The organism is Burkholderia sp. Z1, from assembly GCF_014893795.1.
GTDB lineage: Bacteria > Pseudomonadota > Gammaproteobacteria > Burkholderiales > Burkholderiaceae > Burkholderia > Burkholderia theae.
In genome coordinates, this window is record NZ_JACFYL010000002.1 from 2978413 (window position 1) to 3036083 (window position 57671).

51 protein-coding genes, 1 pseudogene and 1 riboswitch (2 of these 53 only partly in view) are annotated in these 57671 nt (G+C 63.9%); of the genes and pseudogenes, 19 read left to right on the forward strand and 33 right to left on the reverse strand.

Going from position 1 to position 57671, the window contains the following annotated elements:
- Positions 1–665 carry the 5' portion of a bifunctional methylenetetrahydrofolate dehydrogenase/methenyltetrahydrofolate cyclohydrolase FolD gene (gene folD / locus H3H55_RS30225; RefSeq protein ID WP_193101404.1) on the reverse strand. The gene continues 199 nt to the left of window position 1, outside the view, so only the first 665 of its 864 coding nucleotides appear in the window; it begins with the start codon at positions 663–665; its stop codon lies beyond the left edge, outside the window.
- Between the two features lie 196 nt (positions 666–861).
- On the opposite strand from folD, the gene H3H55_RS30230 reads away from it, so the two are divergent.
- Both H3H55_RS30230 and H3H55_RS30235 read left to right on the forward strand, forming a co-directional pair.
- Positions 862–1215 (forward strand): hypothetical protein, encoded by a 354-nt coding sequence (locus H3H55_RS30230; protein ID WP_193101406.1) that lies wholly within the window; start codon positions 862–864, stop codon positions 1213–1215.
- Positions 1216–1280: 65 nt separating this feature from the next.
- Positions 1281–2471, forward strand: coding sequence for an aromatic amino acid transaminase (locus tag H3H55_RS30235; protein WP_193101408.1), 1191 nt, complete (start codon positions 1281–1283; stop codon positions 2469–2471).
- 124 nt (positions 2472–2595) lie between these two features.
- Here H3H55_RS30235 and H3H55_RS30240 read toward each other — a convergent pair whose 3' ends face one another.
- From H3H55_RS30240 to purU, 5 genes are read right to left on the reverse strand one after another with little or no spacing between them, the layout of a single operon-like run.
- Positions 2596–3180: a sarcosine oxidase subunit gamma gene (locus tag H3H55_RS30240; RefSeq protein WP_193101410.1), complete on the reverse strand. Its 585-nt coding sequence runs from the start codon at positions 3178–3180 to the stop codon at positions 2596–2598.
- Entirely contained in the window at positions 3173–6172 is a 3000-nt protein-coding gene (locus H3H55_RS30245) for a sarcosine oxidase subunit alpha family protein (RefSeq protein ID WP_193101412.1), read from the reverse strand. Before H3H55_RS30245 ends, H3H55_RS30240 begins: the two co-directional genes overlap by 8 nt.
- A complete protein-coding gene (locus H3H55_RS30250) occupies positions 6159–6479 on the reverse strand; it encodes a sarcosine oxidase subunit delta (RefSeq protein ID WP_193101414.1) in 321 nt (106 codons plus the stop codon). The genes H3H55_RS30245 and H3H55_RS30250 overlap by 14 nt, the downstream gene beginning before the upstream one ends.
- A 12-nt stretch (positions 6480–6491) precedes the next feature.
- Positions 6492–7742 carry a sarcosine oxidase subunit beta family protein gene (locus H3H55_RS30255; protein ID WP_193101416.1) on the reverse strand — a complete coding sequence of 417 codons (1251 nt, stop codon included), beginning with the start codon at positions 7740–7742 and terminating at the stop codon, positions 6492–6494.
- A gap of 17 nt (positions 7743–7759) precedes the next feature.
- Complete coding sequence (purU, locus tag H3H55_RS30260; protein ID WP_193101418.1) at positions 7760–8635, reverse strand: formyltetrahydrofolate deformylase; 876 nt, start codon at positions 8633–8635, stop codon at positions 7760–7762.
- Between the two features lie 408 nt (positions 8636–9043).
- Here purU and H3H55_RS30265 point away from each other — a divergent pair, with 408 nt between their 5' ends.
- The gene (locus H3H55_RS30265) at positions 9044–9685 is read left to right on the forward strand and encodes a TetR/AcrR family transcriptional regulator (protein ID WP_193101420.1); all 642 of its coding nucleotides are present in this window, start codon (positions 9044–9046) and stop codon (positions 9683–9685) included.
- Between the two features lie 191 nt (positions 9686–9876).
- On the opposite strand, the gene H3H55_RS30270 is transcribed toward H3H55_RS30265, so the two are convergent.
- The 11 genes and pseudogenes from H3H55_RS30270 to H3H55_RS30320 all read right to left on the reverse strand — a co-directional run bounded on the left by H3H55_RS30270 (position 9877) and on the right by H3H55_RS30320 (position 19606).
- Positions 9877–10689: a hypothetical protein gene (locus H3H55_RS30270; RefSeq protein WP_193102238.1), complete on the reverse strand. Its 813-nt coding sequence runs from the start codon at positions 10687–10689 to the stop codon at positions 9877–9879.
- 223 nt (positions 10690–10912) lie between these two features.
- On the reverse strand, positions 10913–12001 hold the full coding sequence (locus tag H3H55_RS30275; RefSeq protein ID WP_193101421.1) for a porin: 1089 nt from the start codon (positions 11999–12001) through the stop codon (positions 10913–10915).
- A 207-nt stretch (positions 12002–12208) separates the two neighbouring features.
- The gene (locus tag H3H55_RS30280) at positions 12209–12544 is read right to left on the reverse strand and encodes a Rieske (2Fe-2S) protein (protein ID WP_193101423.1); all 336 of its coding nucleotides are present in this window, start codon (positions 12542–12544) and stop codon (positions 12209–12211) included.
- 3 nt (positions 12545–12547) lie between these two features.
- Positions 12548–12859 carry a YciI family protein gene (locus H3H55_RS30285; protein ID WP_193101425.1) on the reverse strand — a complete coding sequence of 104 codons (312 nt, stop codon included), beginning with the start codon at positions 12857–12859 and terminating at the stop codon, positions 12548–12550.
- A gap of 20 nt (positions 12860–12879) precedes the next feature.
- A pseudogene (locus H3H55_RS30290) lies at positions 12880–13008 on the reverse strand (6-chlorohydroxyquinol-1,2-dioxygenase); the annotation flags it as partial.
- Between the two features lie 28 nt (positions 13009–13036).
- The gene (locus H3H55_RS30295) at positions 13037–14104 is read right to left on the reverse strand and encodes a maleylacetate reductase (RefSeq protein WP_193101427.1); all 1068 of its coding nucleotides are present in this window, start codon (positions 14102–14104) and stop codon (positions 13037–13039) included.
- A gap of 7 nt (positions 14105–14111) precedes the next feature.
- Positions 14112–15578, reverse strand: a complete 1467-nt coding sequence (locus tag H3H55_RS30300) for an aldehyde dehydrogenase family protein (protein WP_193101429.1) — start codon at positions 15576–15578, stop codon at positions 14112–14114.
- 44 nt (positions 15579–15622) lie between these two features.
- Positions 15623–16642, reverse strand: a complete 1020-nt coding sequence (locus H3H55_RS30305; protein ID WP_129516468.1) for a hydroxyquinol 1,2-dioxygenase — start codon at positions 16640–16642, stop codon at positions 15623–15625.
- A 42-nt stretch (positions 16643–16684) separates the two neighbouring features.
- Positions 16685–17179: a hydroxyquinol 1,2-dioxygenase gene (locus H3H55_RS30310; protein ID WP_193101431.1), complete on the reverse strand. Its 495-nt coding sequence runs from the start codon at positions 17177–17179 to the stop codon at positions 16685–16687.
- Between the two features lie 114 nt (positions 17180–17293).
- The gene (locus H3H55_RS30315; protein ID WP_129516466.1) at positions 17294–18223 is read right to left on the reverse strand and encodes a LysR family transcriptional regulator; all 930 of its coding nucleotides are present in this window, start codon (positions 18221–18223) and stop codon (positions 17294–17296) included.
- Positions 18224–18361: 138 nt separating this feature from the next.
- On the reverse strand, positions 18362–19606 hold the full coding sequence (locus tag H3H55_RS30320) for an MFS transporter (protein WP_129516465.1): 1245 nt from the start codon (positions 19604–19606) through the stop codon (positions 18362–18364).
- A 50-nt stretch (positions 19607–19656) separates the two neighbouring features.
- Here H3H55_RS30320 and H3H55_RS30325 point away from each other — a divergent pair, with 50 nt between their 5' ends.
- The 8 genes from H3H55_RS30325 (at position 19657) to H3H55_RS30360 (ending at position 29518) form a co-directional block, all read left to right on the forward strand.
- Positions 19657–20208 (forward strand): hypothetical protein, encoded by a 552-nt coding sequence (locus H3H55_RS30325; RefSeq protein ID WP_193101433.1) that lies wholly within the window; start codon positions 19657–19659, stop codon positions 20206–20208.
- 176 nt (positions 20209–20384) lie between these two features.
- Positions 20385–23153 (forward strand): type VI secretion system Vgr family protein, encoded by a 2769-nt coding sequence (locus H3H55_RS30330; protein ID WP_193101435.1) that lies wholly within the window; start codon positions 20385–20387, stop codon positions 23151–23153.
- Between the two features lie 4 nt (positions 23154–23157).
- Entirely contained in the window at positions 23158–25470 is a 2313-nt protein-coding gene (locus tag H3H55_RS30335; protein ID WP_193101436.1) for a DUF3274 domain-containing protein, read from the forward strand.
- Positions 25471–25604: 134 nt separating this feature from the next.
- On the forward strand, positions 25605–26948 hold the full coding sequence (locus H3H55_RS30340; RefSeq protein WP_193101438.1) for a virulence factor: 1344 nt from the start codon (positions 25605–25607) through the stop codon (positions 26946–26948).
- A 71-nt stretch (positions 26949–27019) separates the two neighbouring features.
- A complete protein-coding gene (locus H3H55_RS30345; protein WP_193101440.1) occupies positions 27020–27277 on the forward strand; it encodes a PAAR domain-containing protein in 258 nt (85 codons plus the stop codon).
- Between the two features lie 18 nt (positions 27278–27295).
- Positions 27296–27610, forward strand: a complete 315-nt coding sequence (locus H3H55_RS30350) for a TrfB-related DNA-binding protein (protein WP_193101442.1) — start codon at positions 27296–27298, stop codon at positions 27608–27610.
- Positions 27611–27844: 234 nt separating this feature from the next.
- Positions 27845–29323 carry an aminotransferase class V-fold PLP-dependent enzyme gene (locus H3H55_RS30355; RefSeq protein ID WP_193101444.1) on the forward strand — a complete coding sequence of 493 codons (1479 nt, stop codon included), beginning with the start codon at positions 27845–27847 and terminating at the stop codon, positions 29321–29323.
- Between the two features lie 54 nt (positions 29324–29377).
- On the forward strand, positions 29378–29518 hold the full coding sequence (locus tag H3H55_RS30360) for a hypothetical protein (protein ID WP_226800409.1): 141 nt from the start codon (positions 29378–29380) through the stop codon (positions 29516–29518).
- 70 nt (positions 29519–29588) lie between these two features.
- On the opposite strand, the gene H3H55_RS30365 is transcribed toward H3H55_RS30360, so the two are convergent.
- A complete protein-coding gene (locus H3H55_RS30365; RefSeq protein WP_193101446.1) occupies positions 29589–30704 on the reverse strand; it encodes a DJ-1/PfpI family protein in 1116 nt (371 codons plus the stop codon).
- An 88-nt stretch (positions 30705–30792) separates the two neighbouring features.
- Between H3H55_RS30365 and H3H55_RS30370 the strand changes: the two genes are divergently transcribed.
- Together H3H55_RS30370 and H3H55_RS30375 are read left to right on the forward strand one after the other, a co-directional pair.
- On the forward strand, positions 30793–31803 hold the full coding sequence (locus H3H55_RS30370) for a GlxA family transcriptional regulator (RefSeq protein ID WP_193101448.1): 1011 nt from the start codon (positions 30793–30795) through the stop codon (positions 31801–31803).
- Between the two features lie 366 nt (positions 31804–32169).
- The gene (locus H3H55_RS30375; RefSeq protein ID WP_193101450.1) at positions 32170–33702 is read left to right on the forward strand and encodes an amino acid permease; all 1533 of its coding nucleotides are present in this window, start codon (positions 32170–32172) and stop codon (positions 33700–33702) included.
- 162 nt (positions 33703–33864) lie between these two features.
- On the opposite strand, the gene H3H55_RS30380 is transcribed toward H3H55_RS30375, so the two are convergent.
- The gene (locus H3H55_RS30380) at positions 33865–34134 is read right to left on the reverse strand and encodes a DUF4148 domain-containing protein (RefSeq protein WP_193101452.1); all 270 of its coding nucleotides are present in this window, start codon (positions 34132–34134) and stop codon (positions 33865–33867) included.
- 566 nt (positions 34135–34700) lie between these two features.
- Here H3H55_RS30380 and H3H55_RS30385 point away from each other — a divergent pair.
- Positions 34701–35783: a helix-turn-helix transcriptional regulator gene (locus H3H55_RS30385; protein ID WP_193101454.1), complete on the forward strand. Its 1083-nt coding sequence runs from the start codon at positions 34701–34703 to the stop codon at positions 35781–35783.
- A gap of 42 nt (positions 35784–35825) precedes the next feature.
- On the opposite strand, the gene H3H55_RS30390 is transcribed toward H3H55_RS30385, so the two are convergent.
- Both H3H55_RS30390 and H3H55_RS30395 read right to left on the reverse strand, forming a co-directional pair.
- Positions 35826–36605, reverse strand: coding sequence for an SDR family NAD(P)-dependent oxidoreductase (locus H3H55_RS30390; RefSeq protein WP_193101456.1), 780 nt, complete (start codon positions 36603–36605; stop codon positions 35826–35828).
- Positions 36606–36638: 33 nt separating this feature from the next.
- Positions 36639–37886, reverse strand: a complete 1248-nt coding sequence (locus tag H3H55_RS30395) for a D-arabinono-1,4-lactone oxidase (protein ID WP_193101458.1) — start codon at positions 37884–37886, stop codon at positions 36639–36641.
- 242 nt (positions 37887–38128) lie between these two features.
- On the opposite strand from H3H55_RS30395, the gene H3H55_RS30400 reads away from it, so the two are divergent.
- Positions 38129–39091, forward strand: coding sequence for a helix-turn-helix domain-containing protein (locus H3H55_RS30400; RefSeq protein WP_226800410.1), 963 nt, complete (start codon positions 38129–38131; stop codon positions 39089–39091).
- A gap of 63 nt (positions 39092–39154) precedes the next feature.
- Here the strand turns inward: H3H55_RS30400 and H3H55_RS30405 are convergent, their stop codons facing one another.
- The 10 genes from H3H55_RS30405 to H3H55_RS30450 form a co-directional block, all read right to left on the reverse strand.
- Positions 39155–39547, reverse strand: coding sequence for a 2-oxoglutarate dehydrogenase (locus tag H3H55_RS30405; protein ID WP_226800411.1), 393 nt, complete (start codon positions 39545–39547; stop codon positions 39155–39157).
- Between the two features lie 82 nt (positions 39548–39629).
- Positions 39630–41477 carry a S10 family serine carboxypeptidase-like protein gene (locus H3H55_RS30410; protein ID WP_193101462.1) on the reverse strand — a complete coding sequence of 616 codons (1848 nt, stop codon included), beginning with the start codon at positions 41475–41477 and terminating at the stop codon, positions 39630–39632.
- A gap of 700 nt (positions 41478–42177) precedes the next feature.
- Positions 42178–43992 carry an ExeM/NucH family extracellular endonuclease gene (locus H3H55_RS30415; RefSeq protein WP_193101464.1) on the reverse strand — a complete coding sequence of 605 codons (1815 nt, stop codon included), beginning with the start codon at positions 43990–43992 and terminating at the stop codon, positions 42178–42180.
- Between the two features lie 212 nt (positions 43993–44204).
- On the reverse strand, positions 44205–45146 hold the full coding sequence (locus H3H55_RS30420; protein WP_193101466.1) for a copper resistance D family protein: 942 nt from the start codon (positions 45144–45146) through the stop codon (positions 44205–44207).
- The gene (gene copC / locus H3H55_RS30425; RefSeq protein ID WP_226800412.1) at positions 45143–45529 is read right to left on the reverse strand and encodes a copper homeostasis periplasmic binding protein CopC; all 387 of its coding nucleotides are present in this window, start codon (positions 45527–45529) and stop codon (positions 45143–45145) included. The genes H3H55_RS30420 and copC overlap by 4 nt, the downstream gene beginning before the upstream one ends.
- A gap of 14 nt (positions 45530–45543) precedes the next feature.
- Positions 45544–45891 (reverse strand): copper-binding protein, encoded by a 348-nt coding sequence (locus H3H55_RS30430; RefSeq protein ID WP_193101468.1) that lies wholly within the window; start codon positions 45889–45891, stop codon positions 45544–45546.
- 68 nt (positions 45892–45959) lie between these two features.
- Positions 45960–47255 carry a multicopper oxidase family protein gene (locus H3H55_RS30435; protein ID WP_193101470.1) on the reverse strand — a complete coding sequence of 432 codons (1296 nt, stop codon included), beginning with the start codon at positions 47253–47255 and terminating at the stop codon, positions 45960–45962.
- Position 47256: 1 nt separating this feature from the next.
- Positions 47257–48735, reverse strand: a complete 1479-nt coding sequence (locus H3H55_RS30440; RefSeq protein ID WP_193101472.1) for a TolC family protein — start codon at positions 48733–48735, stop codon at positions 47257–47259.
- Positions 48732–49004 carry a hypothetical protein gene (locus H3H55_RS30445; RefSeq protein WP_193101474.1) on the reverse strand — a complete coding sequence of 91 codons (273 nt, stop codon included), beginning with the start codon at positions 49002–49004 and terminating at the stop codon, positions 48732–48734. The genes H3H55_RS30440 and H3H55_RS30445 overlap by 4 nt, the downstream gene beginning before the upstream one ends.
- An 88-nt stretch (positions 49005–49092) precedes the next feature.
- Positions 49093–49440: a hypothetical protein gene (locus tag H3H55_RS30450; RefSeq protein WP_193101476.1), complete on the reverse strand. Its 348-nt coding sequence runs from the start codon at positions 49438–49440 to the stop codon at positions 49093–49095.
- Positions 49441–49708: 268 nt separating this feature from the next.
- On the opposite strand from H3H55_RS30450, the gene H3H55_RS30455 reads away from it, so the two are divergent.
- The 3 genes from H3H55_RS30455 (at position 49709) to H3H55_RS30465 (ending at position 53216) form a co-directional block, all read left to right on the forward strand.
- The gene (locus tag H3H55_RS30455; protein WP_193101477.1) at positions 49709–50380 is read left to right on the forward strand and encodes a heavy metal response regulator transcription factor; all 672 of its coding nucleotides are present in this window, start codon (positions 49709–49711) and stop codon (positions 50378–50380) included.
- On the forward strand, positions 50377–51795 hold the full coding sequence (locus H3H55_RS30460) for a heavy metal sensor histidine kinase (RefSeq protein ID WP_193101479.1): 1419 nt from the start codon (positions 50377–50379) through the stop codon (positions 51793–51795). Before H3H55_RS30455 ends, H3H55_RS30460 begins: the two co-directional genes overlap by 4 nt.
- A 160-nt stretch (positions 51796–51955) precedes the next feature.
- Positions 51956–52093: riboswitch (yybP-ykoY riboswitch) on the forward strand.
- 112 nt (positions 52094–52205) lie between these two features.
- On the forward strand, positions 52206–53216 hold the full coding sequence (locus tag H3H55_RS30465; protein WP_129516441.1) for a sodium:calcium antiporter: 1011 nt from the start codon (positions 52206–52208) through the stop codon (positions 53214–53216).
- A 110-nt stretch (positions 53217–53326) separates the two neighbouring features.
- On the opposite strand, the gene H3H55_RS30470 is transcribed toward H3H55_RS30465, so the two are convergent.
- The gene (locus tag H3H55_RS30470; protein ID WP_193101481.1) at positions 53327–53695 is read right to left on the reverse strand and encodes a copper-binding protein; all 369 of its coding nucleotides are present in this window, start codon (positions 53693–53695) and stop codon (positions 53327–53329) included.
- A gap of 132 nt (positions 53696–53827) precedes the next feature.
- Between H3H55_RS30470 and H3H55_RS30475 the strand changes: the two genes are divergently transcribed.
- Entirely contained in the window at positions 53828–54988 is a 1161-nt protein-coding gene (locus tag H3H55_RS30475; RefSeq protein ID WP_193101483.1) for an RNA-guided endonuclease InsQ/TnpB family protein, read from the forward strand.
- A gap of 33 nt (positions 54989–55021) precedes the next feature.
- On the opposite strand, the gene H3H55_RS30480 is transcribed toward H3H55_RS30475, so the two are convergent.
- Positions 55022–57671: the 3' portion of an efflux RND transporter permease subunit gene (locus H3H55_RS30480; RefSeq protein ID WP_193101486.1), read on the reverse strand. 557 nt of this gene lie beyond the right edge of the window; the window shows 2650 of its 3207 coding nt (coding positions 558–3207); its start codon lies beyond the right edge, outside the window; its stop codon occupies positions 55022–55024.

Sequence of the window (57671 nt, forward strand, 5' to 3'; positions counted from 1 at the left end):
TTGATCATCGAACCCGTCACGACATTCCGTTTTCCGACAGCGGCCACGACAATGTCGGCCGTCCTCGTATGTGCGGTGAGATCGGGCGTCTTGCTGTGACAGATGGTGACCGTTGCCCCGGCCTCGAGCAGCAGCAGCGCCATCGGCTTCCCGACAATATTCGAGCGGCCGATGACGACGGCCTGCTTCCCCGAGACCGGAACGTCATAGGCTTCGAGCAGCTTCATCACGCCATATGGCGTGCAGGGTTTGAAGCGGGCACTGCCCGTCATGAGGGCACCGGCATTCGCGACGTGAAACCCGTCCACATCCTTTTCAGCCGCGATCGCCTCGATTACCTTGTGGCTGTCGATATGCCGGGGCAATGGCAGCTGAACGAGAATGCCGTGCACGGTCGGGTCCAGGTTGAGTTCCCGAATCCGATCGAGCAGTTGCGCTTCCGTCGTCTCCGCCGGCAAGCGGTCGAGCGTGGAACGCAATCCGTGCTGCTCGCATGCCTTGACCTTGTTTCTCACATAGACGGCACTGGCCGGGTCGTCCCCCACCAGAATCACCGACAACCCGGGTACCACACCCTTCTTCCGAAGCGCCTCCGCTCGAATCGACACTTCCTGCCGCACGCGGTGCGACACCGCCACACCGTCGATGACTGTTGCCTGACTCATATCCCGCTCCGCATGGTCCGTGATGGGCAGCTCGTGAACCGCCTTGTATCGTTCAGATGTCCATACTTTACATAAGCAATCGAGCGATCGATGCATCATTTTTTCGCATCTACAGGGCCAGAAATCATGAACTTCGGAGTGTTGCCAAGACATTGGGCGAACGATAGATTCAATGCATCCCTGTACATGAGCCATCATGAAACCCGAGCATCGCTGCCTGCCAGTGGACTGGCGCCTTGACTGTCGACGTCTCTTTCTGCGGAGCTGGAAACCTTCGGCGCCCGGCGACGAACTCCATGGAACGCACGTGAACGTCGAGGTTTGGGTTCGCTACGAAAACGCCTCGGCGACGACAGACGAGCTGAACGACGTTCTGGACTACAGCGTGATGCGCAATGCGCTTCTGCAGGCAGGTACGCCAGACTCGTGGGCATTTGTCGACCGTGTGCTTGACGGGCTCATGAGCGCGCCGATCGAGGCCGCGTACGTCGAGCTCGTGTACGAAGGCCCCGGCAAGCCGTGGCGCGGCTCGCGCTATGCATGGCGCTAGGACCCGGCACCGCACGTCCACGCAGACCGTTTTCACGACCGTTCTCCCGTTCAAGGAACATCCCAATGTTTTCGCACGTACCGCCCTATGCCGGCGACCCGATTCTCGGCCTGATGGAACGATTCGCGCAGGACTCGCGACCGCAGAAGGTCAACCTCGGCGTAGGCATCTACTACGACGCGGACGGTCGAATTCCCGTGCTTCAATCCGTCAGGACTGCTGCCGCGCGCGTGTTCGAATCCAACGCGCCGACTTCCTATCTGCCGATCGAAGGTGACCGAACCTATCGGTCACGGGTGACTCGCCTGCTGTTTGGAAACGAGGTCGACGCAACGGCCGATTCGCTCGCCGTCATTCAGACCCTGGGCGGAAGCGGCGCACTGAAAGTAGGCGCGGACTTCCTCCGGCATCACTTTCCGCAGAGCGCCGTGTTCGTCAGCGACCCGACCTGGGATAACCACATCGGTATCTTCGAAGGCGCGGGGTTCAAGGTCGGTCGGTACCGCTACTACGATTCGGAAACGAAAGGCCTCGACCTCGATGGCATGCTCGAGGATCTGGCACGTCTGACGAAACACGACATCGTTCTCTTTCATCCGTGCTGTCACAACCCGACTGGTGTCGACCCGACGCGAGACCAGTGGCTCAAGATTCTCGATGTGGTCGAACAGCGTCGCCTTATCCCGTTCGTCGATATCGCCTACCAGGGTTTCGCCGAGAGCTTGGCTGACGACACGTTTGTCCTTCGCGAGCTGGCACGCAGAAAGCTCGACTTCCTGGCCAGCAACTCGTTCTCGAAGATTTTCTCGCTGTATGGGGAGCGTTGCGGCGCCTTGACGGTGCATTGTGCAAAAGCCAGGGAGGCTGCCAATGTTCTCGGCCAACTCAAGTTCACCGTCCGCCGGAACTACTCCAGCCCGCCGACTCAAGGGATGAGACTCATCGCCACCGTTCTTTCCGATGGCCTCCTTCAGCAGCAGTGGGCCGGCGAACTCGAAGGAATGCGCCTTCGCATTTCAGCGATGCGCAAGCGGCTGTATGACACGCTCAGCGAACTCGTGCCATCGAAGGACTTCGAATACCTTGTCGCGCAACGCGGAATGTTCGCCTATACAGGGCTGTCGGCAGGCCAGGTGGCATCCTTGCAATCCGACTTCGGTGTGTACGCGGTATCGAGTGGTCGCATTTGCGTCGCAGGTCTGAATCACTCGAACGTCGATTACGTCGGCGAGGCTTTTGCCCGAGTTCTTCGATGAAGCGCTCTCGCAGCTTGCTGGAGAAACCCTGACCGGCATCGAGGAAAACGCGGCACGAACTTCCCTCGTTCCCTCTCGACGTCGCGGACGATCCGATCTCCCGTTTCCTCCGCGACGAATACGCTCAGGCTTCGAATTCTTCCGCCGCGTCGGTCATCCAGTCGACGAGAAACCCGGCCATGGAAACATCGAAGTACAACACATATTCGAAGGTCGCCCGGCGTAGCAGCATCGCGGGCAGGCCGGCGAAGCGAGTCGTCACCGCCGCGTCGACCGGAAACACCGTGGCGTCGAGGTCGATCCCGCACCCCTTGGCGAGGAAGTCCACGGCTTCGCCGCCGGATACGAGGAACGACACGCGTGCGTCGGATACCAGGGTGACCGCGACGAATTGATTCGCAAGGCTGTTCGTCAGATTCCGGACGATGGCCGCCTCGTCCTCCAGCGCACAAAGTACCAGCCATTCGTTCGGCCCCACCCACACGAGCCGAGTCGTCCCAATCAAGGTTGAACGCTCCGGAAGCGGCAAGGCCACACCCAACCCGGCCTCGATGCTCGCCTTCAACTTCGACGATTTTCCGTCACCCTGAATCCGGACAAGGCCGTGCAGCGGAATCTCCGACAGTTGCAACGAAGGCGCAGCAATCCGGAATACGCGGCCCGTCACGAGGTGGGACGTGACGGTCGATCGGGCCTGTAAGTCATGCATTGAGACGCTCTCCTTTCGGATCGTAGTGCGCGGCAGGTACGACGCGCGCGGCAAGGATGCGACCGTTGGAATAGATTCGTACTTCCTGACCAAGCCGGCTCGCCCCATCTCGCAGGATGCCCAGGCCAATCGACTTGCTCAAGGTAGGACTGAGGCAAGACGATGTGACGTAGCCGTCGGAACGTGATGGTTGTCCGGACGTATGGTCTTCGACAAAGTGCCCACCGACAGGCAGTTGCGTCGAAGCGTCGAGACATTCAAGGCCGACGAACTCCAGGCGGCCCTTCTTCCTGTCTTCCGGGCGTTGCATCGAGCGGCGCCCGATGAAGTCGCCGCCCTTCTTCTCGACGATTTTTCCCCAACCGATGTCGAGTGCGTTGGAGCACCCATCCGTATCGGCGCCGACGTGGAGGTAACCTTTTTCCGTACGCATGACTTCGAGCGCTTCGACGCCATACGGCGTGATTCCGAACGGCTCACCGGCTTTGGCCATGAAGATCCAGAGCGCACGCCCATAGCGGGCCGGCACCGAAATTTCGTAAGTCACTTCGCCCGTGAAGCTTGCGCGCAAGATACGCGCGTCCACGCCAGCAAACTGCCCCGTCCTGAACTGCATGTGCGCAAATGCGGCGACCGAGAAGTCGATGTCGGATTCCACCCGCTGCATCACGGCGCGAGCGTTGGGGCCGGAAATCGTGACGTTCGCCCACTGCGTGGTGACGTTGTTCACGTAGACCTTCAAGTCCGGCCATTCGCATTGAAGAGCCTCTTCCATCAGGAGAAAGACCCTTCCGGACGCCGCGCTCGTCGTGTGGACAAGAAAATGGTCTTCGGCAAGACGCACGACCACACCGTCGTCGATGAGAATGCCGTTCTCGTTTGCCAACATCGCGTAGCGTGCCGAGCCGGGTTTGACTGTCGACAGGTTGTTGACGTACATCCGGTTCAGGAATTCCGCCGCGTCGGGCCCCTTTACTTCGAGTTTTCCGAGCGGCGAGCCGTCGAACATGCCGACGTTGCCGCGAACTGCCGCCACTTCCCTGCGCGTCGCCTGATGGATGTCCTCGGACCCGCGTGGATAGTAGTCCGGGCGCTGCCAACCGTAATCTCCGACCACCGCGTTCAGTGCACGATGTGCATCCGCCGCGTGCAAGCGTTGATACGGGGCGTAAAGCTTGCCGACCGTACCTCCGGCAAATGTGCCAAGCGTGACCGGCTGGTAAGGCGGCCGGAACCGCGTCGTTCCCACCTTGACGATCGGACGGCCGCTCAGCTCTGCCATCACGGCGAGGATGTTGAAGTTGCTCGATTTTCCCTGGTCGACGCTCATGCCGCCCGTCGTGTAGCGCTTCACATGTTCGACCGAGACGAAGTTCTCCCGCATCGCGAGCTCGACGTCCGAGACCTTCACGTCGTACTGAAAATCCAGCCACTGCTTGTTGGTGGCCGAGCTTTGCGTGTACCAATACGGTTGAATGTGAAGCGAGTCTTGCTCTTCAGCTTGCACACGAGGCGCGAGGAATTCCGGCACGTCCTGATGCCCGAACTCGCGCAGCGTTTCCGCCGTCGCAGTAGCGGCGGAAGTCACGCATGCCGCGAGCGAAAACGCACCATTGGCCGCACCGATTACGCGAACGTTCTGCGCGCAGGAATCGGGAACGAGACACATCTGCTCGGCATCGAGCTTCAGCGTACCGCCGGCCTGACTGTATAGATGGATGGTCGGGGTCCAGCCGCTCGACATCGCGACCAGGTCGCATGACACGGTTTCGGTCGGCCCGACGAGCGCGCCGTCACCGGCATGTTTCGCGAGCTTGATCGCCTTGACTCCGCGCTTCCCGACGACGTCCGAAATTCCATAGCCGGCGTAGTGCCTGATACCCGCCGCCTTCAGTTTTTCGGTCAGCGCCCCGTCGACCACCGACCGCGTATCGACGACCGTGAGAGCCCGCACGCCTACCGAGTGAAGGTCGAATGCCGTCAGGTATGCGTTGTCGTTGTTGGTTGCGATGACAACGCGGCTGCCGGGCGCGACGCCATGCTGATTCGCATACATCCGGACTGCGGATGCCAGCATGACGCCTGGCCGGTCGTTGTTTGCAAATACCAAAGGACGTTCGATGGCGCCTGTTGCGAGGATCACGGCGCGCGCACGGATTTTCCAAAGGCGCTCGCGAAGCCGTCCGGCCTGACCGGCTGGGCCAAGATGATTCGCGACACGCTGCTGTGCCGACACGACGTTGTGCTCGTAGTAACCGCTCACGTTCGTTCGCGATAGAAGCTGAACATTCGGCAACTGCTCCAGCTTCGCAACGATCGCACGGACCCACAGTGCGGCAGGCGCGCCGTCGACTTCAAAACGCTCGCCCAGGACGGAACCACCGAACGCTTCGGCATCGTCCGCGAGGATAACCCTGAGCCCGGACAAGCCGGCGACATAAGCGGCAATGAGCCCGGCGGGACCACCGCCGACGACCAGAACGTCGCAATGAACATTGCGCTTCTGATACTTCTGCGCGTCGGCAACGGTCGGCGATTTTCCGAGGCCGGCAATCGGGCGGACCATCCGCTCATAGAAATGCCAGTTGGGCCAGATCATCGACTTGTAATAGAACGACGCAGGCAACACGCTCGAAAACGTGTCGAGCATCCCCATGACGTCGTGTTTGGCGCTGGGCCAGGCGTTCTGGCTGGTTGCCTTCAGACCGGGATAGAGCGGCATGAGCGTCGCGCGAACGTTCGGCTCGTCGAAACCTCCCGACTCGAGTTGCACGAGGCCATTGGGCTCCTCGATACCGCGGCCCATGATGCCGCGAGGGCGATGCAGCTTGAAACTTCGGCCAACGATGCCGATGCCATTGGCAAGCAACGCCGATGCGAGCGTGTCCCCTTTGAGTCCGGCATGGCGTTTTCCGTCGAACCAGAATTCGATCGACTGACGTGGCGTGACTTGCGCCTCGCCGAAGACCGGGACGCGTTCAAACCGCTTCATGAACATCTCCTTCCTGCTGCAACGCATACGGACCACCGCGAGGAACCTCGTCGAAGGTGAAAATCCTGAGCAGTGCGTGGCTGACCGTGTCTCGCTCGATGCCGAACCATTGGCGACATCCGAACGTATGGCGCCAGCGTTCGAGGCTGGCGCCTCGAGCGTTCTCGCGAATGAAGAGGTAGTCGCCCCATTCCTCGTCGCTCAGTTGCGCCGGGTCGGCAGGCCGCACGCGCTGGTACGGTCCGCCGTATGAAAACTCGTCTTCATCCCGCGAGCTTCCGCAGTAGGGGCAAGCAATGCGTAACATGAGTCGTTCCGTTCAATGTTCGACGCCGGCGGCAGCCGCTTCGTTGACGAAGCGGCCCGTGGAAAACCGGTCAAGGCCAAATGGTTCGATGAGAGGATGCGGACGGTCATTGGCAACGGTATAGGCCATGGTTTCGCCACCAACCGGTATCGCCTTGAATCCGCCGGTACCCCAGCCCGTGCTCATGAACAGCGACTTGACCGGCGTCTTGCCGAGAATCGGGCTCGAGTCCGGCGAAATGTCGACGATGCCGGCCCATTGGCGCATGAGCTTCAATCGACTGAACGCCGGGAACAGGTTGAGCGTTGCGCTCAGCGTGTCTTCGAGCGCGGGCAGCGATCCTCGCTGACCGTATGACGGGTACGCGTCGGTTCTTCCACCGATCAGGATTTCACCGCGATCCGACTGACTCACGTACGCATGCACCGCCGGAGAGTTCACGACGCCATCGAGGATCGGCTTCACCGGCTCGCTGACCATCGCTTGCAAGGGCATCGAAATGATGGGCAGCTTGATGCCCGCCATGCGGGCAAGCACGGATGAATTTCCCGCGACCGAGACGACCACCTTGTCGGCGGCGATGAATCCCTTGCTGGTTTCGACGCCTTGAATGCGATTTGCCCCGATACGCAAACCCGTGACTTCGCAGTTCTGGACGATGTCGACCCCCATCGCGTCCGCGCCGCGAGCATAGCCCCATGCCACCGCATCGTGTCGCGCGACGCCACCGCGACGCTGAATGAAGCCGCCGAGCACCGGGAATCGTGCGTCCTTGCTCAGATCCAGCAGCGGCAGGTACTCGCGAATCTGCTCGACGCCGAGCATTTCGGCGTCGATGCCTTGCAGTTGAATCGAATTGGACCAGCGGTTCAGCCCGTCCAGCTGATGCGGACTGTGAGCTAGCGTGAGCACGCCGCGTTGGCTGAGCATCACGTTGTAGTTGAACTCCTTGCTCAGCCCCTCGTAGAGTTGCAACGAGCGCTCGAAGAATCGCGTGCTTTCCGGATAGAAGTAGTTCGAGCGGATGGCTGTCGTGTTGCGGCCGGTATTGCCGCCGCCCAGCCAGCCCTTCTCGATGACGGCCACATTCGTGATGCCGTGATTCCTGGCCAGATAATAAGCAGTCGACAGCCCTTGACCGCCACCGCCGATGATCACCACGTCGTAGCGACTTTTCGGCTCGCTTGTCCGCCACGCCGGAGCCCAGCGCCGATGACCGCTGAGCGCATGCTTCGCGAGAGACCAGAGAGAGTAGTTTTCCAAGCGAACCTCGTCACTGATTACAGGATGACCGTGCGATGGCCGTTGAGGAAAATCCGGCCTTCTCCGAAGAGGCGCACGGCGTTTGCCAACGCGACCGCTTCCGTGTCGTGCCCCACGAGAACCATGTCTTCGGCCGTATGGGCGTGGTCAATCGTCTTGACCTCTTGCGCGATAATCGGGCCCTCGTCGAGGTCGCTCGTCACGAAGTGGGCGGTGGCGCCAATCACCTTGACGCCGCGGTCGTAGGCCTGGTGATAGGGGCGCGCACCTTTGAAGCCGGGCAGGAACGAATGGTGAATGTTGATGGCACGCCCTTCGAGCTTGCGGCTCAGGTCGTCGGACAGAATCTGCATGTACCGGGCCAGGACGAGCAATTCCGCGCCCGTCGTGGCGAACAGGTCGAGAATCCGTGCTTCCTGCTGAGGCTTGGTATCAGGCGTAATCGGGAAGTGGTGAAACGCGATGCCGTACCACTCGACGAGACTGCGGCAGTCGTTGTGATTCGAGACCACGCCGACGATGTCGATGTCGAGTGCGCCTGCGCGCCACTTCGTCAGGAGCAGGTTCAGGCAGTGATCGAACTTTGAAACGGCGATCAGCACCTTCGGACGGTACGCCGCCGGACGAATCTCGAACTGCATGTCCAGTTCGCGTGCAAGCGACGCCATCTGCTGCGTCAACGCCCCGATACCGTCCTTCATCAGGTGGTCGTCAAAAACCATCCGCGCGAAAAACTGCTCGGTCCGCGGGTCGCCGTAATGCAACGACTCCGTGACATAAGCACCCTCGCGGAACAGCAGATTCGAGACTTTCGCGAGAATGCCCAACCGGTCGGGGCACTGGAAGGTGAACAGGTAGCTGATAGCTTCGGGGGTCTGCGTCGTTGCGGTCATGATGGCTTACAAGGGCAAAGGTTCGAAGTCGTACTTGGGCTGGCGCCGCAAGCAAAGACGGTTGCCAGCCCATCTGGTTGTTCCGCGCGGCTCGGTTGTCCCCGAGACGCGCAGCGTGCGATGAGCACTCCATCGGCCCCCGAAACCACCACTGCGGCCTTCGCAAAAAACAATAAATATTTAATGTTTCATAGCGAAGCGGGGCCACCCGGCACGGCAGCGGTGCCGACCTGCGGCGCCGAGCATTCTCATGCGGTGCGTGCGGCCAAGTATAGATTGCACCCGTGCACAAAAACAATTAAAAATTATTGTTACTTGTTTGTGGTTAACCCGACTTCGCGTCCCGAGACCCCACCCGCCGCCGCCGTGTAATAGACTTCTGCCCGCATGCCAACGACCGTTCGACCGATGAGCACCGTACCGAAATCCGACAAGCCTCGCCGCGCGCCTGCGCGCCGGACACAAGAAGAACGTAGCGACAACACGCGTCGTCGCATCGTGCAATCCGCCATGCGCCTGCTGCACAAGAAGGGGTTCAAGGCGACGAACCTGCAGGACATCGCACGCGGCGCGCGCGTCACGCTGGGCGCACTTCAGCATCATTTCGCGAATCGTCAGGTCCTGATGGAGCGACTGATCGACGAGGTGATGGCGCCCTTGTCCGACGACGGCGTGGTCTGGCCGCCAGCCGGCCTCGCGCTGGAGGAACGCGCACGCGAATTTGTGCGCCTCGCCTGGCAGACGATCTATGGCGTCCCGAGCTATATCGCCGCGTGGAGCTTGTTCTTCGGCTGCAAGGCGTCGCCGGAGTTGTTTGCGAAGATAGACGCGACCCGAGCTCGGTCGGACCCCGTATTCTTTGCGCGATTCATATCGTGCTTCCCGGAGATCGAAGCAAACCATCCGAATCCGGAGCAGTTTGCGGGCTTCGTCTTCGCTTCCCTGCGCGGCATGAGCCTGTTTGGTCTATTCGACGTGGCTCAATCGGAGACCGACGGTCAGCTGGAGGTCTTGACGCAGGTCATCGTTCAGGCCGGGAAAGTTAAGTAACGAACCGGGGCCCGCGAAACGCGGGCGAGCGAGATCGCCGCGACTCGCCCATGAGGCAACCGAGATCGGCCATCCCGAACGTGAGAAGCCAGACGCTCCAATTAATGAGGCGCGTTGAAGGGGTGCCGAGCAACCTGAGATTTGCGACGGCGCCTCAAATTTTTCGCAAGACGCCAACTTTCGCGCTGTCGCTACTTCGACAGACTCAGCTTCTTCGACAGCACGACACTGCTCGACGGACTCACCAGCCAGATGGCATGGAGATTCATGTGCAAGCTGGAGATCCTGGTCGTAATGTCCGTCGGCTCCTCGATGCTCGGATCGACATGCTCGATTTGTTCGCTCAGGTAAGGCCGAACCAGGCGCCCGGAAAAAACGAGCGCGAAGTCGCCATGCGCTTGGGCGTACACGGCGGGCGAAAGCCGCATGCGGCTACGAACCGAAGTCATTTTGCCTTTCCCGGACTCGAGTTCGATGATGTCGACCTGCTGGATATACCCTTTTGCCTTCGCTTCGGGTGCGATCACGAGCCCTCGCCCTCGAGGCCCCGTCGTGACCTTTCTGAGCAGGATGCCCGTGCGGTCGTCGCGCTCTGCGTCGAACAGGTCGACGTCCAGCGTCAACAGGCGCTGCTGTGACCGGTACCTCAGCCCGTACCGCACCGGCACCACGAACGTCACGTCACGATCCAGACCGACGGCCGCCAGGTCGGGATTCGGGCCATGCCGCTCGGCAGCGCTGGAGACCAGGCCGCGAACCCGGCCGCTCAAGGAAGGCGGGACGGTGCTGATGTGCAGCCTCTTCAAGGCATCCCGAATGGCAACCGGGTCGTCGCCGACAATCGGTCGTGCGGGTGACGTGTCGTGATTGACGGCGGTCGCGATGCGCGTCGTGCCGTCGACAGCCTCCGCCTCTGCATGCGCCGCGACTGGCGCCAGCATCATCGTCAGGGCGACGACGCACACGAAGTTCGAAAGACCCAGTCTGGATTTCCGGTGAAACACGACGCGCTCCTGATTGGCTTGCAGATCGGTCAACGACGAGCACTATAGGGTGGAATGATCGGCAACGCATCCCCTGTTTGAAATTCACTGATGGCCGGCGCACCTCATCGTAGGCTCATTGTCGGTCCGGCAGCAGGTCAACAGGCACACTACCGTGTTGCCCGGGCGACAACAACCGGCCGGAAGCGAGCGGCGGCGCGCATGTCCGCCCGCCGCCCCCCAATCAAAACACCGTATGCAACCCGACCCGCGCCACCACCTGGCTCGCCGAACTTGAAGCCCCGTTCGGATCCAGCACGCCATTCACCTGCGCATTCGCCCCGCTGTTCGCGCGCTGGTAGTCAGCCGACACATAGACCATCGTCCGCTTCGACAACAGGTATTGAAGCGCCACGCTGAGTTGATGAGCGTGGTTGTTGCTCACCGCTTCATTACCCTTCATGTACATGTATTTCGCCCCCAGGACGACGTCCGGCCTGACGTGCCACACCCCGCCGCCTTCGGCCATCCACACGCCGGCATCGTTGAACGAGTTGTGCACGGTCGTCACCAGCGCACTCGCAGTCACGACACCGAAGTCGTAGTGCATCCCGACGCCCCAGTTGCGCACGCTCGTCGACGGCACGCCAGGCGCCGGGCCGTACTTCTCGTTCGTGTATGCCGCGCCCATACCGAACGGCCCCAGCTCATAGTTCAGCCCGGCACTGACGGCGTTGTCCGCCCCGACCGAGCCGGCCACGCCGCCGAACGCATACATCACGCCGCCGGACAGGCCTGCGACCGTCGGTGAACTGTATTTGACGGAATTCGCGATCGGTTTGCTGCCTGCCGTGCGGTCCCAATCGAACGCACCGGTCGGATTGTCCGGCAGCGCGAGACGCTGGAACGGGCCATTCCGGAAGCCGTATAGCCCATTGATGTCCCTCGCAATCGCATTCCCCTTCGAAAAGAGGGAATCCACCATGAAGTCATACTGATTGCCGAGCGTGATGCTGCCGAACCGGTCGCTCTCGAGGCCCACGTATGCGTTGCGCCCGAAAATTCCGGTTCCGACAATGCTGCCGTTCGCCATCGAGAACTGGTTCACGAGCGCGAACGTCGCGCGATATCCACCGCCGAGATCCTCCGTGCCGCGGAAGCCGAAGAGATTGGGCGCGTATATGCCATCGTCGAATTTGACGTTCTTCCCGCCGCCCTCGTTGCTGACATACGAGATGCCGCTGTCGATAAGACCGAACATCGTCACGCTGCTCTGTGCCCATGCGCCCTGCGCCACGGCAAGAATCGCCACTGCTCCAAACCTGAGTTTCATTCTGTCTCCGTCGTTTTATGTCAATGCGAACCCGCCACCCGCTAGGTGGCGGGTATTCGCTCAATGCTCGGTTTAACAACGCCGCAACTATGATTAGTTTTACTGATTGAATAGAATGAACAGCGCCGCACGTATTGCTCGATCTCAACTTCTTCTATTTAGTCTCGCGTAGATCGACCCGACACCGCACCGATCGAAACGTTCGAATCAAGCGCCTCGCCAGACAACCCACTCCGTTGAATCCACCTCGACCGCCACGGCTTCCAACGCCGATCCCGAGCAAGGTCCGTCGATACACACCCCATCGTCGAACCGGAACAGCGCGCTGTGATGGGCACACATCAATACCTGCGACCGATAGCAGGAAACATTGCCCGGTACGAAATCGAGCGGCACCGAAAAGTGCGGGCAACGATTCACGTACGCCCATACCTGCTCGCCGCGTCGCACCACGATGACGGGGCGTCCGATGCAAGCTTCATCGACGACCCGCGCGCCGCCGTCCGGCACATCGGAAACACGGCAGAGTTGTCTGGCTTCCATGACTCACACTCTCTGCTCGGGGTTTCCGAGGCTCCAGTCCCACGGGCGCACTTCCACGCGCGAGAACAACCCCTCCTTCACATACGGGTCGTTGCCGACGAACTGCATCACCGCATGGATATCGTCAGCCTCGATGACGAGCAGCGTTCCGTTCATCGCGTCACCCTGCGGGTCCAGCGTCGGGCCGCCGAGCCGCACATACACGCCGTGCTGGGCGGCCGCGCGCAGGTAGCTCCGATGACTCGGCCGCACGCGGTCGCGCACTTCGCGCATACCGGGCTGGTCCGTCGCAAACACCGCAAAAAATCGAGCCATGTCGATCAGCTCCGGTCGAGAACGAACGCATGAAACTGCCGCGCGACGCTCTGCATCAGCACGCACAAGCGCGGGCCCGGCGTGCCGCCGAAGCTCGCGACGACCTGCTCAGTCAGCCTCGTGTCGCCGTCATGGTGGTCATTCATCACGTCTGTCTCCGTTTGAGCATCCAGCCGATCAATGCGGCGCACGCCCTTCCCACGCGTCCTGAAGCAATGCCCGAATCGCCGCGCGTTCGATCGGCCGCGGATTCGCATACGGGTTCCGGCACGCGATGTCGGCCGCTTCATCGAGGCCATCCTCCGGCATGCCGATATCGGCAAGCGCCGGCGCGATGCCGAGCTGCGCGTTCAGCTTGAACAGCAGCGGGCCGGCGTCGGCCGCGTCGTTCCCGCCCAACGCCCGCGCGACGCGGCGCAGCGCATCAGGCGCGGCGGTGTGGTTGTAATGCGCGGTATGCGGCAACATGGCCGCGTGCGTCTGCGCGTGCGGCAGGTTGAAGGTGCCGCCGAGCGTGTGGCAAAGCTTGTGATGCAACGCCATGCCGACCGCGCCGAGGCAGGTTCCCGCGAGCCAGGCGCCATACAACGCGCGGCTGCGCATCGCTTGGTCTTCCGGATCGCGCACCACGACGGGCAATGCTTCGCCGAGCGCGCGAATCGATTCTTCGGCCATCAGGCTGATCACCGGGTTCGCGTCTTCCGCGTAGAGCGCCTCGACCGCATGCGCCATCGCATTGACACCGGACGCCGCCGAAATGCCAGGCGGCAGCGACACCGTCAACGACGGGTCGTAGAGCACGGTACGCGGCAGCACGCGCGCGTCGCGCCCCGTGCGCTTCAGCCGGCCTTCGGTAAGCCCGTAAATCGGCGTCATCTCTGAACCGGCGTAAGTCGTCGGCACCGCCAGGATCGGCAGCGACGATTCAAGCGCAATGGCCTTGCCCAACCCGATCGTCGAGCCGCCGCCGATCGCGATGCAACAGTCCGCACCCAGTTCGGCGGCCATCTCGCGCGCAGCGCGCGCGACTTCGACCGGAACGTGCATGATCGCCTGTGCGCACACGCCGGCGGCACGCTCGCCGAGAACCTCCTTCACGCGATCGGCGAGAGGCCGCTGCTCCGGCGTCGACAGAATGAGCGCGCGGCGGGCGCCGAGCGTCGACAGCTCGTCCGGCAATCTGGCGAGCGCCCCCCATTCGAACACCACGCGCGAAGGGGTTCCCTGATAGACGAAGCGCTCCATGAAGGCCTCAGCGCTTGAAGTGCGGCGGCACGTTGCCGTCGACGTTGACCCACACCGACCGCGCTTCCGTGTAGTCGTGCATGGCCTCGAAGCCCATCTCGCGGCCGTAGCCCGATTTCCCGACGCCGCCGAACGGGCTGCCCGGATTGACGCGCTTGTAGCAGTTGATCCAGCACATGCCCGCGTTGATCTGCGACGCCATCTTGTGCGCGCGGGAGAGGTTCTGGGTCCACAGGCCGCTGCCAAGCCCGTATTCGGTTGCGTTGGCGATGGCCAGCGCTTCCTCGTCACTGCCGAAGCGCAGCACGGTCACGAACGGGCCGAACACTTCCTCCTGCGCGACGCGGTCGGCCGCGCTCCTGGCTTCGATGACGGTCGGGCGCACGTAGTAGCCGTTGGCGAGCGCAGGATCTTGCGGCGCGCTGCCGCCCGCGAGCACGCGGCCGCCCTGCTCGCGCGCCACGTCGACGAACGACAGCACGCGCTCGAGGTGTTGCTTCGACGTCAGCGGCCCCATCTCGGAATCGGCGTCGAGCGGGTTGCCGATCCGTATCGACGATGCGAGCGCAACGAATCGTTCGAGGAACGCGTCCGCGATGCGCTCGTGCAGCACGAGACGCGAACCCGCGATACACGCCTGCCCCTGGTTGTGAAAGATCGCCCATGCGGCGCCGTTGATGGCCGCATCGAGATCGGCATCGTCGAACACGATGTTGGCGCCCTTGCCGCCCAGCTCCAGTTGAACGCGCTTCAGGTTGCCCTGCGACGCCTCGACGATCCGGCGGCCGGTCGCCGTCGAACCGGTGAACGCGATCTTGCCGACGCCCGGGTGTTCGGCGAGCCGCTGGCCGGCCGTATGCCCGTAACCGGGGACGATGTTGACGACGCCCGCGGGAAACCCGACCTCGGCCATCAATTCGACGATGCGCAACGTCGACAGCGGCGTGATCTCCGACGGCTTGAGCACCACCGTGTTGCCGGCGGCCAGCGCCGGCCCCATCTTCCAGCTCGTGAACATCAGCGGAAAATTCCACGGCACGATCTGGCCGACGACGCCGATCGGCGCACGCTGCACGTAGTTCAGGAAGCCGGTTTCGACGGGAATCACCGAGCCCTGCAGCTTGTCGGCCATGCCGCCGAAATAGCGAAAGCAGGCGGCCGTGCGCGGCACGTCGAGCGCGCGCGAATCGCGAATCGGATGACCGGTGTCCAGCGATTCGAGCTGTGCCAGCTCCTCGGCGTTGGCCTCGAGCGCATCGGCCAGGCGCAGCAGCAGCCGGCCGCGTTCGGCGGCCGGCATCGCCGACCATTTGGGGAACGCGCGGGTCGCGGCTTCGACGGCCAGATCGACGTCCGCCGCTGTGGCCGCCGCGATCTTCGCGATGACGGAACCGTCGTGCGGATTGAGCACGTCGATCGTGCCGCGGTCGACGGCGTCAACGAAGCGGCCGTCGATGAAGAGTTGGGTTTGCATGAATCGTCCTCGGTATTGTGCTGAAGCGGAAGCGGGTGCGCTGCTCAGAACGCGATCGGATACGGCGCCAGTTCGCCGCTTTCGTAGCGTTGCGGCAGGTTCGGCGTCGCGTTTTCCCAGACCAGCAGCATCGAACGCTTCGTCGAGTAACCCTGATGCCGGATGTCGGCGGGCATCGCGCAAATGTCGCCGGCGCGCATCGTGACGCGTGCCCGCGGTGCGCCGGTGTTCTTGTCGCCGATGTCCCACACGATTTCGTCGGACAGTTGCAGGAACCACTCGACGCGATCGTTGCCGTGGAAGACCGGCAGGATGAATTCCTCGGTGGTCGGGCAGAACAGGCTGCGCCCGCACACCGACGTGACCGACGGATTCCACGTCACGTCCGAGCGCGACAGATACTTGAACAGGTTGAATGCGTGCAGCTCGCCTTCGAAGCCCGGTTCGACATGCACTTCCGGCTCGTCCTGCGCAACGTCGAGGAACGCGCGGTTGACGGGCAGTTCGTCGCGCAACGGCGAGTCGCCTTCGAGGCCCGGCATGCGGCGCGTCGCGATCCGCGTGCGTTCGATTGCCGCGCCGTTCTCGCCGTGCTTGCGCCCGAATGCCGTGCCGGTTTCCTCGGGCGCCGCGAACGGGTCGAATCCTTCGTTGGTCCAGTCGTGCAGCATCGCCTTGAAGGTCGCCATGATGGTGGGCGTTTCGAAGGTCTCGGTGTAGTCGACCCCGGCGTCCTTCAGGATGCCGTTGAAGGTGCCCGCGTACATGTCCACCTTGCCGTAGTGATTGCGCGTGCCGAACACGTGATCGAAATTCACCCAGCCGTAGAAGAAGCCCCATGCGACGTCGCGCATCATCGCGCGCAGGAACGCGTCCGCCGGCATTGCATGCGTGCGCGTCTGGCCTTTCGCGGGCCAGCTGATCTTCACGAAGTACTCGTCGCGCTGGAATTCGAACGCGCCGAGCTGGAAGCGGCGGTAGCCGGTGACGGCATCGGCTTGCGTGGATCGCACCAGATCGGCTGCGAAGCCTGCGGACGGGTCGAGGGTTTCGAGGGTGGCCATAACGTGTCTCCTGGGATAGTCGAATGTGGGCGGTCGGAAGGGTCAGTGCAGGCAGATCTCGGCCCACTTCTCCACGGACAGCTCGCCGAGCATGGTCTGGACGAGCGCGACCCCCGGCTTGCCGGCGGTGAAGCGGTACGCACAGCCGGCCGGAAGCAGCGCCTGATGGCCCTGGCGCAGGACGACGTACCCCATGTTGCGGCCAGCCGGTTGCGCGCCCGCGCTCACGGTGCCGCGGCCCGATTTCGGCGGTGCGTCGAGCTTGATGAATTCGATCCGGACTTCGCCGTCCATCAGGATCGCGAACTCGTCATGCGCACACGCGAACCAGGGCGACTGGCCCTCGGTCCTCAGTACTTCGATCACGTATTCGAGATTCTTGCCGGCGACGACCTTTTCATAAGGGGCCGACTTCGATGCCACCTCGAAGACATTCGAGAAGGCGTAGTGCTGCGCGCTGCCGCTGGTGATTTCGATCTCGCCCTTCTTGTAGCTGTCGAGCGAGCCAAAGACGGTGTGGAATGCCGTGTCGGTCATTGCTGTCTCCTGAGTTGAACCGCTTGTTGGATTCAACTCTAGGGGCAACCAACAACCGCAACAAGGCAACGGACGGCGATTACGGCATTTGCGTTTCGCGAATAATCGCGCGGTTCAGCGCACCCAGCCGCGCGCCAGCAACGGCACGTCCCACGCGGGTTCATCGCCGATGCATTCCGCGAGGAATTCGACCAGCGCTTTCACTTTCAACGCCTGTCGCTGCGTTGCGGGATAAACGGCGGCAAAGCTCAGCGGCGCGAGGTGGTAGTCGGTCAGGATCGGCACCAGCCGGCCCGCGACGAGCGCGTCGCTCGCCACGAGCGTGGGCAGGCAGACAACGCCGCCGCCTGTCAGCGCGCACTCCCGCAGCAAATGAACGGAGTTCGACCGAATCATGCCCGGCAGCTCCATTTCGACGACCTCGTCGTCGCGTGTCATCGTCCAGCGGTTGCGTGACGGATAACCCGAATACAGCGCGGTGGTGTGCTGCAGCAAATCACGGGGATGTTGTGGCGCACCATGCGCTTCGAGGTAAGCGGGCGACGCGCAAAAGAGACGCCTGACCTTGAACAGCCGCCGCTCGATCAGCGACTCGGAAATCGGTGGAAAGATCTGGAAGGCGATGTCGAACCCTTCTTCGACAGGGTCCACGACGCGGTCATTGACGATCACGTCGAGCTGGATGCCCGGGTAGCGTCGATTGAATTCGACCAGCGGCGGGCCCAGGTGATCGAGCGCGAAACCGGGCAGCACCTGGATGCGCAGCCGCCCGGTCGGCGTGGCGCGAAGCTCGCGCATCTGGTCGGTCAACTCGTTGACACGTCCGACCACCTCCGCGCACTCGCGATAAAAGGCCTCGCCCACTTCGGACAAGCGCACGTGGCGCGTGCTGCGATGAAACAGTGGCGCGTTGACGAACTTTTCGAGCTGCTGGATGCGATTCGTCACCACGGAACTGGTCACACCCAGCTGCCGCGCCGCCTCGGCGAAGCTGCTCGCCTCCGCGACCCTCACGAATGCCTCGATGCTCAGAAACCGGTCCATGCCGCGCCCTTTTTCGACAGCGAAGTCACCAGTCTACCTTTAGCGGGCAACGGGCTGTGTCATGCGGACGGCGTCACTGTGTCGCCTAATCGATGTCAATCGCGGAGGGTGCAAGCACCGGCGTGCACACGGCCTCGGTTACTTCCCTACCGTCAGCTCCGGTTGCACGGCCACACGACGCTGCAGCACCGCAGGCGCGGTTTCCTTCAGCAACAGGCTGACCAGGATACCCAGCACGACCGCGCACATCGGCAGCCACAGAATGTTCTGGATGCCGAAGTGTGCGGCAACGTAGCCGCCCATCGCCGGCGCGATGCCGCCACCGAAGATCTCGCCGACGCCGACCACCACGCCGATCGACGTCGACACGAGACCGACGGGCGCGGCCTCGGTCGCCACCGGGCCGGACAGCAGCGACACGAGCCCAAGCGTGAAGAACGACGCAACGAACAGCACCCCGAACAGCGCGAGCGGCTGCGGGCCGAGGCCGCGGAAAATATAGAGCATCACGGCCGTTCCGACGAAACCCACGATACTCGCGAAGCGTCGGCCAACCAGATCGGAGAGGCCGGGCAAGCCGAACTGCCCGAGAAAGCCGCCGAAGCCGATCGCCGACACGACGAGACCCATCTTCTGCGTGCCGAGCGACAGGTAATCCGTCAGATACAGTGGCAGCAGCGCGCCGAGCACGAATACGCCGGTCATCGCGCAGCACAGCGCAGCCATCGCGACGAGGATGTTGCGGCTCTTGAGCACGTGGCCGAGCGACGCTGGCGCATGCTCCGACGCGACTTCCTTCACGACCTTCGGCTCGCGAATGACGAAGAACATGAATGCGCCGAGGATCAGGCCGGGAACGGCCACGAGCGCAAAGACCCAGCGCCACGAGACGAAACCGAGCAGCTGGGTGGCGATGATGGGCGACAGCGCCAGCCCGAAGAGCGCGAAGCCGCTTTGCTGCAGGCCGAGGTTCAGGCCGCGCCGCCGCGGATGCGACGCGTCGGCCGTCGCGGCGAAGCTCGTCGGGCAGAACGAACCCTCGGCGACACCCATCAGCCCGCGGATCGCCATCAACCCGAGCAGGCCGCCCGCGAGCCCCGAGAAACCCGACAGCAGCGAGAACGCGATGATCGCCGGAATGAGCACCTTGCGCCGGCCGACCTTGTCCGAGATGCCGCCCATCAGCGCCGCGAAGATGCCCCACGACAGGCCGAGCACGCCGATGCAGTTGCCGACGTCCTGCGCGGTCAGGTTGAGGTCCTTCATGATCGAAGGGAACAGCGGCGCGATGAGCCAGCGGTCCAGGCCAACCAGCCCGAAGCCGAGCGCCAGCAGCGTCACCGCCTTCCACTCATAGGAGGTATCCCACTCGTTTGCTTTCATGTCCGTCTCCGTGGACGCTGCTTCGCCTGCGCGCGCCGCAGCGCCTGCGCATGAGTCAGGTCCGATGTCTTTTGTGTGGTGTGCGACGTGAATCGCGAGGAAGCGCCGGCCGCCTTTCCGGTTCCAGGCATCGAATCCAATCAGCCGACGCCACCACGATAGGTGCAACGCTGCCGATCGGGTATGGAACAACCGGCGAACGCGCCATTCGCGAAATGCAAATAATCGGTGGCGGTGGGCGGGAAGTGTCGGTGGGGAGGCGTGGAGGGAATGGGCGCGGTGCTGAAATGACGCTCACGCGTGCGTCACGGGGGAAATCCCTCATGGACTTCAACGAATCGGCGTACCGCTCCGTTCGCCCCCATGGGCAAACAAACATGCATGACAAGCTCACGGGCGCAATCCTGTTCGAGCCCTTTTCGTCACCGCAATGTGCCGCCGCACATTTTAAATGTAGGACAAATCCGATCTTTAGTTTTTCACACGCGTTTATTTCAATGAAAAGATCGAATAGCGCGCCTTGGCAGGAAAAAGAATTGGTTCACCAATATCGACACAATATCCGTCATATTACTTTTCTTAAAAAATCCCATCCCCAATAAAACGTCAACGACTGTTTCTTGAGGCGTGACTTTTCATCTCAAAATATCGATATGCATTGCAATCGATATATGTTTGATATTCTCCACATCGAAATTACGAGTGCCGTTTCTTTATTGAACCGAGAGTCCGCTTCGAACAAGTTCGAATTCGGAAAAATAATAATGAGATTGCAGTTATGTCGATAGCAGCAACACTCCGAAACTTTGCATCCGGTCTTGTCGACCGGAACAAACGTCCCGTCGCCCTTCATTTCGGGCAGGCGCAACGCACAGTCGGTCATCTGCTGGCGCTCCATCACGCCGATATCCGTGAAGGGTTGATATCGGGCATCGACGGGCATCTGACCTGCGTTTCCACACGCGATCATCTATCCCCGACGCTGTTTCTTGGCCTGCCTGTATCGGTCCGGCTGACGACCGACCGGGGCAACGTTCGGACGATCAATGCGATCGTGCGGGACGTGCATATCGGTCAATCCGATGGCGAACTGACGGTGTACCAGCTGCATGTCTGTGACGCGCTTTCGTTGATGGACCGTCGCACCAACTCCCGTGTATTCCGATCGCTGAGCGTCATCGAGATTCTTGCCACGCTGATGAACGAGTGGCGACAACGCAGTGCCGCGCTCGCGCGTGCATTCGATTTCGACCTGTCGGGATTGCGAACCGAGCGCTATCCGGTGCGTGAACTGACGCGGCAAGTCAACGAGTCGGACGCTCGTTTTGTGCGCCGACTGCTGCGACGCGAAGGCATCACGGTTTTTGCGAAGGCCGGCCCGGTCGGTGACGCGCGCGGCATGACCGACGAGCAGCCGATCCACACGCTCGTATTCTGCGACGACCCGCTTCGATTGGCGGAGTCGCCCGCCGGTACCGTGCGCCTTCACCCGCGCGATGCGGGAACCGAGCAACGCGATACGGTGACGCTGTTCGCGCATTATCAAAGCCTGTCTCCCGGCAAGGCCAGCCGCCCGTCGTGGGACTACAAGAAAGCCCGCGTAGACGAATCCGCCATCGCAACCGGCATCGATCAGGGCGACGCCGGCAATGACCTTGCCCGATTGCTGACCGACGTTGCGATCGACATTCCGCACGTGGGCGATTCGTGGAACGACCACGACCGCCTCACACACGACCGGATACTCGCTCACCAGTTCGAAGCGGAGCGCTACGACGGTATTGGTAGCGTCCGCGATATGCCGGTCGGTTGCTGGTTCACGCTGACGGGCGACCCTGAACTTGACATGAAGCCGGCCGACCAGCGGCAGTTCGTTGTCACGTCGGTTCGGCACGATATCCGGAACAACCTCCCGAACGACCTGACGGGCCGCGTGATCACGCTATTCGCGGCGAGCCGGAACCTCACGCAAGCCGTACCACCCGCATCGGCCGAGGCATCGGAACAGACGGACACGCGCTACGAGAACAGTTTCACGTGCGTGCGTCGCGGTGTGCCGCTCAAGCCGTCCTATGAACCGAAGATCGACCTGCCGCCGGTCCACCTGGTGACCGGCACGATCGTCGGCACGCAGGGGGACGAAGTGTTCTGCGACGAAGCCGGCCGCGTGCGCGTGCAGATTCACGGCTTCGATCCGGCGGATCACGCCCATGCGCAAGGCGCCGGAACGAACGGCTCGGCCGGCGACAGTGCGCCCATACGTGTCGCGGCGAGTCTCGCGGGCGGCAACTTCGGTGCGCTCTTCCTGCCCCGCGTCGGGATGGAAGTCTTGCTGGGCTGCCTGTCGGGCGATCCGGACCGTTTGGTCATCATCGGGGTCTTGAGCAACGGCGCAAATCCGCCCGCGACTTTCACGCATACCGGCGCGCTACCCGGCAACCGCTACGTGTCCGGGATCAAGACCAAGGAAGTCAAGGGGCATCGGTACAACCAGCTTCGCCTGGACGATACGCCGTCGCAAATCTCGGCGCAGTTGGCGAGCGAACACGCGCACACGCAATTGAATCTGGGGTATTTGACGCAGCCCCGCAAGGATGGACACGGGAATGATCGGGGCGAAGGCGCGGAGCTGCGCACCGATGCCGCTGCAGCGTTGCGGGCCGCCCAGGGCATGCTGTTATCGACCTACGCGCGCACACGCGCGACCGGTGGTCAGCTCGATCGCGACGAACTGATTCACCTGCTCGACCACTGCACGGAACTGTTCAAATCGCTTGGCGACTATGCCGGTCAGCACGGCGGACAGTCCGCCGACATCGACGGCCAGAACAAGATCGCCGACGCGTTCCGCAACTGGGCGCCCGGCACCGCGGAGTCCGGTGCGGCCGGCGACGCGTCCGCATTGATGGCGTTCGGCGCGCAGGCAGGGTCGCTACACGTCACTCCCAAGACGCAAGTCATGTATGCGGGCGAGAACATCGACCAGATCGCACAGCAGCATGTGCAGCTCACCAGCGGCGAGCGCATCAATCTGCATGGCGGGCATGGCATCGCGATGTTCGCGCATAGCGATGGCGTGTCGGCGATCGCGAATCAGGGAAAAATCACGATCCAGTCGCAGAACGACGACACGCAAGTGGATTCGGCGAAGAACATCCAGTTGACTGCGGCCGGCGGAACGCTGGCCGGCATGGCCAACGACCAGGTGGTACTCGTCACGTCCGGCGGTGCGTATCTGAAGCTTGACGGCGGCAACATCGAACTCGGTTGCCCCGGCATCTTCACAGTGAAATCGGCGGGCCATTCGTGGGATGGCCCGGCCAGCATGAACGCCGATATGCCGAAGTTCGACAAGGCCTCGCTCGGCCGTGTGCCGAAGCTCGTTCGCGCGACCGATGGGGATGCGGTGGCGGGATTCGACGGGCAACTTCGGAAGGCGTCCGGGGCGCCGTCGAACCTGACCACCGACACGGCCGGCGAACTGCCGGCGGTCCATGCCGACCAGTTCGAAAAGCTGGCGGTGAAGTTCATCAAGAAGAACGTATAAGACCATGACCGAATCGTTTCTCGATCCTCGGCCGGTGGCGGATGCGCGCGGCGAACGCCCTACCGCAAAGACCGATGCACCCGACGCGGCCGCATCGCGTTCCGAACCACCGCTTATCGTCGTCGGCAAAACAGAAGGGCCGATGTTGTTCGACAAGGACAAGCGGCTTATCTGCGTCAAGCAACTTCCGTTGCCCGGTGTCGTGATCTTCGTCCACGGCGTCAACTCCGAAGGCGAATGGTTCAAGGCATCCGAAGAAGGATTGTGCGAAGGTCTGAATCGCCGGCTTGGACGCCTGGATGATCAGATGAAGTATCGAGGCGTCGACGCAGGACAGTTGACGCCTGCGAAGTACACGGAAGGCGTGACGCAGGATGGGTTTCTGAATCCTAAGCTGCTGCCCGACAAATACGTCAAGCCTGATCCGTCGTTTTCACCGGTCATCCATTTTCGTTGGGGCTACAAGGCGACACTGGAAGAGCTGAAGGAGTATGGCGACAAGATCTTTCTCAACGAAGAAGACTATTGGGGTGGCGGTCCATTCACCAACGGTTGTTCAAGCCTCCCCGATCTTTGGCACGGCGGCCTCGATGACCGCGCGTTCGGATGGACGTCCGTGCAAGGTATCAATCCGACCAACCGGCCACTGTATCGCGCGCCGCCGCGTGCGTACGGTGTACTTGCGGCCTTGCGCCTCGCCAAACTGATCGAGTCGATCCGCAGAATGCAAGCCAGCGTTCCTATCACGGTTGTTTGCCACAGCCAAGGCAACATCGTCGGACTGACCGGGGCATTTTTCGGTGACGCGTTGGAGGAAGTTGAAGACCCGTGGGGGCATAAGGGGCGATGCGTTGCGGACGCGTACGTGCTGGCGAATGCGCCATACAGTTTCGCCACAGGTGAAGGCCAGCAAAAATCCAGCACGTTCATGGACACGTGGTCACAGCGCGGGACGAAGGACCACAAGGGCAATCGCGGGAGGCAGACTTACGCGGCACGCACGCAGACGTTCGGAAACTTCTTGTCGATCATCGGTGCACGCACCGCATATGAACCGTCACCGGACAAGGTCGATGAAGACATGGCGAATGGCCGCGTATCGCCGACGAGCAACAAGTCCTATGCCGCGCAGGATGACCGTGCGCGTCACGGTCTGAATGGTTCGACATATGGGCGCGTCACGTCGTATAGCTGTCCGCACGATCAGGTGATCTCGGCGGTGACCGTGCAGGGTATCGGGTGGCGCGGCATCGGCAAGCATGAACTCGACGACATTGGCGTATCCGGCGTCCTGACGCAGCGCGTGTTCGCGTCCGGTTTCCCTGTCGGTGTGCAAAAGCCCTATCGATATTGGGAAGACGACTGGAGGCACGGCAAGGAGGGGACGACGCCGGGCTTCTGGTATCCGCCGTCGTTGCCGGCCAAATTCGGTCTGATCGGTGCGCTGAAAGGAAACGAATCGATCTTCGGGATGATGGGAACGTTGATCACTGCGCCGATCTTGTATGCGGCAACCGCGGCAACTTCGGCAATGAATCTGTTTCGTGTGAACGAAGATCCGCCGAAGGGATGGACGGTCATTGCGGATGCCCCTGCCCTGGACGAAACGTTTCCACCGCAGGCGCTGCGGTTCGGCAAACCGGTCGAGACGAAGGACGGTGGCGCGGTGAGCGACTTCAACGAAGGCAACGATCCGCCGTCCGCATGGCGCGACGCGAGCAAGACCGACGCGGACAAACAGGCCGACGATCCTTACGACCAGTACAAGGCGAAGAATGAAGATGGCGACGCCCACGGCACGGCCGAGAGCGAAGCCGGACAGCGCTACGAGGACCGCGCGCTGATGCGGATGGAGGCACGCCGCACATTGAACAAGGAATGGATCGACAGCAAAGGCCGCGTGATCGGTGAGGATGGGAAAAGTCCTGTGCCTGACGGCTACAAGGAGTGGCGAGACAAGCAAATTGTCGACTGGCTTGATCGCGGTACGACCAACAGCCCGACGAACCACTCAACGACGATGACCAACCCGGAGCATGCGAAAAAGGCGCTTGCGTACGATGTGGCGATTGGTCCTTGTTATCTGACGCTCGATCAACTCAACGATCTGCGCATCGAGGCCGATTGGCGGATGGGTAAAGGTGTTTCGGAAGACAACCCGAATAGAAAGTACTACGACTATTTTTCGCATGGTGAGATTGACGAACTTCCGATGGAAAAATGGGTACATGCCAAGAACAGCGAAGGCAACATTCCCTCTTCGATCGCGGATGAGCGCGAAGGCGAGTTCTATCTGAAGGTCGGAGGGGTGATATGAAGACAATGATCGGGACATGGCCGCGACGCATTGCCGTCGCCGTTATGGCGTGGATAATCGCGATCCCACTGATGGCCACGCTAATGGCATACGTAGAACAACCGGACCCGGCACACTTGGAAATAGGAGATTGGATGAAACGATTCGTAGTCGTGCCCGGATTGTTGGCTCTCTCGATGTTTCTATTCACCACGGCCGTGGCGCGCCCGGCGCATGCGGTGCAGCCGCCCACTCCAGTCACTAGCGTCGCCACTCACACTAAAGAACTCGCCGAGCCCTTCGTTGCGCAGGTCGTTGGTCTGATTTGGCTGAATCCATTACAACGCAAGGACTACCCGACGGAATGGCAAACATTGTGGGCGCAAGGACTTACCACGCCGAACAAAAACGACGACATGGTACGCACGGACCCAGAGTCGTTCGCGACGCTCAAATCAATAGGAGCGTTAGTGTACGGAAATCGTGGGAAAGAGACGTTTAGGGGCTTCTATCGCAAGTACATGTACGATTTTCCGCTATTGCTTCGCTCGCGCTATGCGACAAATCCGAAGTATTTCTACACCGTGAGTCCTGACGATCGCAATGACTGGCGGGAATTGGCGGGTATTCGTGTCGAACTTGCCATTCCGGATCGACTTGATGCAGTCGACTCACAAAACTACCTGCGAGACTCGATCCGAAAGACCTTTTCGATCGGCAATCCAAATTTCCCAAAGGTATGGAGCCGCGACACGCCCCCCGATGTACAAGTCACGCAAGGCAACGCAAACGCCGGCTTCACGTCACTGAACAAGGCGCTGGACTACCTGCAGGCGAACCCCGACAAGAGCGTATGGGTGATGAACTGGGATGCACCGAGTTTCCCGCCCACGGATGCGCAGATCAACGAGAACCTCGTCGTGCTGTTCCTCGCCGGCCCGACCTTCAACACCGAGCGCGAGCCGCTCGCATGGATCGGCAAGGCCGCGACCGGCAACACCGACGCGTTTTCGCAGAAGGTCGGCACGACGCGATCGGTGCAAGCGTGGAAGACGACCATCGACCAAGCAGCGCGCAACGCTGGAATCGCAGTTCCGGATATCAAGTACATCGTTCACGATGCCGGTGCCGGTAGTGACGCCGCATCGGCGCGACTTGTCGGGTTGTCTCAGACACTGACCGAAGTCCTGCCGGAATACGACCATGCGAAGCAGGCGTTCAACACCGCGGCGCTGCTCGGTGACATGGGAACCGGTAGTGCATTGACCGACGTTGCGCTGGCCATCGGCCGAATCAATCACTACGGCGGCAATGCCCTGGTTGCAGGTACTACCGACCCAAAACACCCCGCAGCCGTGGTGGTGATGCCACCGTCGAAACTCACGCCAATCGATCCGAACAAGGACTGGTTCCGCGCACGCGGCGGGAACAACGCTTACCTGCCGTGGTGGGGTCGTCGTCACGATACGAACTACGGGATGCAGGGTTATTCATGGTGATGTGAACCGACGCGCGACGTGTTGCGTGCGAACGCGACCGCCCGCACCGAATCACTCAGGAGACTGGTTATATGCGAGGAATTGTTCGAGTAGGCGACATGCACACCCACGGCGGCCGAGTCGAATCCGGAGCGGAAAGGAGCAAGGTGATGGGCCGCGCGGTCGCCCGCAGCGGCGACGCGTGTTCATGTCCGATTCACGGACCCGGTGTGATTGCCGAAGGTGACATGGCGTTTGATGTTGAGGGCAGCGCCGCCGTATTCGACGGTCACAAGACCACCTGCGGCGCGGAGCTGATTTCCTCTCTGCAGACTTCCGGGCGTGTCTGAATGACGCAGATTCGACGCATGACCGCCGAACAGTTTCAGCTGTTGCGCCTGCAAGATACCCGGATCAAGCCCGTCAACCATTGGGCCTTGTTTGAAATCTTCGTCAAGGGTCGGTCGCAGCGGACGCTCGCCGCCGAGCTCGGCATCACGTGTTCCGCGATGTCGCAACTTGTACGGAAGGTGTGGCAAAGGTATCTGGCACTGCCGGGCAGCGGCACACACCTGACCACACTGACGATCACGATCCCGGCGAAGTACGAAAGCGCATTGCATGCGTGGGTTCGTGATGCCCATCGATTGGCAACGCCATCCGATCCGCGGCTGACGAATTGATCGAACCGGGGAACGGTAGCGACCGCCTCCCTGAATTGGGACGCCCCCGACATCCGTCTGATCAATCCGCCGTCACGCACCCTCGGCCCACCAAAAAATAAATTCCCCCATTCCACATCCATAGAAAACGATATTCCATATCGAGCTGAATTCACAACCAACTTTGGATCCATTTTCCCTCATGTCCCCCGTATCATTTCTCCCATTCCGAAAGAGAAAGAGCAAGAGAAGGACATGAGCGATACCACCACGCTGCACTACCTCGACTACGCGGCCACGACGCCCGCGGATCCCCGCGTGATCGAAGCGATGACGACCTGCCTCGGCTTCGACGGCATCTTCGGCAATCCCGCATCGAGTTCGCACGCTGCCGGCCGGCTGGCGCGGGAACAGGTCGAGCGCGCCCGCGCGCAAGTCGCCGCGCTCATCGGCGCGGATGCCGACGAGATCGTCTGGACCTCCGGCGCGACCGAATCGAACAACCTCGCGCTGAAGGGCTACGCGGAAGCCGCGACCGGCAAGCGCCACCTGATCACGAGCCGCATCGAGCACAAGGCCATTCTCGACACGATGGCGAACCTGTCGAAGCACGGCACGTCGGTCACCTTTCTGACGCCCACGCGCGACGGCGAAATCACCGCCGACGCGGTGGCTGCCGCGATCGGTCCCGATACCGGCCTCGTGTCGCTGATGCTCGTGAACAACGAGCTCGGCACGCTGACCGACATCGGCGCGATCGCGCGCATCGTGCACGCCGCGGGCGCGCTGCTCCACGTCGACGCCGCGCAAGCGCTCGGCAAGACGCCGATCGACGTACGTGCGCTCGGCATCGACCTGATGTCGATGTCCGCACACAAGGTTTATGGTCCGAAGGGCATCGGCGCGCTGTTCGTCCGCCGCGACATCGCCGACCGGATCGCCCCGCAGATTCATGGCGGCGGACACGAACGCGGACTGCGCTCGGGTACGCTCGCCACCCATCAGATCGTCGGCATGGGTGTCGCGTGCGAACTGGCCGCCGACAAACTCGACGGTGAAGCCGCGCGCATTGCAGCGCTCGGCGCGCGCCTGACGGACGCGCTGCTTGCGCTCGGCGATGTCACGCAGAACGCTGCCGCCGCGCGCCGTATCCCGCACACGCTGAGCCTGACGGTAAATGCACCGGGTTTCTTCCCGTACATGCTCGGCGACGCGCTCGCCGTGTCGTCGACGTCCGCGTGCAACTCGACCAGCGGCGCACCGTCCCACGTGCTGACCGCGATCGGCCTCGACGAGGCGACTGCCGGCCGCACCGTGCGCGTGAGCTTCGGCCGCTTCACGACGGAGCAGGACGTCGACTTCGCGATCGCCTGTTTCCGCAAGGCGATCGAGCAATGCCGTGCGACGGCCGCGAGCGGGTTCTCGGCGTCGCGACAGATCACGCCGGCCGAACTGAAAGCGATCCGGAATGCCGGCTTCCGCTCGGTGATCTGCAACCGGCCGGACGGCGAAGGCGACGATCAACCGGCGTTCGACGAGATCGCCGCGGCAGCCCGCGAACTGGGCCTCGAAGCGCGCTACCTGCCGGTCGAGCGCGACCGCATCGGCGACGCGGAAGTCGACGCGTTCGAAGCCTTGCTCGACACGCTGCCGAAACCCGTGCTCGCGTATTGCCGCAGCGGCAGCCGGTCAACGGCGCTCTGGAATCGCGTGGCGGCTCGGCATCCGGCCTGAGGCGATATCACTCCGCGCGGCACGTGGATGTATGCGAAGGAAGCCGTGACGTTGATGACGGGGTTCGTCCGCGGCGGGCTGCTCGACCTCGGGCAGTTCGACGTGACGGTCTTTGCGCTCGACGATGCGAACGACACGGTCGCGCACGCGGCGGCGAACGGCGGGCCGTTCAGGATGACGGTGATCGCGCCTTGAGGTCCGCGCGTGGTGCACGGGCGAACGATCATTGCGGCGGGCGATGCATGAACGCTGCCCGCTGCAGCAACTACCTCGGATACTCCAGTTGCAGCGCGACCCAGCCTGACGTCGCGTCGCCGTAGCGTGCCGCGATATCTGCGAGGACGCCGGGAAGCACCGCTTCGCCACGCCGATCATCCGGAATCGTCACGCTCTCGTGCCGGATATTGGCCGGCTGCGTCAGCAACCGCAGCCCGTACTTCGACTCGATCACGTGCGCGTCCGCCGTCGCGACAACATCGCTGCGCCATGTCCGCGCCCACGCGTCGGCGGTCAACGCAACCGAAAGTTCGTCAACCCCATTCCCAACGGGAAGATCGAACGTCTCACGCCGCCAGAACGCAACGCGATTCATCAGCGCGGTCGCCACCGCGCGCGCGGTCAACACGAACCGGCTACCGTCGTGCACATCGCTCCATGCTTGCGCGCCGAGTTTCCGCGCGGTCTCGTGGGCCGCTCCCGGCCCGCCCAACGCACTCACCAAGGCAAGCGAAGCGGGAATCGATGCCGACACGCCGGTCGTCGTCATCACGTTGCCGTCCATCACGTAACGACGATCGTCGACCCACGTCGTCTCGGTAAAACGGCGACGCAGACGGTCCCGCGAATACCAGTGAGACGTGGCGGTGCGATGCCGCAGCAGGCCGGCGTTCGCGAGGACCTCTGCGCCATCGCAGATCGCCACCATCGTCGCGCCGGCAGTGGCCTGCTTGCGCAACCACGCGAGCACCGCCGGCCGGTCGGCACGATGCAGCGCGGGCACGATCACGACGTCCGCACCCGACGGGACGGTGGCATCGAACCGGTCGAACGTGGTATCGGCCAGCATGCGCAGCGCGGGCATCAGTTCGACAGCGCCTTCGTCGGCCGATACGGCAACGACATCGGCCGCACCGGACGCTTTCAGAATCGCGTAAGGGACGATAAAGTCGGTCGTCTCCGTTCCCGCGTTGTCCGCCACGATCGCAACGAGCGGCCGCCTGCGCCCCTCCTTCGGCGCGCTCATCGTCAGCGTCTGTACGACCGGCAGCGTGTCCTCCGCCATCGCCTGCGCCGGCCGCCCCAACGCCCACGCGCCCAGCATCCCGCACACGAGCAGCACCGCTGTCGGGCGCATCGCCCCGCTTGTCTTCCGTTCCCGCATCGCCCACCCGAGTCAATCGATTGCATGTCCGGGAAATTACAAGGATCATGCTCGCGGTCACAAGGACAACTCCACCGCACTTTCTGCCATGTCCCAGTCAACCGGTTCGGCACGCGACATCGTGGTCGTCGGCTTCGAAGGCGTCCAGTCACTCGACATCACGGGCCCAATGGAAGTGTTCGCGGTCGCGAACCGTTACCTTCCCGGCCATGCCGTGCCGTACCGGCTCACGCTCGCATCGCAGGACGGGGACGACATCGTCACGCACGCGGGCCTGCGTCTCGCCGCGCCGACCGCACTGGCGGCACTGCCCGGGTGTATCGACACGATCATCGTCGCCGGCGGCAGCGAAGCGGCACTGCGACACGCAGCGTCGGATGCCGGCGTACTGCCGTGGCTGCGCACGCGGATCGCGAGCACGCGGCGAATCGCGAGCATCTGCACGGGCGCGTTCGTGCTCGCCGCCGGCGGATGGCTGGACGGCAAACGTGCGACCACGCACTGGAACCAGTGTGCAGCGCTACAGGCACTGTGTCCTGAAGCACAGGTCGAGCCGGACGCGATCTACGTGAGCGACCCGCCGTTCCATACCTCGGCCGGCGTGACAGCCGGCATCGACCTGTGTCTCGCACTCGTCGAGGCGGATTGCGGTGCGCCGACCGCGCTCGCGGTCGCACGCGAACTCGTGCTGTTCATGCACCGCCCCGGCGGACAAGCGCAGTTCAGCGTCGGACTCGACATCCAGGCAAGCGCGACGCCGCGCATGCGCGCGCTGCTCACCGAAATCGCCGACGATCCGACCGGCGATCTTGGCGTCGCCGCGCTGGCCGCCCGCATGCACATGAGCGAACGGACGTTTGCGCGCAATTTCTTCAACGAGACCGGACACTCGCCCGCGCAATACGTGCTGGCAGCGCGGGTCGAGCGCGCGAAGGTGTTGCTGGAGCGAGCCGACTGGCCACTCGAACGGATCGCGGAACGTTCGGGATTCGGCAGCGTGGATGCGTTGCAGCGCGCGTTCGCGAAACGGGTCGGCACATCGCCGCGCGACTATCGTGCGCGCTTCGGGCAGCGACGCGCCAAGCGACAGGCGGAATAAGCCGTCACCGGATTCGGCGTCCGGGGCGATCGAGCCACGATGACGCGACGCCGGGAGGCCACATTTTCTGCGGCTGGCGAATTCCGGCCAACACGGGGCATTCCTGCTTCATCCAGCATTCAGGACGAGAAAAGGAACGGTCAGGCACGCCCCCAAGCAGTGCACGCATCCGGATTTTCACTACATTGCCGAAATCCGATATTGCCCGGAGATTTGGTTTCATACCGTTCACGCATCGGACCGGAACGCGATTGCCGCTCAACCGCGCCATCGCGTGCCGCCGACGAAGTCCAGGAGCGGGCCGACACACAAGGCCCGGGCGGCGATGACAGTCCTGCCACGCAGGACATTCGTGACGGAGCGAACATGGATACAAAACTCGCGCCTGACTCAGGCACCGACAGTGACGTAAGCCTCCTGCACAAGATGGGTTATGCGCAGGAACTGTCGAGACGGATGAACGGTTTCTCGAACTTCGCCGTGTCGTTTTCGGTGATCTGCATCCTGTCTGGCGGCATTACCGCGTTTCAGCTCGCGTTTTCCGCCACCGGCGGCGCATCGGTCGGCCTGGGCTGGCCGCTGGGTTCGCTGTTCGCGCTGATCGTCGCCGTATCGATGTCGCAGATCGCGTCCGCGTTTCCGACGGCGGGCGGCCTCTATCACTGGGGCGCGATCCTCGGCGGGAAGAAATGGGGGTGGATGACGGCGTGGCTCAACCTGATCGGCCTCATCTTCGTGATCGCCGCGATCAATTTCGGCACCTACGATCCGTTCTTCAAGACGCTGATCGCGCCGATGTTCGGCGTCAGCCCGGACAGCCTGACCTGGTGGCATCAAACGGCGTTCATCGCGTTCATCACGATCTCGCAGGCGATCCTGAACGCACGCGGCATCAGGATCGCCAGCAGGATCACCGACCTGTCGGGCTATCTGATCTTCGTCGTGACGATCGCGCTGGTCGTTTCGCTGCTCTACTATTCGCCCGTCACGTTCGACCTGCATCGGCTGGTCACCTTCACCAATTTCACCGGCGTCGACGGCGGTGCGTGGCCGAAGCAGGCCACGCCGCTCGCGTTCCTGTCCGGCCTGCTGCTGGTGACCTACACCATCACGGGTTTCGACGCGTCCGCGCATACGTCGGAGGAGACGCACGATGCGGCCAGAAACGTGCCGCGCGGCATCATCGGGTCGGTGTTCTGGTCCGCGATCTTCGGTTACGTGATGGTGTGCGCGTTCGTGCTGGTGATGCCCGACCTGACCGCCGCGATGAAACAGGGCACCGGCTTTTTCGAAGCGATACTCGCGCCGATTCCGAAGACCTTGCGGGTGTGCCTCGAACTCGCGATGTTCTTCATCAACTACGTATGCGGGCTCGCCGCGATCATGTCGACGTCGCGGATGGTGTATGCGTTCGCGCGCGACGGCGGGCTGCCGGCATCGAAGCTGCTGCGCAGCGTGAGTCACACGCACCGGACGCCCGGGCCCGCGATCTGGACCTGTGCGGTGCTCGCGATCGTCGTCACGCTGTACGGCGACGCGTTCTCGGTGCTGAGCGCCGGCAGCGCCGTGTTCCTGTTCATCTCGTATGCGATGCCGATCGGCTCGGGGATGCTGGCCGAAGGCCGCACGTGGACCGAAAAAGGTCCGTTCCAGCTGGGCATCTGGTCGAAGCCGTGTGCGTTGCTCGCGCTGGTCGGCGCCTGCGTGCTCGCGTATGTCGGCATCCAGCCGCCGAATGAAAAGGTGCTCTACGTGCTCGTCGGTTTCGTCGCGGTGCTGATGGTGATCTGGTACGGCTTCGGCGTGCGCAACACCTTCGCGGGGCCGCCGGTGCTGAAGGACACGCGGAACCTCGAGCGCATCCGCGAACTCGAGGCGAACGTCGATCCGACCGTCTGAAGCACCTTTGAAACGGGCTGAAACCGCCGACTTGGAGCGGTGTCATGCCCGTGATCTTCGCGACGGTCGCATTGCCCGTTACAACCGTCCCCGCATGCAACCCGGGCACCGATCACGCGGCCGCCGATGGTCCGGGCGGCCGCGCCGGTTCGTCACGCCGCCCTAATTCCCGCCGCCGTAGAACTGATTCATCCGCTCGAACTCGCCCGACTTCTGCGAGCGAATCAGTTCCTGCTTCACCTGAGCGCGCGTGATCGCCGCGGGGCCGCCCGCCTGCGACCCGGCACTGGGCATGGAGCCCACTGCGGTGGCGCTGAGCGCGGCATCCGAGGGTGTGCCGGGGCTCTCGTCGGCTCCGCCATCCGCCCGGGCAAGCCCGGTCGCACCCAGCATGCACACGGCGGCCAGCGCCGCCTTGTAAACCGTCTTCATCGTGGCACCTCATATGAAAAGACATTGCGACTCGTACGCGGGAACGGCGCCGAGGTCCGGCCGCCCGCGCGATTCGACACACCTCGCCGATGCAACAACGTCGGCCCCGACGGCATCGCCGCGCGTCGCGAATCGCGAGCATTCCGCTGCGTCGCTCCAGCCATCGGCGGCTTCGCACGTTCGAGGTTCCATCGAGCGACCTTCGCGTCCTCCTGTAACGTCCCCCGGACCAGCGCATTCGCATGCGAATGCGCAACAACACCTCGCAGCAGCCTGGCGCATGCGCTTGCCTGCGCGTCGTGCCGCAACGCGAATCGAACGTTCCTGTGGCGCGCATCCGCGATCGAACGGATCGCGCGCTTCGCGCCACCGCGCACCGGGCGGGGCAACCGGCAGGAATGGATTAATGATAGAAATCGGCCGGCCGGTTTAACGCCCCCTGACGAGGGGGCAATTATGGAATTCGTCGACTCGCCGACCTAAACTGGACACCGTATGCGCAAGGTGCACGCGGCCCTCGTTCGACGCAGTCGCGTGCCGGCCCGTCGTAGCGCAAGGGGCGCACCATGTCCGACAAGTATGTCGCGCTAGCGGGCCACATCCGGCGACTGTGTTCGTTCGGCATCGAACCGCGCCTCGTCATTCCTCATGTGGTTGAAGCAACGCGGCGCATCGTGGGCGCCGACTGGGGCATGTTCTTCTATACCGACGAACACTATGCGGTGTCGGACGTCTACAGCGAAAACGACACCGTCTATCAAGTCCTGCCCACTTACTTTGCCGACGTCCACAACACCGAAAAACAGGAGGTGCTCGGCGTCACGTTCTCGGATGCGATGCGCCGCGGCCGCGGATTCGAAAACAGCGCCCGTTACGACGCCGCGCTGCTGAAGAGTGCAATGTATGCGGAGCTGTGGCGGCCGGTCGGCATGCGACATTGTCTCGAGCTGACGGCAACCGATGGCACCCGTGGCTGGGGAAGCCTGAAGTTGTGCCGCGCGCCCGGCGCTCGTCCGTTCTCGGAAAAGAATCATCGCGACATCGCGCCCTTCGCGCGACATATCGCGCATGCGCTTTCGTGCCCGATACGTCCGCCGCAGCGCGAAGCGGAAGGCTGCCAGTCGGCGATCATGGTCATCGACAACACCGGAAAGGTGTTGCTGCAGAGCGAGGACAGCGTCAGGATGCTGGCGCTCGCGTCCGGCGAACCGCTTGCGTTCTATCGTCGCGACCGCTTTCCGAACTGGCTTGCGCCGCTGCTGACGAATGTCAATCGCATCTGGTGCGGCCTTCCGGTCGAACCCGCCACGATGGAACGCCGCAACGCGGCCGGCCGCTTCCGATTCAAGGCGTATCGCTTCGCGCATGCGAGCGCGCTGCCCTGCGAGCAGGCGATCGTGATCTACATCGAGCATTTCCTCCCGCACGAACTGGAAATCGAGCGACTCGGCTTCGAGTTCGGTCTGACGGAACGACAACGGCAGCTCTGTTCGCTACTCGTCCTCGGCCACTCGCAAACCGCCATCGCGCGCGGCCTCGCGCTGCGCGACAGCACCGTCGTCGATCATGTGCGAAAGATCTACCGCAAGCTCAACGTGCACAACCACGACGAATTGCGCAACGTCTTTCGCGTTGGCCAGCACGACTAGCGTCGCATGTCGTGTCGAAAGCGCAGCTGCAAACCTCGGCGATCAGACCGCGGAAAAACAGTTGTCGACGAACAGATGCGTGCCATTGACGAAACTCGACTCGTCGGACGCGAGGAACAGCGCGGCCGCCGCGACTTCCGACGGTTCGCACAACCGGCCCTGCTGAACCGCGATCGCCGCTTCGGTCGCGTCGACGCCCATCGCCTGCAGGTCCTTGAGTTCGCGCATCCCGTGCGGCGTGCGGATGAACCCCGGCGCCAGCGCGTTGCAGCGAATCCCGCGGTCGCGGTACTCGACCGCGATGGCCCGCGCGAACATGTGGCACGCACCCTTGGTCGCGTCGTACAGCACTTCGCCGGGCGTCGCGCAGACCGCCGAAATCGACGACGTGCACACGATGCTGCCGCGCCCCTTCTCGAGCATCTGCGGCAGCACCGCCTTCGTCACCAGGAACATGCTCTTGACGTTCACGCCCATCAGCCAGTCCCACTCCGACTCTTCGATGTCGAGGAACGGTTTGACGATCAGCGTCCCGGCATGATTGAACAGGATGTCTGCATTGCCGTACTGCTCCCGCGCCGCATCGACGGCCCGCTGAACCTCCGCCTGTTTCGACACGTCGGCGCCGAGGCCAATCGCCTGCAGGCCGGCATCGCGCAGCCTCGACGCAAGTGCTTCGGCGGCGTCACCGTCGCGGTCGATGATCGCGACCTTCGCGCCCTGTGCGGCGAACAGTTCGGACGCAGCGCCACCGCATCCGCCGGCGCCGCCGCTGACGATGGCGACCTTGCCGGCCAGGCGGCCGTCAATCTTGACATTCATTCTTCGTTCTCCTGTCTGGTTGGATCGGCGCGCTCAACTGAACAGCGTCCGAAGATGATCGTTGAGAAAGAAACCTTCAGGGTCCACGCTGCGGCGCAGTGCGCGGAACGCTTCGGCCTTCGGGAACCAGCGGTCCACGTCTTCGCGGTTCGTGAAATGCAGCTTGCCCCAGTGCGGACGCGAGCCGTAATCGCGCAGGATGTCGTCGACGTCCTTCAGGAACGGCCAGTAGTCGACGCCGTTCGGGCCGCCCGAGCATGAAATGGTGACGCTGTCCTGGTGGTTGAACGGGCTGATCCACGCCGGGTCGCCCTTCGTGAAGCGATACTCGACCGGGAAAATGCAGTCACGGTGTTTCGTGAGGATCAGGTCGCGAACGCGGCGCAGCGCTTCCTTGCCGTGTTGTGCGGGCACCGCGTACTCGAGCTCGTGGAAGTTCGGCACGTAGTGGATCGCATACACCTCGGAGCTGTATGCGATCTTCTCGTGCTCGCCCTCGTGATACGTGCGCTCATCGGTGACGTCCATCACCTTGATCTCGCACACGTCGTAGTCTTTCTTCGAGTTCGACACCTTCGTGGTATCGGGCAGGCAGTACAGGTCGCGGCTTTCTGACGTCGGACACCAGAAGAACCCGAAATGCCGATACTTCGCTGCCAGGTCGTCGTATTGCTCCATCAGCGCTTCGAAATCCTCGCGCCAGACCCGGTCGTGCAGCCAGAACGCATCGGTCACCTGCAGCGTCATCTCCGACACCACGCCGAACATGCCGATATTCACCTGCGTCGCATGGAGCAGGTCGAGGTCCTTCCGGTCGCTCACTTCCATGATCGAGCCGTCGGCGCGCACGATGCGCATCCCGACGACCTGCGACGACAGGTTGCTCAGCGTCGTCCCGGTGCCGTGCGTGCCGGTGGCGAACGCGCCGGCAATCGCCTGCGAATCGATGTCGCCCTGGTTGACGAGCGACAGGCCGAGTGCCTTCAGGTGACGCGTCACCGCATTGATTTTCGTGCCGGCCTTCACCGTCACACGCTTGCGCGCTTGATCGACATCGACGATGCCCTGGTAGTCCTGGAGCGACAGCAGCAGGCCGCTCGTCGCCACGACCGGCGTGAACGAGTGCCCCGACCCCGCGCATCGGACGTGCTTGCCCTGGCGCGTCGCGGTACGCACCAGCTCCGCGATCTCGGCCTCGCTGGTCGGCGACGCGAGGTGCGCGGCCACGCACGACTGATTGCCGACCCAGTTTCTCCAGAATCCGCCACGGGGAAGTTCCATCAACGTCTCTCCAGATAGGCACCGCGGTGCGTTGTCGGCATGGCTCGGTGAACAGCAACGTATTGATGCCAAAGGTAGGGTGCCGAAACGCTTTTCACTATCGGATTTCGGCAAGCGAGGGTTTCCACGAGGCTGCGCTTTTTGACCGGCTCGCCGAGCGGCTACAATGATTCGACCCGGCCCGCTCCCTCCCGCCCCCGATGACGCCGTCTGCCCACCTGAGCGATTTCTCTGGCGCCCCGTTGTTCGCGCGAACGGTCGCGTTCTGCGCGTTCACCGACGTGGCGGAACAGGCGCGGTCGTTCGAAGGCTGGAACCTGAATTACACGCAGATCTCGGGCGGCCTGTTTCATGGCTCGTCGTCGATCGTGTCGCTGGGCGGCATCAAGCTGCTGGTCGAGGATCTCGACAAGGTCATCCTGCAGCGCGGCGCGGTGCCGTCAGACCGGATCGCCGTGGCCGTGCCGCTGGAGCTGGAAGGGCATGCGCGCATGTGCGGCGAGAAGAGCGGGCGGAACAGCCTGCACGTGTTCTCGAGCCTGCCGGAATTCGAGTTCTACTCGCCCGACCGGCACGTGCTCGTGAACGTCGAGATCGAACCCGACAAGCTGTCGACGCCGGCGATGCGCACGGTCGCCGCGTCACTGCGCGCACGCACCCTCGCCCCGCTGATCCCGATGGCCGCATACGTCGCGGACAATCTGCGCGACCTGCTGCGCCGCACGCTCGCCGCCGCGGCGAAAAGCACCTCCGCTGAAGACATGACGACGCAGGACCGCATCGAACTGCTGGAGCGCACCGTGCTGTACGCGATCTCGGAGGTGTTGACGGCAGCCGCGCCGGAGGACGGCGCGCAAGCCGCGCGCCCGACGAAGTACTGGTCGCTGGTCAACGCGGTGCAGGAGCGGCTACAGGACGCATCGACCTGCCCGCTGTCGATCGCCGAGCTGTGCGTGCAGCTCGGCATCAGCCGGCGCACCGCGCAGTATGCGTTCCACGACACGCTCAATCTGAACCCGATTGCGTATCTGCGCGCCGTTCGACTGAACCACGCGCGCCGCGAGCTTCGGCTCGGCGAATCCGTGACGTCCGCCGCAACCAAATGGGGCTTCTGGCACCTGAGCAGTTTCGCGCAGGACTATCGCGCGATGTTCGGCGAGCTGCCGTCGGTTACGGCCCGGCGCTACGCGCGCCACGCGAGCTGAACACCTGTCGCGGTTCGGCGGCCGGTGCAGACCTCGCACCGGCCGCCGCGCTGCGTTGCTACGTCACTCGTCCTGCTGTTCCTGCTGCGCCTGCACCTGCCGCTGCTGGATGAACTGCCGCACATCGCTCATCGTCACGCGGCCGGTGTGCTTCGCATCGATCTCGTCGAAGTGCTTCGACACGAAACCGAGCCCGCTGCTCTGCGCCTGCGCCTTCGTCACGGCCGCGCCGTTGCTCAGCACCGTATTGGCGCCGAGCCTCGCATCGACCCGCTGCTGCGCCTGCTGCTGCAGAGTCGCGCCGGTCGACGGCAACACCGGCGCCGCCCGCGTGGACGGAAAGAACGGACCGTCGACGCCGCGCCCGCCATGCGGAAGCTTCACCGGCGCCACCGCCTGCGGCGGCAAGGCGTGGGCGCTGCTCATCGCGGCACCGACGACGATCAACGCAGACATACGCCGAATCATTTGGATTAGGGACATGATCGCTCGCATTCAATGGATGAATAGAGGGTTCCTCTGACAAGGAGTCCGTCGCTCAAGGGGCCGCCGCCAGCGTCGTCGCGGCCGTCGCGCCCGGGATGCTGCCGGTCGGCACGCTGGGCGGGTTTTCGTCCGGCCAAGGCGGCGGCAGCGTATGCAGCGTCAGCGCCGTCGGAATCCGCGCGCCCTTGTAGAACGTCTTCAGGTCACGCTTCATCTGCGGACGAGCGACATCGTCGAGGTAAATCATGTGACCGCCCTGGAAGAAGTTCACCTGCAGCTTCGGATTCAGGCCCTTCACCGTCTGCAGCCGCGCGAGTTGCTTCTCGGTATTGAAGAACGGCGTGGCCAGATCGTGGAAGCCGTTCTCCGCGAGCACGCGAAGCTTCGGGTTGAGCTGCAGCGCGCCGAGCAGATCGGGGATCGTGTCGGGCATCGGCTGGCCGTCGTGCGTGAAGTCCCAGACGCCGATGATGTTGTCGTTCAGCGGCAGGTAGGTCGCGTTCGGTGCGGTATAGCCGAGGTAGTCAGGCATCTGCGTCGCGAGCGCGTTCGTGAACGGCTGCGAAATCAGGATGTCGGACGGGTCGCCGTCGGTTTGCAGGCGCGGATCGGAGTTCGGCAACGACACACGTCCGTCATACCGTCCGATCGTCGTTCCGGGCAGCAGGCTCGTGCCGAACGGGTTCGCGTTGAAGTAGCCCTGCAGCGCCTGCAGCGTCAGGCCCGACGGTATCCCCCACAGCTTGAGCGTCGCATCGCTCGGGAACACCGGCGTGCCGAGCGCATCCGGAATGCCGAGCTGGCTCAACACCCACGACTGCGAGTACTTCTGCAGCTGGTTGTAGATCAGCGTCGTGAACAATTCCGTCTGCAGTGCGTACAGATCCTGGTTCACCGGCGCCGGCGAGACCTGGTTGAAGTACGCCGCGACCGCCGCATACCCGGGCAGGTAACCGGCCACGGTATCGGTTTCGAGCAGCAGCCCCTCCGTCGACTGCGTGATCGCCACCGCCTCCACCGCATCCGCGAAGTAGTTCAGGATCGCCGACTGCAGCACGATGCCGGTCAGGTGCACGCCGGCCGATTCGAGCGCCAGCGCCAGCATGTCGGTACGCGGCGTGCCGTACGATTCGCCGTACAGGTAGATCGGCGACGTGCTGCGGCTGTTGACGTTCAGGTAGCGCTGGATGAAGTCGCGCATGATGTTCACGTCCGCATCGGAACCCCAGTACTTCTGGTTGGTGTTCGGCAAGACGGCTTCCGACAGCCCGGTTCCCGGCGGGTCGATGAACACGAGGTCGGTGGTGTCGATCAGGCTGTCGGCGTTGTCGACGATCGGATAGTTCGGCCAGTTGGTGCCGAAACCCGGATCGGGCGTGGCCACCCGCGTCGGCGCGAACGAGCCGAGACGCAGCCAGATCGACGACGAGCCGGGGCCGCCGTTATATACGAACGTGACGGGACGCGGCTTGCCGTTGGTGCTCGGCGCGGTGTACGCGACATACGACATCGACGCTTCCGCGTTGCCGTTCGCGTCCTGCGCGGTCAGGTGGCCGGTGGTCGTCGTGTAGCTGACCGTCTTGCTGCCGCCCGTCCACTGGTAATGCATGATCGCCGCTTTCTCCGACACCTGCGCGGCGGCGAGGCCGTCGGTCGCATTCATCGAATACGCAACCTGGTCGACGTAAGGCTGGTTGGCCGCCGGTGCCTGACTGCTGGCCGCTTGTGCGCTGGCCTGCTGGCTGGCCGTTGTCTGCGCAAGGCTCGACGCGCCGACGGACGACGAATCGTCGCCGCCGCATGCCGCGAGCGCCAGTGTCATGACCGTCAATGCGCCTAGCCCGACCAACCGGCCGTGACGAGCACGGCGGCTGCCGGTACTGCTCCTGTCTGGTTTCATCTCTATCCTTGTGCCTGGTTCGGATACCACTTCACAAAGGCCGCCTTCGCCGGCGAGACGCGCAGCAACACCCGCCACTCGCGCAAAAGGCGGTTGGGATCGGACTGCTTCAAGAGACTGAACGTGATACAGACACAGCAAACTGCTGGCGAGAATCGTGCTTGAACCGCCCCCTGCAGTTTGGACTTCTTTTCTGATTACCTGAATTTACGACACCGACAAAAATAGGCGGTGCTGCGCCGCGTTGTCAAAGATCATTCCGATATTAAAAATCCCGTAATGATGCGAACGACGGCCAGTGTCTGGAATTTGAAAGACAAAAAGATTATTCGTGCAAGGCGCGCTTTATCGGCAATGATTCGCCGAATATTTTACTTCTGTCGCACAACTCACAAACCTTTCCGGTATTGATGCAGCGCTTGCATACCCTTCAGATCGACTGGATTTTTCTTTCATTTTTATTATCGACAATCGATTAAGGTGCCGTCACGCCATGCACACGCCATTCGATGACGCGATTCGCTTCAGGCATTCTTCAATCCAGGCGCTTATGTGCATTGCGCCATCCATAAAATACCGATTGCGTTAATTCACGGCCGTTTCGGCGGAATTATTTACCCGATATTCGAATCCATTTCCCGGGCGGGCAACGGCGTGCGGACTCGCCGCACGCCGCGCATCACCCGCGGTCAACCCGCCATCAATTCCCGCCGCCCGGCAGTGCGATATCGATCAGCACCGGATCGTGATCCGACGAGCGATACGCATCCGGCGCGTAGTACGTCTTCTGCTGCTCGGCCGACTTGTACGCGAGCGTGTACTGCAGCGCGAGCGGCTCGTCCGCGTTGATGTGCCATTCGTGCACGGCCTTCACGTGCGACGCGAGCGGCAGCGTTGCGAGCGCATGATCGAGATAACCGGCTTCGCCGTTGTACACGTAGCTGTACGCGTTCGCGCCGATCCAGCGCGCGACGAGGTTGCGGTAGCCGCGCGATTCGAGCGTGCGGATCGGGGCTTCGTGCGTGTAGCTGTTGAAGTCGCCGATCAGCAGCACGCCCTGGCCCGCGACACCCGTCGGCGTGCCGGCGAGCCAGTCGGCGACCTTCGCCGCCGCGCGCGTGCGGGTCGGGTTCCAGCAGCCCTGGCCGTCGCCCTGGTCGAGATCGTCGTTCGCGGCGTCCGGGCAGTTCTTCGACTTCAGGTGGTTCACCGCGACCGTCAGCGCCTGCTTGCCGCCGATGCGACGGAACGACTGCGCGAGCGGCTGGCGATTCTTGTCGTCGATCGCGAGCGTCGCCGCGCGGCCGACCGGTTCGACCTTGCGGCTGTCGTAGATCAGCGCGACCGCGATCGCGTCGCCGCCGAGGCGCGATGTGCCCGGATCGACGACGCGCCAGTTGTTGCCGAGCTTCGCCGCGAGCTGGCGCACCGCGCTCAGTTCGCCGTAGCCGTTGTTCTGGATTTCCATCAGGCCGATCACGTCGGCGTCGAGCGCCTTCAGTGCGCTGACGATCTTCGCTTCCTGACGCTGGAATTCGACGTAGGTCTTCGCGCCGCGGTTGTTCGGATCGTCGAAGCCGCCGCCGAGACCGTTGCCGTTGAAGTAGTTGAGGACGTTGAACGACGCGACGCGCAGGTTCGATTTCGGATCGCGCGCGGGCGCGTTGGTGCGCGGGTTCGTGCGCGCCTCGAACGCCGGCACGGCCGCGCCGGGCAGCGGCTGCACGCGCCATGCGCCGTAACGCACTTCGAGCACGCCTTCGATGTCGCGCACGGTGTAGCCCGCGCGCAGCGTGTTCGCGGCCGACAGGCCGGGCGCCGGATACGGCACGGTCGCGGGGTTCTGCTTGTTCGAGCCGTCGTCGAGGATCAGGCGGTTGCGCGCGTTCGCGTCGATCTGCGTTTGCGCCTGTGCGGGCGGCACGACGCTCGTCGGCGTGCGCAGGCGGCCGTTGCTGAGCATCACGCTGCCGTAGCGGCCGAGCTCGTAGTTGTCGGTGACGTTCAGCGTCTGCGGCAGGCGCACGAGCATCCCTTCATACGCGGCGAACGCGTTCGGGCTGTCGACCGGCAGCGTGAGCGTCACGGGCGTGACGGTCTGGCCGTTCGCGCATACCGCGATCGCACCCGACTGCGTGAGCTGCGTCTGCCCGTACTTCTCCTCGACCTTGCCCGTCACGTGCACGAGATCGCCCGCCTTCGCGCGCACTTTCGGCGCATAGACGAACAGGCCTTCGGACACGCCCGGCTGGTTGCGGCGCTGTGCGTCGGCCTGCTGGACGAAGAAGCCGCCGAACCCGTCCGTGCCGCCGAAATCGGCGGTGACGACGGCTTCGATCGACACGTTCTGGCCGGCGAGCGGCGACGGCGCGCCCGGCCCCTGGATATCGGCGATCGGCGTCGTGCTGCCGCCGCAGTTCGGGCTGACGGGAGCGACGGTGGCGGCGAACACCGGCGCGGCGGCGAGCGTCGGGAGCAGCAATAGCGGGGCAAACAGGCGGATTGTCGAGCGCATGACGGGAGATCCCGGTTGTGAGGGTGGCGAAAGCTTAGCGGCGCTCAATGACAGTTTTTGGTAATCAAAAGACAGGTAAATGTAACAAGTGATTTCGCGCGGCGATCGCCACCGGCCGCGCGGTTGTGCCGGAAAACGCGGGGAAATCGTCTGATGAAAATCCATCGTGCCCGTGACGATTCCCCGCGACGCTTCGGCAACGCGCCGCCGCGCTAGACCGTCCCCGGCAGTGCGCTCGACGCGAGCACGGCCGCCACCATCAGCACGCCGCCCAGCACGACCGCCTCGATCCGCAACACCGCGCCGAACCCACGCAACGGGCCGGCCGGCATCGCGGCGGCCGGGTCTTTCAACTCGGACAGCAACTTCGGCATCCCGAAGAACCGGTTGTGTCCGCCGAGCGCCGCCGCGATCAGCACGAGCGCGAGCTTCAGCAGCAGGATCTGCCCGTAGCTCGACGCGAGCAGGTTGGCCGGCGTATCGATGCCGCGCCATCCGTTGTACGCGCCGGTCGCAAACAACACGATCAACGCAACCGTCGACGCATCGGACAGCGACTGAACGAACGATGCGCCGGTCGCGCGTTCGCTCGCCGGCATGCCGGCAAGACGCGGCATCACGCCGAACGCCGTCACGAACACGAGCCCGACCCACGCGCTGATCGCGAGCAGATGCAGCCAGTCGACCCACACCGGCACGCTGAACAACCCCGCGTCGACTGGATGCCCGCCGTTGCTGCGCGCGAGCGCGACACAAGCGAGCGCAACCCATATCGTGAACGGAAATCGCGTGTCGTTCGCATGCCTGAGAAACGACAGCAGCACGATCACCACCATGAACGCAGCACCGGCCAGCCACGCGTGGCCGAATCCGGTGCCCACGAGCATCGCGCAGACGGCCGGCCCGGCTTCGAGCAGCGACACGTCGCTCATCAGCGCGCAGTGCGCCCAGAACGCGGTGATGCTCGCGAACAGCGACACGACGGACGCGATGCGCAGCGTCGCGACGAGGCGCCGCCCGATGCCGTGCTGCCACGCCGACGCGCCGCGCGCGAGCCAGTGGCTGCCGAGCAGCGCGCCTACGATGCCCGCGAACCCGGCGTTCTGGATCGCCACCGACACGAGCCGCAGCAGGCCGACGAAACCGTCGTTCATCCCTTCACCCTGAACGTATAAGTGCCCTTGGTGCGATGCGCATCGGCCGTCATCGCCGCCCACTGCACCGTGTACGCGCCTGGCGCGAGCTTCGGCATCGCAACCGTCATCACGCGCGGGTTCGACGCGTCGACCTTCGCCTTGTCCTGCGTGACGGCGTTGCCGTTCGCGTCCGACACCTTCACCGAACTGAACGCCGGTTCGAGGTCTTCGTTGAAGGTGAGCCGCACCGTGTCGGGCGCGGTGTCGACCGTGCTGCCCGTCGCCGGTGCGGCGCTTTCCAGCTTGCCGTGCGCCGATGCCGCGACCGGCGCGGCAGCGAGGATCGCGCCGGCCGCGGCGAAGCCGGCCAGCCGCCTGAGCGTCGTGATCTTGATCTTCATGTTCGTGCCCGGCGTCACGGCTTCTTCAGCTCGACGACGGTCAGCGCGCCGCCCACGTCCTCGGCGACGAAGTCGACCTTGTCGCCCACCTTCACCTGCGACAGCATCGCCGGGTCCTTCACCTTGAACGCCATCGTCATCGCGTCCATCCCGAGGTTGTCCAGCGGGCCGTGCTTGATCGTCAGCTTGCCCGCGGCCGTGTCGACCTTGCGGATCTCGCCGTGCGACATGCGCTGCGCCGCATCGGCGCCCTGCTTCGCGCCGCCGCTCATGTCCATGCCGGCCATGTCGCCGGCCGCGTACGACGCGGCGGAGAACGCCAGCGCGCAACCTGTTGCAATCGAAACCAGTCCCTTCTTCATCGTGTTTGCTCCAGAGTGAATGAAACGAAACCGGCGGCCGCATCGGCACGGCCGCCGCGTGCTGCTGCTCAACCGTCCGGCAATTCGCCGGTGTACTCGTATGCGACGGTGCCCTTCGGATGCCGGAACCAGCCCGGATCGCGATAGTCGTTGCGGCCGAGCCCCTGCCGCACCTTCAGCACCGTGAACATGCCGCCCATCTCCAGCGGCCCGAACGGGCCCGTGCCCGTCATCATCGGCAACGTGTTGTCGGGCAGCGGCATCTCCATGCCGCCCATCGCGCCGCCCGTGCTGCCCATCGCCATGTAGTCGGGCACGAGCTTGCCGATGCGCTGCGCGAGATCCTTCTGCGGCACGCCGATCAGGTTCGGCACCTGGTGGCCCATCGCATTCATCGTGTGATGCGACTTGTGGCAGTGGAATGCCCAGTCGCCCGGGCGATCGGCGGTGAACTCGATCGCGCGCATCTGGCCCACCGCGACATCGGCCGTCACTTCGGGCCAGCGCGCCGCCGGCGGAATCCATCCGCCGTCGGTGCCGGCGACTTCGAAGCTGTAGCCGTGCAGGTGGATCGGATGGTTCGTCATCGTCAGGTTGCCGAAACGAATCCGCACGCGGTCGCCCGCGCGCACCGGCAGCGGATCGATGCCCGGAAACACGCGCGAGTTGAACGTCCACATGTTGAAGTCCGTCATCTCGTTCACGCGCGGTGTGTAGCTGCCCGGATCGATGTCGTATGCGGCGAGCAGGAACACGAAATCGCGATCGACCGGCATCGTGCCGCGATCCTTCGGATGCACGATGAACATGCCCATCATCCCCATCGCCATCTGCACCATCTCGTCGGCGTGCGGGTGATACATGAACGTGCCGTGCGCCTCGAGCTGGAACTCGTAGACGAAGGTCTTGCCGGGCGGGATATGCGGCTGCGTGAGGCCGCCGACGCCGTCCATCCCGTTCGGCAGCCGCAGCCCGTGCCAGTGGATCGTCGTGTGCTCGGGCAACCGGTTGGTCACGAAGATGCGCACCTTGTCGCCTTCGACGGCCTCGATCGTCGGGCCCGGCGACTGGCCGTTGTAGCCCCACAGGTTCGCGTTCATGCCGGGCGCCATCTCGCGCACGACGGGCTCGGCCGTCAGGTGGAATTCCTTCCAGCCGTTCTTCATCCGCCACGGCAGCGTCCAGCCGTTCAGCGTCGCGACGGGCGTGTACGGACGGCCGTTCGGCGGCACGAGCGGCGGCTGCGTGCCGGTTTTCGCCATCGTGGGCGCTTCGGGCAGCGACGCGGCGCCGGCCTTGCTGACCATCGCCGCACCGAGCAGCGCGGCGCCCGAGCCGTTGAGAAATTGTCGACGGGACACCATGTCAATGACCTTCCGGATGCGTTGCGGGCGCCGGTTGCGCCACGGGTGAGGAAGCCGGCTGCGGCGCAGCGGCAGGTTCGGGTTCGGTGGAACGCGGTGCGCGCAGCGCAGCGCCCGGGACAGGCAGCCGGCCGCCGACAGCCATCTGCAGGTCGGTTTCGGCGAGCCAGTAGTCCTTCAGCGCATCGATGTAGCCGTTCACCGCGCCAACCTGTTCGCGCGCATCGGCCAGCAGTTCGAACACGCTCGCGAGCATCCCGTTGTAGCGCAGCAGCAGCTCGTCCGAGATCGTCTTGCGCAGCGGCACGACTTCGTCGCGGTAGTGCGTGGCGACGTCGTAGCTCGTCACGTACGCCGCGTACGATTCGCGCACTTCGGAGCGCGCGTCGATGGCCGTCTTCGCGAGCCGGTTCGCCGACTGCAGGTAGATCGCCTCGGCCCGCGCAACCTTCGCGCCGCCCCAGTCGAACAGCGGAATCTCGACGCTGATCTCGAAACCGTGCTCGTGACCCTTGCCGGTCTCGTAGTTGTTCACATAACCGAGATCGACCGCGTTGACGAAACGCGTGGCCTTGCTGAGGCCGAGCGACGACGCGACACCCTGCGTCTGCAGCTTCGCGGCCTGGATGTCGAGACGGTGGCTCATCGCGAAGCGTTCGAGATCGGGCAGGTCCGGGCGCGCTTTCGGCAGGTCGGGCAAGCGCTCGGGCAGCACGTACTGCGTGCGCCCGCCCCACAGCCCCATCGCGCGCGTGAGCTTCTCGCGCGCGGCCACGGCCTGTTGCCGCGCCTTCGCGTGCTGCGCGACCGCATCGGCATGGAACGCCTGCTCGCGGGCGTAATCGAGCCGGCTGAAGTTGCCGGCCTGACGCATGCGCAGCGCGAGTTCGGCGGCCGCGCTCGCGGCATCGCGCACCTGTTGCGCATAGTTCGCAGCCTGCTCGGCGGCGACGGCCTCGATATACGCACGGCGCGCGTCGGCGGCCACCTTCAGCATCGCGTCGGCCGTTTCGAGCTTGGTCTGCTCGAAGCGGCGGCGCTCGATATTCGTCGCGAGCGGCATCGTCAGCAGCGCGAACACGTTCGCCGAAAACGTGCGGCCGAGCGTCAGCTCGCCGTCGCCGGCGCGGGTGCGGCTGAACGAGAAGCGCGGGTTCGGCAACCGGCCGGCCTGCACGAGGTCGGCCTCCGACAGCCCGAGCTCCGCGTACGACGCCTGCAGGCCGCGGTTGTTCAGCAGCGCGACCTGCACCGCGTCGTCCATCGTGAGCGGCCTGGCGAGCAGTTCCCGGGTCCGCTTGTCGACGGCTTCGCGGTCGGCATCGGTCCGCACGACCACCGCGTCTTTGCCGATACGTTCCGCCGCGTTGGACGACACGGCGTCGAAGCCGCCGTCCTTCGAAAACGTCGTGCAGCCCGCGAGGAACGCCAGCATGAGCGCGGCCGCGCCGATCCTCGGCGATATCGCAAGATTCGTCATTGCGCGGGCCCTCCGTGCATCGAATGGGCGCCGCCGTGACCCGTCGTGTTGCCGGGCTTCGCGGGCCGCTTCATCACGTCCCGGTTCAGTTGTTTCCAGCCCGGGCCTGCGTCGTCGCGATACGGCCGGTAGCCGTCGAACGCGGACGTCACGGTGACGTCCGGCACCGTCGCGGCGGCGTCCGCCGGATCGGGAAACGGGGTTTGCGCAGGCGCGAGCGACGGCACGATGGCCGCCGCGCCAAGCAGCGCCGCAGTGATCAATCGCATGAATGGGTCTCGTCGTAGTGTCGTCCGGCGGGCCTTGCGCGGCCGCCGGCGTGGATTGCAGATCGCGGCCTGTCGGCCACGGGCACGGCTAGGCGGGAATCCAGCGAGGCGGCCTGTCGATGCCGCCGGTCAGGAACGACACGATCACGGTCGACGGCGGATGCGCGACGATCGTGACGCTGGTGCCCGACGCAGCAGGCGCCGCGGGCGCACCCGGCATGCTCGTGCCGACGCAGCAGGACACGCAGTCGGAACACGACGGCGCGTGGCTATCGTGCTCGGGATGACCATCCTGCACGACCGGCATCGCGTGCGACATCTCGTTCGCATCCGGCACGACAGCACCCGCGCACGGCATCGAAACGGTCGCGAACGACTGGATCGGCAGGCTCAGCGCCAGCAGCACGACGAGGATGAATTTGCGCCAGTACGACATGGATGCGGAATCAGGCAGGCTACGACCGGATGGGCCGGCGCGGCACCGCGACGGCGCGCTCCGGAGACAGGACGGCTGCAGCTTATCGCCGCCGCCGTGACGACGACATGGTCGAAACATGACCGGATTTTCATGAAACGCGCGCTCGACGTTTCGGCCCGTGCTTCATGAAAATTCCGTCATCCACCGGTCATCTTTCGCGCACGCGCGACGCCGTAAGCTCAGGCGTTACACTCACCGGCTGGAATCATCGATAGCCTGCCTCACCATGCGGATACTGATAGTCGAAGACGAACCCAAGATGGCGTCGTACCTCCGGAAGGGGCTGATGGAGGCAAGCTACACGGTCGACGTCGCGGAAACCGGCAAGGACGGGCTGTTCCTCGCGCTGCACGAGGATTTCGATCTCGTCGTGCTCGACGTGATGCTGCCGGAAATGGACGGCTTCGAGGTGCTCAGGCGCCTGCGCGCACAGAAGCAGACACCCGTGCTGCTGCTCACGGCCCGCGAGGCGATCGAGGACAAGGTCACCGGCCTCGAACTGGGCGCCGACGACTACCTGCTCAAGCCGTTCGCATACGCCGAGTTCCTGGCCCGGATCCGCTCGCTGCTGCGGCGCGCGCCGCGCAACGTGCGCGACATCCTGCACGTCGTCGATCTCGAGGTCGACCTGATCAAGCGCCGCGTGCGGCGCGCCGACAACCGCATCGACCTGACCGCACAGGAATTCGCGCTGCTGCAACTGCTCGCCGAACGCGAGGGCGAAGTGCTGACCCGCACCTTCATCACGTCGCAGATCTGGGACATGAATTTCGACAGCGACACGAACGTCGTCGATGCGGCGATCAAGCGCCTGCGCGCGAAGATCGACAACGCGTACGAGAAGAAGCTGATCCACACGATCCGCGGCATGGGCTACGTGCTCGAGGATCGTTCGTGACCGCCGGCCCGGCTTCGTATTCGCTGCTGCGGCGCCTGACGCTCGCGTTCGCCGTCGTCGCCGCGCTCGTGTTCGCGCTGACCGGCGCGTATCTCTATCGCTCGCTGTCCGCCGAGCTGAAACGGCGCGACGACATCGAGATCTCCGGCAAGCTCAACCAGTTCCTGCAGCTTGCACACGCGAGCGGCTCGACGGCCGCGCTGCGCGCCGATCCGGCCGTATTCCACGAGGTGCTGCTATCGCATCCGGGCGTCTATCTCGGCATCTACGACGGGCAGAACCGCGCACTCGTCGAGCACTCCGACGAAGCCGGCAACACGCTCGCGTCGGTGATCGCGGCACCGCATCCGGCCGCCGGAACCGGTGGCGCCGGCGGCCCGTTCACCTGCTCGCCGCCCGGCATCGGCACGTCGCGCTGCGTGTATGCGCGCGCAACGCTGCCGTCCGGCGAAGCCATCCAGGTCGCGCTCGCGCGCACCTCAACCGATCGCCAGTCGCTGCTGGAAAGCTATCGCGTCGACATCTGGCTCGCGGCGGCCGTCGGTGCGCTGCTGGTCGGCGCACTCGGTTATGCGGTCGCCGCGCGCGGCCTGCGCCCGGTCGAGAGCCTCGGCCGGCAGACGTCGCGCATCGAGGCGCACAACCTGAACGCGCGCCTCGACGCGCGCGGCGGCCCGGTCGAACTGCGCGAGCTCGCGACGTCGGTCAACCGGATGCTCGACCGTCTCGAACGCGCGTTCGTGCGGCTGTCGCAGTTCTCGTCCGATCTCGCGCACGACATGCGCACGCCGCTCGCCAACGTGATCAGTTCGTCGCAGGTCACGCTGTCGCGCGCCCGCACGACCGAGGAATACGAAGCGCTGATCGACTCGAACATCGAGGAATGCGAACGGCTGCAACGGATGATCGAGAACATGCTGTTTCTGGCGCGCACCGACAATGCAAGGCAGCACCTGAAGACCGCCGAGCTCGACGCGGGCAGCGAACTGCGCCGGCTTGCATCGTATTTCCAGGCACTGGCTGACGAAGCCGGCGTGCGCATCGACGTGCACGGCCACGCGCCCGTCGTTGCGGACGCAACGTTGTTCCGGCGCGCCGTCAGCAATCTCGCGTCGAACGCACTCGAACACGCGGACGCCGCGTCGACGATCGAGCTGGCCGTTTCCGCGCAAGCCGGTTACGCGGTCGTCGAGGTCACGAATCGCGGCGCCGCGATTCCGCCCGAACAGGTCGACCGAATCTTCGAGCGGTTCTACCGGATCGATTCGTCGCGGCACGGCGCGGCGCGGAACGCCGGGCTCGGGCTCGCGATCGTCAAGTCGATCATGGAACTGCATCGCGGCAAGGTCGAGGTCGCGAGCCGCGACGGACGCACGACGTTCGCGCTCTATTTTCCGAGCGTCACGGAGGGTTGACGCGCCCGGCGATGCGTTCGTGACACGCACATGACACCGCCACGCGGGCGCGATTGCTTCGCGATACGACACGAGCACCCGCCACGCGCACGGCTTTCCTCATCCGCCGAAACGATATCGCCACGCAAGCTTGCCGAAAGCAATCGGCTCGGCTAGACTGGCGCTCGTCTTTGGGGAGTAGCCTGCTTTCCGTCCCCCGGAAAGCGAACGCGTCAACACACTCGGCTTCCAGCCGTGGCGCGTTCGGCCGAATCGGTCTGGCGAGACCATGGGCGCATCGCGTCGTTCCTGGTCGGACGTCGGCGGATGCGCCATGGTTCGTCAGCGTCCGACCACGGAGTCCCCATGTTCCCCGCAGCCTTCTCCCTACGTTCCATCGCGATCGACGCACCTGTCCGCGGAGGTGCCGCATGACCTTCATGTTCCTCGAACTGGCGTTCATGCTGGTCGTCATCCTCGTGGCCGCCGAAGTCTTCACCAATGCGCTCGAACATCTCGGCGAACGCCTGAAGATTTCCGAAGGCGTCACCGGTTCGCTGTTCGCGGCCGTCGGCACCGCGCTGCCCGAAACCATGGTGCCGCTGCTCGCGCTGGCCGGTGGCACGGCGAACCAGGCGGTGAACGAGGAGATCGGCGTCGGCGCGATTCTCGGTGCGCCGCTGATGCTCGCGACGCTCACCACGTTCCTGATGACGCTCGCCGTGATCCGCTCGCGCGGGCTGCGCGGCACGATCGCGCCCGAACGCACGGGGTTCGTGCGCGACATGAACTACTTCCTCGCGGCGTTCTCGCTGGCGACCGCGGCGATGTTCGTGCCGCATCACAACTGGGCCGTCCGCGCGCTGCTTGCCGCGATGCTGGTCGGCATCTACGTGCTGTACGTCGTGATGACGTTCCGCGCGTCGAACCAGCTCGTCGATGCCGGGCACGGCACCGAGGCGCCGCATACGATGCTGCTGTCGCGCACGGGCCTGCCGACCAACCTGGCGACCATCGCGCTGCAGCTGGCCCTCGGCCTTGCGCTGCTGGTCGGCGGCGCGAAGGGCTTCATTCACGGCGTGGAAGGCGTGTCGCAGGTGCTCGGCGTATCGGCGCTGCTGCTGTCGCTGATCATCGTGCCAATCGCGACGGAATTGCCCGAGAAGGTCAACAGCGTGCTGTGGATCCGCCGCAAGAAGGACACGCTCGCGTTCGGCAACATCACCGGCGCGATGGTGTTCCAGGGCACGCTGCTGCCGGCGATCGGCATCATGCTGACGCCGTGGGAGCCGCGCCCCGAAGTGCTGACCGGCGTGATCATCACGCTCGCGGCGGCGGCCTGGCTGCGCATCAATGCCCGCACGCGCGGGCTCGCGATCTGGGCGCTGCTGGCGAACGGCGCGGGGTATGCGGGGTATCTGGTGCTGACGCTGGCCCGCTGAACACCTGAATCGGACGCGTTGCCCGACGCGGACGCGGCATCGACCGCCGCGTCCGCGCGCTGCGCTTCACTGCGTTGATGCGGGCGTCGACAACGCCCGCATCCGCACGATCAGGACGCTTTCACCAGCTTGACGATCGTCAGCGTGCCATTGACGTTCTCGACGCGAACCTTGACCTTCTCGCCCGCATGAACCTGCGCGAGCATGGCCGCGTCCTTCGCCTTGAACGCCATCGTCATCGGCGGCATCCCGACGTTCTCGAGCGCGCCGTGCTTCAGCGTGACCATGCCGGTCGCGGCGTCGACCTTCTTCACTTCGGCGTCGGTGAGCGCGGCGTGCGACGCGGCCGAGCCGTCGGACGACATCTTCATACCGGACATGTCCATGCCCGACATGTCGCCGGACGCAAACGCGGGGGCCGCGAACGCGCCGATCGCGAGAACGGCGGTGGCGGTGGCAATCGATTTCATCTTCTTCATCAGGTTTGCTCCAAAAAATCCCGTCCTTCCCCCAAAGGCGACCTCCTTCGGAGCGCAGGACGGGGAGTAAAGGGAGTACGACCGCGTCTCCCAAACTTGAGGGACACACGAGCATGTGACATCGTGTGAGCCATGGACATCAAACGCGCCTACCGATTCCGGTTCTACCCGACACCCGAGCAAGCAGTGATGCTTGCCCGGACGTTCGGCTGCGCGCGCTTTGCGTACAACTACATGCTGCGGATGCGCACCGATGCATGGCAGCAGCATCAGGCTCGTGTCGGCTATCACGAGACCTCCGCCGCGCTCACTGCGCTGAAGAAAACGGCCGAACATGGCTGGCTGAACGAAGTCAGTTCGGTTCCGCTCCAGCAAGCGCTGCGCCATTTGCAGACAGCATTCGCGAGCTTCTTCGCCAAGCGTACGAAGTATCCGAACTTCCGGCGCAAGGACGGTGCGCAGTCGGCCGAGTACACGGCAAGCGCCTTCAGGTGGAACGGCACTTCGCTGAAGCTGGCGAAGATGAATGCGCCACTCGCGATCCGCTGGTCGCGTACGATTCCCAAAGGCGCGAAGGTGACGACCGTCACAGTATCGAAGGACACTGCTGGTCGATACCACGTATCGATGCTCTGCGACGACGTGGTTTCCGCAAAATCGGAATCAACAAACAAGGTCGGCATCGACTTCGGGTTGACAGATTTTGTCGTTCTTTCGACGGGCGAGAAGGTCGCTGCGCCGAACGAGTTTCGCAAGAACGAAGCCAAGCTCGCCAAGTTGCAACGGCGGTTGGCGAAGAAAAAAATAGGCTCCGCCAATCGCAGGGAGGCGAAGCTCAAAGTCGCCCGCATGCATGCTCGGATAGCGGACCGCCGCAGGGATTTCCTGCACAAGCTTTCGACCCGGCTAATCAACGAAAACCAAGTGATCGCCATCGAAAGCCTTGCCGTCAGCCACATGCTGAAGAATCGAAGACTCGCGAAATCGATCAGCGATGCAGGCTGGTCGGAATTCGTTCGGCAACTGACGTACAAGGCTGAGTGGTACGGTCGCACGTTGATCGGCGTCGATCGCTGGTATCCGTCCAGCAAACGATGTTCCGATTGTGGGCATACGGTGGCCACGCTGCCGTTGAAGGTGCGCGCGTGGATCTGTCCGGGATGCGGAGCGACCCACGACCGCGATATCAACGCAGCGCGCAACGTTTTGGCCGCCGGACTGGCGGTGTCCGCCCATGGAGAAAGCGTAATTCCCATGTCTCTTTGTGAGGCGATGTCGGGTTGCATTCAATGAAGTGGGAACTCCCTCCTTTAGGAAGGAGAACAGTCAACAGGATTCTCCAGTTTGGGTGGATGGCACGTTCATGCCGGAAGGAACTGCGGAGGAATGCCGGTCATCGCTCGCGCTTCGCACACGACGGCGCTGAAGCAGAAGCCATGCGGCGGGAATGACGAACATCGACAGCAGCGGCGCCGTGACCATGCCGCCGACCATCGGCGCGGCGATGCGCTGCATGACTTCGGAACCGGCCCCGTGCCCGACCATGATCGGCACGAGACCGGCGAGCACGACGGCGACCGTCATCGCCTTGGGCCGCACACGCAGCACCGCGCCCTCGCGGATCGCGTCGAGCAGCAGCGCATCGGTCAATTGCTCGCCGGCGTCGAGCCGGCGCTTCAGCGCGCCCTTCAGGTACAGCAGCATCACGACGCCGAATTCGGCGGCCACGCCGGCCAGCGCGATGAACCCGACCGACGTCGCGACGGACACCGCATGGCCGAGCCCCCACACGAGCCAGAAGCCGCCGACCAGCGCGAACGGCACCGTCGACATCAGCAGCAGCGCGTCGGCCGCCGAGTCGAACGTGAGGAACAGCAGCACGAAGATCACGACGAGCGTCACCGGCACGACGGTGCGCAGCGTTGCCGCCGCGCGTTCGAGATACTCGAACTGCCCCGACCACGCGATCGAATAACCGGGCGGCAATGCGACCTGCCGCGCGACGGCCTGCTGCATCGCGCGGACCGCCGTGCGCAGATCGGTGCCGCGGATGTCGACGTACACGTAGCCGGACAGCCGCGCGTTCTCGCTGCGGATCATCGGCGGGCCGTCTGCGATTACGATGCGCGCGACGTCGCCGAGGCGGATCTGCGCGCCGCGCGCGGTGACGACCGGCAATTGCCGCAGGTTCTCGAGCGAATCGCGGATCTCGCGCGGGTAGCGGATGTTGATCGGGAAGCGCTCGCGCCCCGCGATCACCTCGCCGACATCCTCGCCGCCGACTGCCGACGACACGACCGACTGGATATCGGCGACCGACAGCCCGTAGCGCGCGGCCGCGAGCCGGTCGATGTCGACGTCGATGTACCGGCCGCCGTTCAGCCGTTCCGCGAGCGCGGACGTGACGCCCGGCACGTGCTTCACCGCCGCCTCGACCTGCGTCGCGATCGCGTCGATCCCCGTCAGGTCCGGCCCGGAGATCTTCACGCCGACCGGCGTCTTGATGCCGGTGGACAGCATGTCGAGCCGGTTGCGGATCGGCGGCACCCACACGTTCGACAGGCCCGGCACCTTCACCGTGCGATCGAGTTCGTCGACGAGCTTCTCCGGCGTCATGCCGGGCCGCCACGCACTGCGCGGCTTGAACCGGATCGTCGTCTCGAACATCTCGAGCGGCGCGGGATCGGTCGCGGTATCCGCGCGTCCGGATTTGCCGAACACCGTGTCGACTTCGGGCACGCTCTTGATCAGCCGGTCGGTCTGCTGCAGCAGCTCGCTCGCCTTGTCGGCCGAGATGCCCGGCAGCGCGGTCGGCATGTACAGCAGGTCGCCTTCGTCGAGCGGCGGCATGAATTCGCCGCCGAGCCGCGACAGCGGCACGGCCGTCAGCACGAGCGCGACGACCGCGACGCCGATCGCGAACCACGGGCGCCGGAGCGTCGCTTCGAGCAGCGGCCGGTACAGGCGGATCAGCACGCGGTTGATCGGATTCGCGTGCTCGTGCGGAATGCGGCCGCGCACGAGATAGCCCATCAGCACCGGCACCAGCGTGACCGACAGCCCGGCGGCGGCGGCGATCGTATAGGTCTTGGTGAACGCCAGCGGCGCGAACAGCTTGCCCTCCTGCCCTTCCAGCGAAAACACCGGAATGAACGACAGCGTGATGATCAGCAGCGAGAAGAACAGCGCCGGCCCGACTTCCGCGGCCGAGGTCGCGACGATGTCCCAGCGCCGCGCGGCCGTCAGCGGCTCGCCGGGATGCGCGTGGTCGTACGCTTCCAGATGCTTGTGCGCGTTCTCGATCATCACGATCGCCGCATCGATCATCGCGCCGATCGCGATCGCGATCCCGCCGAGCGACATCAGGTTCGCGTTCACGCCCTGGTAGCGCATCACGATGAACGCGGCCAGCACGCCGAGCGGCAGCGACAGGATCGCGACGAACGCGCTGCGCAGATGGAACAGGAACACCGCGCAGACGATGCCGACGATCACGAATTCCTCGATCAGCTTGTCCGTCAGGTTGTCCACCGCACGCTCGATCAGTTGCGACCGATCGTAGGTCGTGACGATCTCGACGCCGGGCGGCAGCGAACGCTTCAGGTCGGCGAGCTTCGCCTTCGCCGCGTCGATCGTCGTGAGCGCGTTCTTGCCCGAACGCATCACGACGACGCCGCCCGTCACCTCGCCCTGCCCGTTCAGCTCCGCGATCCCGCGTCGCATCGCCGGGCCGACCTGGATGCGCGCGACGTCGCCGAGCAGCACCGGCGTGCCCGCGTCGTCGGTGCGCAGCACGACATGCCGGAAGTCGTCGAGTGTGCGCAGGTAGCCGGTCGAACGCACCATGTACTCGGACTCGGCCAGCTCGACGACCGAGCCGCCGGACGCCTGGTTGGCCCTGCCGAGCGCATCCGCGACCGCCGCCTGCGTGATGCCGTACGCGCGCAGCTTGTCCGGATCGAGCACGACCTGGTAC

What these genes read in the sequence shown, in the direction of transcription:
- H3H55_RS30455 (WP_193101477.1), top strand. Translation starts at nt 49,709, where the DNA reads ATGCGGATACTGATAGTCGAAGACGAACCCAAGATGGCGTCGTACCTC.
- H3H55_RS30440 (WP_193101472.1), bottom strand. Translation starts at nt 48,735, where the DNA reads ATGACGAATCTTGCGATATCGCCGAGGATCGGCGCGGCCGCGCTCATG.
- H3H55_RS30430 (WP_193101468.1), bottom strand. Translation starts at nt 45,891, where the DNA reads ATGAAGAAGGGACTGGTTTCGATTGCAACAGGTTGCGCGCTGGCGTTC.
- H3H55_RS30420 (WP_193101466.1), bottom strand. Translation starts at nt 45,146, where the DNA reads ATGAACGACGGTTTCGTCGGCCTGCTGCGGCTCGTGTCGGTGGCGATC.
- H3H55_RS30320 (WP_129516465.1), bottom strand. Translation starts at nt 19,606, where the DNA reads ATGAAAGCAAACGAGTGGGATACCTCCTATGAGTGGAAGGCGGTGACG.
- H3H55_RS30470 (WP_193101481.1), bottom strand. Translation starts at nt 53,695, where the DNA reads ATGAAGAAGATGAAATCGATTGCCACCGCCACCGCCGTTCTCGCGATC.
- H3H55_RS30285 (WP_193101425.1), bottom strand. Translation starts at nt 12,859, where the DNA reads ATGGCTCGATTTTTTGCGGTGTTTGCGACGGACCAGCCCGGTATGCGC.
- H3H55_RS30350 (WP_193101442.1), top strand. Translation starts at nt 27,296, where the DNA reads ATGACCGCCGAACAGTTTCAGCTGTTGCGCCTGCAAGATACCCGGATC.
- H3H55_RS30370 (WP_193101448.1), top strand. Translation starts at nt 30,793, where the DNA reads ATGTCCCAGTCAACCGGTTCGGCACGCGACATCGTGGTCGTCGGCTTC.
- H3H55_RS30375 (WP_193101450.1), top strand. Translation starts at nt 32,170, where the DNA reads ATGGATACAAAACTCGCGCCTGACTCAGGCACCGACAGTGACGTAAGC.
- H3H55_RS30345 (WP_193101440.1), top strand. Translation starts at nt 27,020, where the DNA reads ATGCGAGGAATTGTTCGAGTAGGCGACATGCACACCCACGGCGGCCGA.
- H3H55_RS30315 (WP_129516466.1), bottom strand. Translation starts at nt 18,223, where the DNA reads ATGGACCGGTTTCTGAGCATCGAGGCATTCGTGAGGGTCGCGGAGGCG.
- H3H55_RS30410 (WP_193101462.1), bottom strand. Translation starts at nt 41,477, where the DNA reads ATGAAACCAGACAGGAGCAGTACCGGCAGCCGCCGTGCTCGTCACGGC.
- H3H55_RS30325 (WP_193101433.1), top strand. Translation starts at nt 19,657, where the DNA reads ATGAGTCAGGTCCGATGTCTTTTGTGTGGTGTGCGACGTGAATCGCGA.
- H3H55_RS30295 (WP_193101427.1), bottom strand. Translation starts at nt 14,104, where the DNA reads ATGGAGCGCTTCGTCTATCAGGGAACCCCTTCGCGCGTGGTGTTCGAA.
- H3H55_RS30240 (WP_193101410.1), bottom strand. Translation starts at nt 3,180, where the DNA reads ATGCATGACTTACAGGCCCGATCGACCGTCACGTCCCACCTCGTGACG.
- H3H55_RS30360 (WP_226800409.1), top strand. Translation starts at nt 29,378, where the DNA reads ATGACGGGGTTCGTCCGCGGCGGGCTGCTCGACCTCGGGCAGTTCGAC.
- H3H55_RS30385 (WP_193101454.1), top strand. Translation starts at nt 34,701, where the DNA reads ATGTCCGACAAGTATGTCGCGCTAGCGGGCCACATCCGGCGACTGTGT.
- purU (WP_193101418.1), bottom strand. Translation starts at nt 8,635, where the DNA reads ATGACCGCAACGACGCAGACCCCCGAAGCTATCAGCTACCTGTTCACC.
- H3H55_RS30415 (WP_193101464.1), bottom strand. Translation starts at nt 43,992, where the DNA reads ATGCGCTCGACAATCCGCCTGTTTGCCCCGCTATTGCTGCTCCCGACG.
- H3H55_RS30380 (WP_193101452.1), bottom strand. Translation starts at nt 34,134, where the DNA reads ATGAAGACGGTTTACAAGGCGGCGCTGGCCGCCGTGTGCATGCTGGGT.
- H3H55_RS30230 (WP_193101406.1), top strand. Translation starts at nt 862, where the DNA reads ATGAAACCCGAGCATCGCTGCCTGCCAGTGGACTGGCGCCTTGACTGT.
- H3H55_RS30340 (WP_193101438.1), top strand. Translation starts at nt 25,605, where the DNA reads ATGAAACGATTCGTAGTCGTGCCCGGATTGTTGGCTCTCTCGATGTTT.
- H3H55_RS30475 (WP_193101483.1), top strand. Translation starts at nt 53,828, where the DNA reads ATGGACATCAAACGCGCCTACCGATTCCGGTTCTACCCGACACCCGAG.
- H3H55_RS30450 (WP_193101476.1), bottom strand. Translation starts at nt 49,440, where the DNA reads ATGTCGTACTGGCGCAAATTCATCCTCGTCGTGCTGCTGGCGCTGAGC.
- H3H55_RS30305 (WP_129516468.1), bottom strand. Translation starts at nt 16,642, where the DNA reads ATGGCCACCCTCGAAACCCTCGACCCGTCCGCAGGCTTCGCAGCCGAT.
- H3H55_RS30245 (WP_193101412.1), bottom strand. Translation starts at nt 6,172, where the DNA reads ATGAAGCGGTTTGAACGCGTCCCGGTCTTCGGCGAGGCGCAAGTCACG.
- H3H55_RS30250 (WP_193101414.1), bottom strand. Translation starts at nt 6,479, where the DNA reads ATGTTACGCATTGCTTGCCCCTACTGCGGAAGCTCGCGGGATGAAGAC.
- H3H55_RS30405 (WP_226800411.1), bottom strand. Translation starts at nt 39,547, where the DNA reads ATGTCTGCGTTGATCGTCGTCGGTGCCGCGATGAGCAGCGCCCACGCC.
- H3H55_RS30310 (WP_193101431.1), bottom strand. Translation starts at nt 17,179, where the DNA reads ATGACCGACACGGCATTCCACACCGTCTTTGGCTCGCTCGACAGCTAC.
- H3H55_RS30390 (WP_193101456.1), bottom strand. Translation starts at nt 36,605, where the DNA reads ATGAATGTCAAGATTGACGGCCGCCTGGCCGGCAAGGTCGCCATCGTC.
- H3H55_RS30275 (WP_193101421.1), bottom strand. Translation starts at nt 12,001, where the DNA reads ATGAAACTCAGGTTTGGAGCAGTGGCGATTCTTGCCGTGGCGCAGGGC.
- H3H55_RS30445 (WP_193101474.1), bottom strand. Translation starts at nt 49,004, where the DNA reads ATGCGATTGATCACTGCGGCGCTGCTTGGCGCGGCGGCCATCGTGCCG.
- H3H55_RS30355 (WP_193101444.1), top strand. Translation starts at nt 27,845, where the DNA reads ATGAGCGATACCACCACGCTGCACTACCTCGACTACGCGGCCACGACG.
- copC (WP_226800412.1), bottom strand. Translation starts at nt 45,529, where the DNA reads ATGAAGATCAAGATCACGACGCTCAGGCGGCTGGCCGGCTTCGCCGCG.
- H3H55_RS30335 (WP_193101436.1), top strand. Translation starts at nt 23,158, where the DNA reads ATGACCGAATCGTTTCTCGATCCTCGGCCGGTGGCGGATGCGCGCGGC.
- H3H55_RS30435 (WP_193101470.1), bottom strand. Translation starts at nt 47,255, where the DNA reads ATGGTGTCCCGTCGACAATTTCTCAACGGCTCGGGCGCCGCGCTGCTC.
- H3H55_RS30395 (WP_193101458.1), bottom strand. Translation starts at nt 37,886, where the DNA reads ATGGAACTTCCCCGTGGCGGATTCTGGAGAAACTGGGTCGGCAATCAG.
- H3H55_RS30365 (WP_193101446.1), bottom strand. Translation starts at nt 30,704, where the DNA reads ATGCGGGAACGGAAGACAAGCGGGGCGATGCGCCCGACAGCGGTGCTG.
- H3H55_RS30235 (WP_193101408.1), top strand. Translation starts at nt 1,281, where the DNA reads ATGTTTTCGCACGTACCGCCCTATGCCGGCGACCCGATTCTCGGCCTG.
- H3H55_RS30330 (WP_193101435.1), top strand. Translation starts at nt 20,385, where the DNA reads ATGTCGATAGCAGCAACACTCCGAAACTTTGCATCCGGTCTTGTCGAC.
- H3H55_RS30280 (WP_193101423.1), bottom strand. Translation starts at nt 12,544, where the DNA reads ATGGAAGCCAGACAACTCTGCCGTGTTTCCGATGTGCCGGACGGCGGC.
- H3H55_RS30465 (WP_129516441.1), top strand. Translation starts at nt 52,206, where the DNA reads ATGACCTTCATGTTCCTCGAACTGGCGTTCATGCTGGTCGTCATCCTC.
- H3H55_RS30300 (WP_193101429.1), bottom strand. Translation starts at nt 15,578, where the DNA reads ATGCAAACCCAACTCTTCATCGACGGCCGCTTCGTTGACGCCGTCGAC.
- H3H55_RS30265 (WP_193101420.1), top strand. Translation starts at nt 9,044, where the DNA reads ATGAGCACCGTACCGAAATCCGACAAGCCTCGCCGCGCGCCTGCGCGC.